Raw genomic sequence first — 55,661 nt, 5'->3', positions numbered from 1 at the left:
CGGATGATCGAGAAGGCCGCGGCCTCGGGCGGGCAGTGCAGGAGTGCGCGCTCGGCGGTGGTGGGAACGACGGCGCGGATGTCCTCGCGGCCGTGGTCGAGCGTGATGCCGGCGCGGACGGCGAGCTCGTTGTAGAGGCTGGTGTGGGTGAAGTCCGCGGCCAGCAACGGCTCAGCGAGTGTGGCGGGCAGCCAGACGCGGTCGAGGGCGAGCGGCTCCTCGCCGGCGTACCGGACGCGTTCGAGATAGAGCAGCGGACTCGACGCCTCGAGGTCGAGGCGGGCCGCGATCACCCCGTCGGCGTGGACGTCGAGCGCCCGGACGACGCTGTGCTGCGACAGACCGGATTCCTCGACGGACGAGAACAGGCTGTACAGCGCGCCCATCGGCTGCCGGATCTCCGGCGCGGTGGCGACGCGCGGCTGGCGGCCGCGTTCGGCGACGATCAGCCCGTCGGCGCGCAGTTGCGCCAGCGCCTGGCGGACGGTGTGCCGACTGACCGCGTACTCCTCGACCAGCGCGAGCTCGCCCGGAAACGCGTCGTCGAACTCGCCGGATCGCAGCCGCCGGACGAGGTCCGCCTGCAACTGCTTCCAGAGCGGCTCGCCGCCGCCTCGTTCGAGTGTGCGCACGCAGGTTCCCTTCGGAGTTGCCAAATGTCCGGTCATCTCCTACCGTCAATGTACGTACATTTCGGACGAGAGGCGACCGGTCAGTGGTGCAGCTTGAGGTTAGGCCACCGGGCCCCGACCGCGCCGCCACTGCCGCGCACTCTCGGCTCGATCCCGTCGTACGGCGGCTGCGTGGCCTCGGGATCGTGCTGGTGCTGACCGCGATCGCCGTACCGCTCGGGCGGCTCGTGCCGCTCGTCGGCGGGCCCGTGTTCGGGATCCTGCTCGGGGTGATCGCGGGCAGCGCCGTACCGATGTTGCGCTCGGAGGTCTGGCGTCCCGGGTACGACTTCGCCTCGAAGACGCTGCTTCAGCTGTCGATCGTCGTCCTCGGCACCGGGTTGTCGCTGCAGCAGGTCGCGCAGGTCGGTGTCTCGTCGCTGCCGGTCATGCTCGGCACACTGACGCTCGCGCTCGGCGGCGCCTGGGTGTTCGGGCGGCTGCTCGGCGTCCGCGGGGACACCCAGACGCTGATCGGTGTGGGCACGGCGATCTGCGGTGGCTCGGCGATCGCGGCCGCAACCGCGGCGATCGGTGCCAAGCGGTCGTCGGTCGCCTACGCACTGGCGACGATCTTCACCTTCAACATCGTTGCCGTACTCACCTTTCCGCCGCTCGGTCATCTGCTCGACCTGAGCCCGGAGGCGTTCGGGTTGTGGGCCGGTACGGCGGTCAACGACACGTCGTCCGTGGTCGCGGCCGGATATGCGTACAGTCAGGCGGCCGGCGACCAGGCGATCGTCGTCAAACTCACCCGTTCGCTGACGCTGATCCCGATCGTGCTGACGCTGGCCGCGCTGAAGATCCGGCGCGAGAACCGCGCCGCCCGGGCGCTCGATGCCGTGGGCAACGGATCGTACGAAGGGTCGACGGCCTCGCTGCGCCGGCCGCTGCCGTGGCGGAAACTCGTTCCTTTGTTCCTGATCGGTTTCCTGGCGGCGGCCGGTCTGCGGTCCGCGGGCGTCGTACCGACGTCCTGGCTGCCGACGCTGTCCGTGATCGGGACCGTCCTGATCACGTCGGCGCTGGTCGCCATCGGCCTGTCCCTGCGGCCGCGCGAACTGCGTGACGCAGGGCCCAGGCCGCTCCTGCTCGGAGCGGTGCTCTGGGCCCTGGTCGCCGGCGGTTCGCTGGTGCTTCAGTCCTTCTCGTAGGCCGCCTGACGCTCCTGGATCGCCTTGATCCGCGGTACGTCGAGCTTGTTGCTGCGGTCGAAGTTGTAGATGCCGTTCTCTTCCTGGAACACATCGGTCAGCTGCGTGTAGCAGTAGCCGAACATCAGCTCGTTGTCGAGCAGTGCGTCGACCAAGCCGGCGAAGCGGGTGTAGAACTCCTCCTCGTCGGCGACGCGCTGACCGTAGCCCCAGGAATCCGCCGAGTTTCCGGACTTTCCGGCGGCCGCCTTCTCGGCGTTCCACCAGATGCCGCCGAACTCGCTGCAGAAGTACGGCTGGCCGTCGTACGCCAGGGAGATCGGCCGGCTGTCGGGGCCGGTGTTGCCGTACGGCTTGTCGTTCACCAGGTCGGCCATCTGCCGCGCGAACTCCGCCGGGTCCTGCTCGTAGTTGTGCGAGTCCCAGACATCGGTTTCCGGCACCCGGTGGCTGTAGCCGGACGCGTCCAGGACCGGACGGCTGGTGTCGGCGGCCTTGGTGGCCAGGAACATTGCGCGAGTGACGTCGTCGAGCTGCGTGATCCGATCGTGCAGCAGCTGGTGCGTCTCGTTCAGCGGGCACCAGCCGACGATGCTCGGGTGGCTGTAGTCGCGCTCGACGGCCTCGAGCCACTGCGCGACGTACGACGCGGTCGGCTGCTGGTTCTCCTTGTCGGTGTTGCCGACGCCGGAACCCCAGTCGCCGAACTCACCCCAGACCAGGTAGCCGAGCCGGTCCGCGTGGTACAGAAACCGCTCCTCGAACACCTTCTGGTGCAGCCGCGCGCCGTTGAACCCAGCCGCCAGGCTGAGCTCGATGTCGCGGACCAGGGCCTCCTCCGACGGCGCGGTCATCAGGCTCTCCGGCCAGTACCCCTGGTCCAGCACGAGCCGCTGGAACACGTGCTTGCCGTTGATCAGGATCGCCTTGCCGTTGATGCTCACCGAGCGCAGACCGGCGTACGAGTCGGCGCCGTCGACGACGTTGCCCTCGGCATCGATCAGTTCGAGGCGAACGTCGTACAGGTGCGGGTCGGTGGTGTCCCAGAGGCGGACGCGGCCGGCCGGGACCTGCAGCGTCAGGCGCGGTGCGAAGTCGAGATCGGCGCGAACCTCTCCGGTCGTGATCTCACCGTCGGCGTCCTTCAGCGTGGCCTTGATCGTGTAGCCCGGCTTGTTCGCCGAGACCGGGACCTCGAGGTGGAAGGCGGAGCCGGCCACATCCGGGGTGATCCGCGGGCGCTTCAGGTGCACCGACGGCACGGCCTCGAGCCAGACGGTCTGCCAGATGCCCGTCGTACGGGTGTAGAGGCAGGTGTGGTTGTGGTAGAGCTGGCTCTGCTTGCCCCGGGCCTGCGGGCCGCGGTGGTCGTCGCGGGCGCGGACGACGATCGTCGCCTCTTCGCCGGGGCGGGCGACCTTGCTCAGGTTCGCGCTGAACGGCGTGAAGCCGCCACGGTGCCGGACCACCTCCGTGCCGTTCACCCACACGGTGGTGTCGTGGTCGACGGCCTGGAAGTGCAGGACGGCGTCCTTGCCCTCCCAGTCCGCGGGGATCGTGACGGTGGTGCGGTACCAGACCGCCGCCATGAAGTCGACGTCCTCGATCCCGGACAGCTGGGTCTCCGGTGCGAACGGTACGACGATCCGCTGCGCCAGTTCGCGCTCGGGCAGGCCGCGCTCCAGTCCGGAGTCCGACCGGTCGATCTCGAACTGCCACTCGCCGTTCAGGTTCAGCCACTCGGGCCGAACGAACTGCGGACGCGGGTACTCCGCACGAGGCTGCGTCATGTGCTACTCCCGTGATGCTGGGGGTCAATGGGCGGGACGACTGCACTTTACAACGTTGAAATAGGCCCGGCAACGGGCAGTTTCGAGGGCTGGAATTATCCCCTGCAGCGACTTCACGAAGCAGTGCGTCCCGGGCTGGTCGACGTACCTCCCCAACGGCGCCGTCCGGGTGTACCCGCTCGACTCGTACAGCCCGATCGCCGCCGACTGGAGCTCGCCTGTCGTCAACCGCATCACTTGGTGCCCCGCCGCGCGCCGCGTCCTCGAGCGCGGTCAGCAGCGCCCGCGCAAACCCCCGGTTACCTCGCTACCACCAGGTCACCTCCCACAGGCGCGGTCGGCTTCCCCCAAGCCAAGGTGACCTTGCACAGGCTGTGCCCTGTGCAAGGTCACCGCCGCGTGTGGGAGGTCACCGTTGTCTGTGCAAGGTCTCATTTTGCACCGCCGGTCGACCCTGCACGCGGTGAGGTCACCTTTCACAGGGGCGGTTGGCCTACCCCAGGCCGAGGTGACCTTGCACAGGCAATGCCTTGTGCAAGGTCACCGCCGCGTGTGGGAGGTCACCCGCCTGTGCAAGGTCACCCTCGCCTGTGCAAGGTCACCGCCGTGTGTGTGAAGTCCCCTCGCCTGTGCAAGGCCACCCGGATGCGCGGTACTTCGCGGTGCTTGACGGGAGTCGTCGGGCGGTGGGGCGTGGTGCGGTGCGGGTGTTCGAGTCCCGGACTGGGGTGCTAAACGATGCAGCGTCTCTGAAGGTACCGACACGTCGGTGGGCTCCGCGGGCACGCTGGCGTGGATACTGCGCTCGGCCGTCCAGGACGGTTGCCGTGGTCAACCAATCTGATCGTCGCCGAGGTCCTGGTACGGCCGGCGAGATTTAGGCGCGACCCCCACCGTGTATATCGTCACCCGCACTACAATCGGACGAAGGAGATCCGGGTGACGCTCCCCGCGCCGGTGCAGGACCTGTGCGACCGCTTTCTGGTTTTGGCGGAGCAAGAGTTGCCCGATGGGCTGCTGACCGGGCTGTATCTCTGTGGCGGCGTGGCGTTCGGTGAGTGGGCACCGCGGGAGTCCGATGTCGACTTCGTCGCCACCGTTTCCCGCCGGCCGGACGGGGCCGAGGTCGAGGCCCTGCGGGCCATCCACAACCAGCTGCGCAAGTACTCCTCGACCCGGTTCGACGGCCCGTACCTGCTTGCCGATGACCTGGCCCGCGATCCGCGCGCCGTGCCGCCGGTGCCGGAAATGCTGTTCACCGGCAACCTCGAGACGATCGTCTCGGGATCTCGCATCATCACCTGGCACGAGCTCGCCCGCGCCGGCGTCACGATCACCGGCCCGGAGCTGTCCACGCTCAAGATCTGGACCGACGAGAGCGCGCTACGCGAGTACACCGTGGACAACCTTGACACCTACTGGCGACGCAACGCCGAGGGTCTGAGCCGGGCGACCCCCGACAGCCTCCCGGCGGACGACCGCGAACGCGACTACCTGCTCTCGCACTGCATCCTCGCATCCGTGCGGCTGCAGCACCTGCTGGTTACCGGTGAGATGACCGCGAAATCACGCGCAGGCCGCTGGGGCCTGACGTACTACGACGAGCGCTGGCATCGGGTCCTGACGGAAGGCCTCCGGCTCCGCGACGGCGGCAGCACATCGACGTACACCGACCAGACCGAGCTGCTCACAGACGTCCGCGACTTCCTGACCCACGTCGTCGAAACCGGCACCGGCAAACCGGTCGTCTCACAACCCCAGTAGACGCGAGCCGTTCACCGAGCAGACGGCGCGGAGCCAGTTGTCGCCCAGGTTCAGGGATTCCAGGGCCTCCAGTTGGACGGCGTACTCGTACGGAATGTTGGGGAAGTCGGAGCCGAGGACGATGCGGTCTTGGAGGTCGGCGAGGCGGGGGATGAGGTCGCGGGGGAAGGGCATCAGGTTCTCGGTGAAGGGGGTGAGAGCCATGGTGGTGTCGAGGTGGACGTTCGGGTACGACGTGAGCGCGAGGTGTTCGGCGTACTCCGGCATACCGAGGTGGGCGATGACGGCGGTGAGTCGCGAGTGGCGGCGGAGTACTTCGCCGAACGGACCTGGACCGGTGTGGCGGCCGGAGATGGGGCCGGAGCCGCAGTGGACGACGACCGGGGTGCCGGCTTCGGCCAGTTGGCCCCAGACGTCGTCGAGTTCACCGGTGCGCGGGTCGTAGTCGCCGACCTGGACGTGGACCTTGAAGATCCGCGTTCCGAGCTCCAAGGCCTCGCGGACGTACCGCGCCGCGGACGGTTCCGGGAAGAACGTGCCGCTCGGCACGCATCCGGGTGTCCGGGCAGCGAAGTCACGGGCCCACACGTTGAGCGACTCCGCCATCCCCGGCTTGTGCGGGTACACCAACGCCGGGAACGCCCGAACCCCTAAGGAATCGAGGGTTTTCAGCCGCTCCGCGACCGACGTCCGGTAATTGATCGGCCACTCGGTCCCGTAGTGCGCCGGCGCCTGGTCGAAGTACGCCCAGACCGCGTCCATCATCCGGTCCGGCAGGAAATGCACGTGCACATCCACCAGTCCGTCGATTCCCAGTTGCCGCCACCACGCCGGTACCTCCGCATCACGCACGACCTCAGCCTAGACGTCCGGTACGGCGCGGCGCGTCAGCCGAAGTCGTCGGGGACGATCCGGAGCTTCTCCGCGATCCGGATGAGCGCCTTCTGGTCGGTCGCGCTCAGCGAGTCGAGGACGGTACGCCGTACCGACCGCAAATGCGTCGGCGCTGCTGCCTGGACGAGGGCGAAGCCGGCGTCGGTGAGTTCGGCGAGGGTGTAACGGCCGTCGGCGGGGTCGGGGGTGCGGACGATCCAGCCGCGCTGTTCACAGCGTTTGACGACGTTGGACAGGCGGGAGACTGATCCGCTGGCGAGGAAGGCGATCTCGCCCATTCGCAGCTTGCGATCTGGGGCCTCGGAGAGGCGCGATCGTGGCCTCCGGCAACTGAACGGCCTGGCGGCGAGCAGGCAAGCCGACGACTGCTCGCCGCCGAGGAGCCAGCAGGCGGCGTTCACCCCAGCCCGAGGGAGAACTCCGCGATGACAGCGGCGAGCAGGAAGGACGCGGTGATGGCGACCAGGCCGACCGGGATGATCTTCCAGCTCACCGCCTTCAGCAACGCCATGTCCTTGCCGAGGCTGAGTCCGGCGAACGTCAGCGCCACGCAGCCGACCGAGAGGAAGTCGATCGAGGCCACGGTCTTGGCGAGATCGGCCCCGATCGGTGAGTACGGACTCGAGATCAGCGCGCCGATCGTGGTGATCCAGATGATCGCCGCGATCTTGCGTGTGAGTCGGGCCAGCACGAGACCCAGCACGAGCAGGGTGACGAGGATCGCGTAGCCGCCGACGATCGTGCGGCTGATCCCCTCGGCGAACACCGATGCGGTGGCGATGCCGGCCACGGCCAGGATCGGGATCGAGACCCAGTACCGCAGTTCGACGGGTGCGGCGGCCGCGGCGACCTGCTCGCGGAACGCCCGGTTCTCCGCGGTCTGCCGCGTCGCGACGGTACGGCGCCTGGTGAGGAAGCGGTAGAACCGGTCGGCGAGAGGCAGTGCGATGTAGATGCCGACGTACACGCCGAGGATGGTGGTGATCAGGTTGGAGACGGCGGCCATCGCGAGGACCTGATCCTCCTGACCGGGATACGCCCCGACGATGCTCGCGGCGGCCGCGGCCATCATCGAGCCGGACCCGACGCCGGCGCCCATCGCGAGCGCGAGCGGGTCGAAGAGGTCGAACGAGACGATGAACGAGGTCAGCAGCGTGATGTACACGGCGCCGAAGAGGGTGCCGAACACGTACATCGCGAGCACCCCGCGGTACTGGTCGGAGTCGGGACCGTACCGCTCGTTCACCATCGGGAACGCGGGCTCGCGGTCGAGGGAGAACGTGGCGCCGATCGTCGCCGGCCCCATCCGCAGCAAGACGGCGATCGGCAGCGCGAGCGCGACGGTCCCCAAGAGGTGCCCGATCTCCTGCAGGAAGAGAGCTGGTCCGGCGTTGACGAGGACCTTGATGTTGGGCCCGATCGCGAAGGCGAGCCGGACGACGAGGAACAGCACAGCGACCGTGACGAAGGCCGCGGCGATGCGCTGGAAGTCCAGTCCGACCCGGTGCAGCCGCTGGAACGAAATGATCGCGCCGGCGATCAGGCCCCACACCATCGGGAACACGACCACCGACCCCGGACCGAGGTCGAGCGTCAGGGAACCGGCGAACTGGACGGCGACGGCGATCACGAAGGCGACGGCGGCGACGGGCCACACCTGCCGCAGGTCGACGGCGGTCGTGCGCGGGGCTTGCTGGGTTGCGGTCACGGAAGTCTCCTCACTGCGAACGAATCACTGCGAAACAGTGCGCGGGATGCGTCCCGCGGCGATCACGGTCTTGACGTGGGTGAGGGCGCGAATGTCGTCCAGCGGATTCTCGGCGGTCACCAGCACGTGCCCGGTGGCGTTCGGGGACAGGTGACCGAGATCGTCGCGACCCAGGCAACGGGCGGCGGTTCGCGTGACGGCTGCGAGCGCGAGCTCGGGGGTGAGCCCGATGTCGTCGACGAGTAGGGCGCTCTCCTCGGCGACGCAGCCATGGGGATTGAACGGGGTACCGGCGTCGCTCGCGGCCGCGATCGGGATGCCGGCGCGGGCGGCTCGCCGCAGGGACTGGATATTGGCGGCGTAGACCTCTTCGGCCTTGTGTACGGCGGATTCGTCGATGAACTGCTTGTTCTGCAGGATCCGCAGCTGGGCGATCCGCGTGGACACCAGCACTGCGCCGGTCGACGCCATCAGTTCGATCGCTTCGGCATCCAGGTGAACACCATGCTCGAGGGTTGTCGCGCCGGCCCGCAACGCCCGCTTCGCGCCTTCGGCGCCGATGGCGTGCGCGGCGACCCATTTGCCTTCGGCGCGAGCGACCGCCACCGCCGCGACGAGCTCGTCCTCGTCGAACGGCGCGCTGTCAGGAGCCACGCCGGGCGTCAGGACTCCACCGGTGGCGACCAGTTTGATGCCGGCGGCACCGTGGGCGAGTTGCTCGCGCGCCGCCGCGGCCAACTGCCCCTCGCCGCGAGCCTCGGTCCCCAGGTAGGAGATGTGTCCGCCGGGCGCGGTGATCGCACGCCCGGCGGCCGCGATCTCCGCTCCTTCGAGCCGGCCGCCGGCGATCTCGCGGCCGGCGACGATGGCTGCCTGCTCGGGGGCGCCGAGGTCGCGGACCGCGACGATGCCGCGCTGCAAGGACCGCAGTGCGTTGGCATAGGCCTTCAGGGCAAGGCGCTGTGGGTTCGCACCGGCGACCTCGCCGGCGAAGTCCGGGGCTCCGTCGGCCACCAGGTGGACGTGCGCGTCGATGAGTCCCGGCAGGATCGTCCCACCCGCGACGTCGACCTCATGGACGTCGCCGTTCAAGTGCGGGACGCGCGCGGCCGGTCCGACGTACGCGATCAGGCCGTCCTCGACGAGAACTGCGCCGTGGGTGATGGGCGCGGAGCTGACCGGTACGACGGTCCCGCGGAGGAGCAGGCTGCGGGGAGCGGAAGTACGCATCTGGGGCCTCGGTTCAGCCGGCAGTGGAGAAGTGGATCGAGTGTGCGCGACACCTACGACATCCGGCGTCAATACGCTTGAATGTGAACAGATCCGTACGAAGGTGGCCTTCTGATGAAACGATCCGACACATTCTCGGACCTGGATCGCCAGGTGGCGTGTGCCTTGCAGGTCAACGGCCGGGCCGGCTGGGCGCAGATCGCGAAGGTTCTCGGTGTCTCCGAGCGCACGGTCGCGCGGCGAGCCCAGCCGCTGCTCGACAGCGGGACCATCCGGGTGGTCGCGACGGTCGACACCCAGCGCATCGGCTGGGGCGAGCCGGCGCTGCTGCGGCTGCGCTGTCAGCCGGGCGCCACGCGTGGGGTGGCGATGGCCCTGGCCGAGAGCCGCGAGACGCGCACGGTGATGCTGACCGAGGGCTCCACGGACTGCTTCGTCGAGGTGGTTCCGCCGCATCAGGACTGGCTGCGGGAGTTCCTGCTGGATCGGCTGCCCGGTCTCAGTGCGGTCGCGGCGCACCACGCCCACTCGACCTTGCGGTTCTTCCGTCCTGCGCACGAGTGGCGTACGGCGGCCTTGTCGGAGCAGCAGGCCGACGCGCTGGAACGCAAAGGCCTGCCGCCGTTCGCCACCGCCGATGGCGTGGCCAGCCTGAGCGCGGAGGAGGAGAAGGTGGTCCATGAGCTCACCGCCAACGGCCGGATCCCGGTCGGTACGTTGGCCAACCGCGTCGGCGTCGCGCCCGCGACCGCATCGCGTCAGATCGACAGCCTGATCGGCCGGGGCATCGTGCGGATCCGGACCGAGGTGGACCGCACCCTGCTCGGCCTGCCGACCGAGGCGTTGCTGTGGGTCAGGGTGCGACCGTCCGACCTCGACCGGATCGGCCAGGTGCTGAGCAGGCATCCGGCGGTGCGGATGGCGGCCGCGGTGACCGGTGACTACCAGTTGTGTGTCGACCTGATGCTCAGCGGGCGCTGGGCGCTGTACCAGTTCGTCACGCAGACGCTCGGTGCGTTCGACGGCATCATCGACTTCGAGGTCCTCGACGTGCTGGCGACGATCAAAAGGGCCGGCCTGATTTTCCGCGAGCCGGGCCGGAAGCCGCACTGACCGATTCTCCGAACGCGGCCAGCGCGCCGACGACCTGGGCGATGTCGTCGGCGGTGTGCGCCGCGGAGACCTGCAGACGGATCCGGGCCCGGCCCCGCTCGACGATCGGAAACGTCATCGGCGTGACGTAGATCTGCTGCCGTCGCAGCTCGTTGCTCGCAGCAACGGCCCGCTGGTCGTCCCCGAGGATCAGCGGGACGATCGGATGATCGTCGCCAAGGATCGGGAACCCCAGTCCGGCCAGGCCGGCTCGTAGCTGCCGAACGCGTTCGCCCAGCAAGGTCAGCACATCTTCGGTTTCCAGCACGTCGAGCGCGGCCAGCGCCGCGGCCACCACGGCGTACGGCGGATTGTTCGAGAAAACGTACGGCCGGGACAGCGAGCGGACCGCCGCGCTGAATTGCTTCGAGGCGGCGACGAAGCCACCCGAAGCGCCGCCGAGTGCCTTGCCCAGTGTGCTCGTGACAACGTCGACCGCACCCAGGACGCCCTGCGCCTCCATCGTGCCGCGTCCGCCCGCGCCGAGAACGCCGGTGCCGTGCGAGTCGTCGACCACCAGCACCGCCTCGTACTCCCGCGAGAGATCCACCAGACGCCGCATCGGCGCCTGGTCGCCCTCCATGCTGAACACCCCGTCCGTGACGATCACGCGGACCGCTCCCGGTGCGTGCCGTTCGAGCTGGTCGCGCAGGTCGTCGATGCCATCGGCGTGCTCGTACGTCGACAGGTGCGACACCTCGGGCCGGACGGTACGGATCGCATCGATGATGCTCGCGTGGTTGAGGCGGTCCGAGAACACCGCCAGCGTGGTGTCGCTGCGCCGCGCGAGCTCGGCGAGTGTGCCAAAGACGGCCGCGTTCGCATTCCAGCACGACCCGTGCAGTACAGCGTCCTCGCAGCCGACGAACCGGCCGAGCCGATGCTCGAGACGTCGATGCAGCTCGGTGCCGCCGCTGAGAACTCGGGTTGCGGCCGAGCCGAGACCCCATTGCGTCAGAGCTTGGCGCGCGGCGGCGAGGACGCGCGGATGGCGGGCCAGCCCGAGGTAGTCGCAGGACGCGAGGTTCACGAATCGGCGGCCGTCGAGGTGCACCGTTCCGGGCCCCGCCCCGGTGACGAGGGGCGGGGTGGCGGGCGTGCAGCCGGCGACGGCCGCCGCCAGAACGGCCGGAATCATTGCAGTAGCTCCGCGGCGTAGAGCGCGTACACGGCGGCGGCGCGGAACAGTTCCTGCTCGTCGACGTTCTCGTTGGGACCGTGCGAGACGTCCAGGCGGCCAGCGCCGTACGCGAAGGCGGGGATGCCGAGTTGGTCGTACCAACGGTTCTCCAGGATGCCGCCGCACATCTCGAAGGTCGCGGGCCTACCGCGGACGGTTTCGACGCAGCGGGCGAGCGCGGCGCCGGCCGGGTGGTCCGCCGGTGTGCCGGCCGGCGGCTGGAACTGGGTGACTTCGACGGTGACGTCGGCGTCGACCTCGGCGGCCGCGGTGCGAATGATCGCCTGCATCCGTCGCAGTTCGGCCTCCAGATCCTCCTCGGGGTTGAAGCGGCTGTCGACGGTGAACCAGCAGTCCGGCGGTACGACGTTGAAGTTCGAGCCGCCGCCGGACCGGCCGCCGATCAGCACCATCGATCCGGTCGGGTCGGCGGGGTCCATCGGGTAGCCGGTGGGACGGTCGGCCAGTTCCGCCGCGTACGCCAGCAGCGGCTGGGCGACGTGCACCATCTGCGCGAAGGTGTTGACGCCGAACGCGGCCTGCCCCACGTGAGCTTCGCGGCCCGCAAAGCTCACCTTGAGGCTGATCGCCCCGCGCGCGGCGTTCCAGATCGCGCTGCCGCTCGGCTCCGCGGTGACCATCGCCAACGCGCTCGGGTCGATCAGGTCATGGGCCCGCAAGTGACCGGCGCCCACCACGCTGCCGGTCTCCTCGTCCGGCACCAGGTGGATGACCACGCGACCGTCACCGATCAGTCCCAGTTCCTGCGCCGCCGCGGCGCCGTACACCATGCTGACGATGCCGCCCTTCATGTCGGCGGTGCCGCGGCCGATGAGCTTGCCGCCCTGGCGGCGCAAGGTGAACTGCCCGCGATCCTGAACCGGTACGACGTCGTAGTGCCCGTGGAAGTAGAGCAGCTTGGACCCCGAACCGGCGTGCGCGCGCACGATCGCAGGGTCCTCCAACGAATGCGGGCCGGTGATGTCGATGACTTCGGGCGCGAGGCCCAGACGGTCCAGCGCGTCGACCAGGATCTTCGCGCAGTGGCCGAGCCCGGCGCCCGGCGGATTCTCGGTCTGTTCGGCGACCAGATCGGCCAGGAGACTCACCATCTCCTCGGACCGCCGGTCCAGCCATGCGGTGACGTGCTCTGCGGTTGCGCTCATGGGTTTCTCCGATCAAACAAGTCCCAGTTCTTGAAACTTTAGGGCAGTCGATCGCGTCACCGATTGCGAATTTTGGCTAGGATCCACCGTTATGAGCAATGTTCAGTCGCTTGATGCCATTGACCGCGACATATTGTTTCACCTCCGTCAGGACGGCCGGATGTCGAACACCGAGCTCGCGTCCCGGGTCGGCCTGACACCGCCGCCCTGCCTGCGCCGGGTGAAGCGGCTGGAGGACCGCGGGGTGATCAGCGGTTACCGGGCGGTGATCGACCAGGCCGCGCTCGGCCGCGGGATGGAGGTGATCGTCACGGTGGAGGTGTCCGCCACCGACGTGCAGAGCCTCAAGCGGTTCGAGGAAACCGTGGCCGGGTTCGACGAGGTGATCGAGGTCCGGCGGGTGTTCGGCGTGCCCGACTACTTCCTCCGCGTCGCGGTCGCGAACGCGGACGAGTACGCCGTGTTCCAGATGACGCGCCTGGTCACGATCCCGGGAGTGAGCCGGGTGATCTCCTACCTGACGATGGAGGTCATCAAGTCGGAGAGCTGACCTCAAGGAGCCCTCAGCACGGCGGTCAGCTGTTCTGGTCGGCCAGCCACAGATCGGTGAGCCCCTTGAAGTGGGAGTAGAACTTCTCGTGCTCGTGGGCCGGATAGGTCGTGGTGACGGTCTCGCGGAGCAGCCGGTCGAAGTCCGGGCCGGCCACCCACTCGCGGACGCGGAGGTCGAAGTCGCCGAGATGAGCGGCGCACCACTCGTGGTACTTCGTGGTTTCGAAGTGCTCGTCCGCGAGGGCGAGGTACGCCGCCAGCTTGGCGTCGTAGTCGAGTGACTCGTCGTCGGCGATCTCGAAGTACCGCTCGGTGTGCAGGTCCACCGACGAACGCCGGCCGGTCGCGAGACAGAACACCGACCACTTCACCAGCGCGCTCAACGCCCACGGGAAGTAGTAGTGCAGCGAGGTGACCGCGACGTCCGGGCAGGCGTTGGCGTAGTCGATCGGGTGCACCGAATCGCCCTTCACCAGCATCTCGCAGGAGTTGAACTCCCAGCCGAAGAACGCGTTCACGATCCGGCTGATCGCGACCGCCTGGTGGCCGGCCGACGGGGACAGGAAGTCGTGCGACACCGCGTACCGGTTGTGCATCGGCTCGTCCGGGCGGAAGTCCATCACCATCGTCTCGGCGCCGATCGACAGCGCCCGCGCGAACACGTCGTACTCGACCGTGGCCTGCAGGTGCATCAGCATCTCGCCGGAGTGGTCGTACGCGCGGTGCAGGTCGACCTTGTTGTTGATCCGGGACACGCCCCGCCAGCCGCCGCCGTCGAACGGCTTCATGTAGAGCGGGTACCCGAGGTCCTCGGCGATCGCGTCCAGGTCGAACGGCCGGTTGTACTTCGCCGACGTGTACGCCCAGCGCACGTTGTCGACCGGGTTCTTGTACGGGACCAGCACCGTTCGCGGGATCTTCAGGCCGAGCCGCAGCATCGCGCAGTACGCCGAGTGCTTCTCCATCGACTGGAACGTGAACGGGGAGTTCAGCAGGTAGGTGCCGTTCATCAGCGCGGCCTTCTTCAGCCACTCGCGCGGGTGGTAGTACCAGTACGCGAGCCGGTCGATCACCAGCCCGACCCGCACCGGATCGGTCAGGTCGAACGGCTCGATGGTCAGTCGGCGGGAGCCGAACTCGTGCTCGCGGCCGTCGATCGTGACCGGCCCGACGCGCTGCAGCAACGCCTCGAACGCCTGCGGCCAGTCCTCCTCGGCGCCGAGCAACAACCCGATCAGATGCCTGGAACGGTCAGCCACGAGATCTCCTTAGCAGAAACGCGGAAGGTGGTGGGCGAGCTGCTGCCGCCACCACGGCCAGTCGTGCGCTACGTCGTACCCCCACAGGTCCAGCTCATGCGGGATGCCCTTGTCCTTGAGTACGGCGGCGGTCGCGCGCGCCGACGGCAAGGAGCCGGTCGGATGGGTTTCCCAGTCGCCCTGGCCGACGGTGAGCAGGATGAACAACCGGCCGCGCAACCACTCGAGGTGCTCGCCGGACAGGTTCGGGAGGTAGTCGGCCGGATTGTTGAAGTACGTCGCGTCGCCGCGCTCGCCCCACGCATGCCAGCTGGCCGCGTCGTAGTTGCCGGACTGGCAGATCGCGATCGGGAACAGGTCGGCGCGTTTGAAGGCGAAGTTCAGCGCGTGGAAGGCGCCGAGGCTGCACCCGGTGGTGATGATGTCCTGCGCCCCCGGCGAGTCCGATCCGATCACCGGCACCACCTGGTTGACGATCCAGGACTCGTACAGCTCGTGCCGGCGGGCCCGGTCCTCGAGCTGGATGCTGCGATCGGACCAGCTGACGTGGTCGTAGGAGTCGACGCAGTACAGCTTGACCCGGCCGGCCTCGATCAGCGGTGCGACCGCGTCGACCATGCCGTTGTTCTCGTAGTCCCAGGCGCGGCCTTGTTCGCTCGGAAACACCAGCACCGGCCGGCCGAAATGGCCGTACCGGATCACGGTGCCGCGGCGATCAAGCCCCGGCGCCTCCAGCTCGACCTGCTCCCGTTCCATCGGCCCCACCCCAGGTCTGTCGCAGTAGCTCCGTCAGATCAGGATCCAGCACATCCCGCCAGGCTGTGAAGTTGTGCATGTCGGGAGTTTCGTCGAGGGTCGCGTCCAGCCTGAGTTCGGCCAGGTGGGCTGCCATCACCCGGTTGTTGTGCACGTTTTCCTCGGTGGCCCCGGACGTCATCGCGATCAGCGGCGTACTCGGCGCCGTGGTTGCCGTCAGCACCTGCTCGACGAACGCGGTCACCTCGGCGTAGAACTCGAAGTCCGCCTCCTGCGGATCGGTCTCCGGCGTGAAGAACGACCCGGACTGCAGGAAAATCCCGGAAAACGTGTTCGGAAACTGCCATTCCGCATGCAGTGCGGCCAGCGCTCCGAGGCTCGCGCCCATCATCACCGGCCATCGGCTCACGTAGCGCTCCCGCACCGCCGGTACGACGTACTGCGTCAGCGCCTCGGCGTACTGCGGGTTCGCGGCATACCAGAGGTTCCGCGTGGTCGGCCGGAGCAAGGCGAGGCGGAACGGCGGTAGCTCGCCGGAGGCGACCATCGCGCCCGCATAGTGCGTCAGACCGGCGTACGTCGCGAACTCCGGACCGTCGTGCGACAGCAACAGCGGCAGCTCGAACGTCGGCGCGATCCCGTCCGGCGCCCAGACCTGGACGTCGACCGGCCCGACCGGCGACTCGACGGTCTCGTCGGTCAGCGTCGACGCGATCGGGGGTACGTCGATCCACGCCGGCTCGACGTACCCGGGCAGGGGGAGCCACGAGTGCTCGCCGAACGCGCTGCCGACCACCCGCGGATTCGTCGGGTCGGTCCGCATCCCGACGTCGGCGATGTCGAAGAGGTACTCCATCCGGTGCACCGACGGGCGAGGCAGCCGCAGCTCCCAGCCGTAGTCGACCGGTTTGAACTCCAGCAGTTCCGCCGGGAGGCCGAGCTCCTGCCACAACCGGACGCCCGGGTGCGTGTGCGCGGCATCGCCGAGGCGGAAGACCACCTCGGCGCCCTCGACCGCACTTTCCACTGCTGACATCCCCTCAAGGTACCCAGCAGAAAACTGACATCCGTTGTCAGTGTTTGCCTTCTAGAGTGAGAACGTGGTCGATCTCACCGATATTCGCGCGATCTGTGCCGAGCTGCCGCGCAGCTACGAGGTGCTGGTCCGGGACCAGATCAAGTTTCGGGTCGGCCGGATCGTCTTTCTCGCCGTGTCCCGCGACGAGCAGACGATCGGCCTCGGCTTCCCGCGGGAGGAACGTGCGGCGGCGCTGGCGGCCGAACCGGACAAGTTCCTCCCCCCGCGCAAGTCCGACGAGCGCTACCAGTGGATCCGGCTCCGGCTCGACGCCGTCGACCGCGACGAGCTGCGCGAACTGATCGAGGACGCCTGGGCGCTGTGCGTCCCGAAGAAGGTCCGCGCCGAGTACTTCGGCACCGAGTAGCCGGTCACCACGCCTTGCCGGTGGTCACCACGACCGGGGTGTCCTTGCTGCCGATCAGCCCGAGGAGGTCGCGAGCCTCGGCCTCGAGCGCATCCCGTACCTCGGCACCGACCGGCTCGTGGGTGCTGATCCGCAAGCTCGCGTCGTCGCCGCGGTAATGCCGCCAGTCGGCCGCGTAGTCGCCGTCGATCAGGACGCTGCCCATCGCCGCGCCGTTGCCGGGCGGTAGCGGCATCGTCCGGTTGGTCGGGTTCACCCGGCGTCGGTCCGCGTGCGACAGCATCAGGTTGTCGAACTCCGGCAGGAACCGTGGTGGCGCCGGCGTCTCCGCGTCCGGCACCGGCCCGTCCGGTACGTCGTACAGCTCGCGGCCGTCCTCGTCGGCGTACACGCGCAGCCCGGGCCGCAGCCGGTCCACGACCTCGCGCAGCCTCGTCAATCCCGACCACATCTGGATGTCCGCCACACTCGCCGGCCCGAAGGCGGCCAGGTAGCGCAGGACCAGCGCGTCGATCGACGGGTTCGGCTCCGGCTTGCGGCCGAGCCAGCTCTCGATCGTCTGCAGCGCGGCCTGCCCGGTCTCGCCCCAGACGCCACGCGGTGTCACCTGCACGCTGCCGACCAGGTAGCTGACGGCGTACGCCATCGCGTTCGCGTCCCAGTCGGGCCACCGCTCGCCGAGCACCTCGCGGAGCTTCGTCCGGCTGTACGGCGCCTGGCTGAGCAACTCGGTGCCGTAGGCAATGATCGCGCCGAGGTCGGCGTTCGCGAGCTGCCTGCCGAACGCCCCGCGGAACCCGCGCTCGGCGACCGGGTACATCAGCGGCCAGATCGTCAGGCAGTCCGCGGCGGTGACGAGATGGATGGTGGCCCGCAGCAGCGTGGCCCGGACCGCCTTGCGGCTGGTCATCAACTCGGACAGCTCGGCCGGGTCGAAGCCGTCGAGCCGCGACCACAGCGCGACGTACGCGGCCAGTGGGGCCTGCGCCTGCAGGCCCACCAGCCGCTCGATCAGCTCGGCGGCCGAGCCGGGCTCCCGCTGCAGCAACTGCTGGCGCTGCAGGGTCGCGCGGTTCAGTTCCCGCCGGGTCAGCACGCGGAGCGAAGCGTTCATCGGCCCAGCGTACGGAAGAACGCCCGGATGTCGGCGATCAGCAACTCGGGGCACTCCATCGCGGGGAAGTGGCCGCCCACCGCGAAGTCCGACCAGTGCGCGATGTGCTGCTCGGGGTCGGCGATCCGCCGAACGACCGGGCTGCTGTTGAAGACGGCCCAGCCGGTCGGTACCGATGACTCGGCGACCCAGCCGACGTCGGCGTGCTCGACCTCGTACAGGAACCGGGCGGCACTCGCGCCGGCGCGGTTGAACCAGTAGATGCTGACGAGCGTCAGCAGTTGGTCGCGGTCCACCGATTCCTCGGGGGATTTGGCCGGGTCCGTCCACAGCTGGAACTTCTCCGCGATCCATGCCAGCTGCGCGATCGGCGAGTCGGTCAGGGCAGCAGCGATGGTGTCCGGCGTGTGGCTCTGCAGATCCAGGTAGCCGCGGCCCGCTCGCCACTCGGCCTTCGCCTGGTTGATGACGGCCAGGTCCTCCGCGGGCAGACCGTCCGGCAGCGGTACGAACTCGCCGGCCAGCGCGAGCGTCCCACGGTCGCTGTTCACGTGCGTCCCGATGACGCGGTCGGGCAGCGTCGCGGCGAGCCGCCCGGTGATCCCGGCGCCGATGTCGCCGCCCTGCGCCGCGAACCGCTCGTACCCGAGTCGCGTCATCAGTTCGGCGAAGGCAGCCGTGGTGCGGCTCAGCTCCCAGCCGGCGCTCGACAGTGGCGTCGAGAACCCGAACCCCGGCAACGACGGCACCACCACGTGGAACGCGTCGGCCGCGTCGCCGCCGTACGCGACCGGGTCGGTCAGCGGTCCGAGCAAGTGCAGGAACTCGACCGCCGACCCCGGGTAGCCGTGAGTGATCAGCAGCGGTGTCGCGTCCGGCTCGGGCGAGCGGACGTGGAAGAAGTGGATCACCTGGCCGTCGATCTCGGTCGTGTACTGCGGCCAGCGGTTGAGCTCCTGCTCCGCTTTCCGCCAGTCGTACGCCGTCCGCCAGTACTCGGCCAGCTCGGACAGGTAGCCGGCGGGAATGCCGCGGCTCCAGTCGTCGGTGTCTCCCGGCACCGGATGCGGTCGCCGGGTGCGCTCCAGCCGGGACTTGAGGTCGGTCAGCTCGGCCTCGTCGACGGTGATCTGGAACGGTCGAATCTCCGGTGTGTTCGTCATACTTCGACGGTAGAAACCACTGCGGAAGACTTTCTTCCGCAATGTCCTGCCATTCTGGAGAAATGCTGAACACCTCGGCCCGCCTTCTCCGGTTGCTGTCGCTGCTCCAGGCCCGCGCGCTGTGGACAGGTCCCGAGCTCGCCGAGCGGCTCGGCGTGACGACGCGGACGGTCCGCACCGACGTCGACAAGCTGCGGCAGCTGGGGTACCCGGTGGAGGCCGCGCCGGGACTGACCGGCGGCTACCGGCTCGGGGCCGGCGCCGCGCTGCCGCCGCTGCTACTGGACGACGAGGAAGCGGTGGCCGTCGCGATCGGTTTGCGGACCGCGGCGAACGGCGGTGTCGAGGGCATCGGTGAGACCGCGATCCGGGCGCTCGCCAAGCTGGAGCAGGTCCTGCCGCCGCGCCTGCGGCACCGGGTCAGGGCGATGCAGTCGGCAACCCTCGCCGTACCGTACGCCGGGCCGACCGTCGACGCCGACGTGATGGTCGCGATCGCATCGGCGATCCGCTCCGATCACCGGCTGCGCTTCGACTACGCGAGCCACGACGGTACGACGACCCGGCGCGAGGTCGAGCCGCATCGGCTCGTCGTCCTCGGGCGCCGCTGGTACCTGATCGCCTGGGACCCCGACCGCGACGACTGGCGGACGTTCCGCGCCGACCGGATCACGCCGAAGATGCCCGGCGGGCCGCGGTTCACGCCGCGAGAACTGCCCGACACCGACCTTGCGGCCTACGTCCAAAAGGGTGTGGGCACGGCGACCTGGCGGTACGTCGCTCGCGTCCTGCTGCAGGCCCCTGCCGCCGAGATCCGCGCCAAGCTGCCGGTACCGGTCGAGATCGAGGAACTCGGCCCGGACCGGTGCCAGATCAGGCTCGGCTCGGACACCCCGCAGATGCTGACGCTGTATCTCGGGCTGCTGGACGTCGACTTCGAGGTCATCGATGCGCCGGAGTTGTCGGCCGCGCTGCATGCCCTGGCCGCCCGGTTGCAGCGCGCCGCCGGACCTTCGGATGCCGTTGGCAACGACCGCTCATCCTGAGGTAGGACCGCAAGACCATCCTCGCGACCGATGGATCTCAGCGCGCACCGACGCATCCTGTGATCATGACCGGGGATTTCTTGCCGCAGCGCCGGAAGGCGTCGGTGCTCAGCCAGGTAGTGGCCGTGGTGATCGTGCTGGTTGTTGCCGTAGCTGTTTGGCTGTTCGTCTAGACGATTGATGCACGGCCTGGTCTGGATTGGGTGGTCGTGGGCGGCGATGGGAGCCGAGGACGCTCGGGTGTGTGGCGTGTGTCAGGTCGACAGGACGTCTCCCGTGCCAGGAGCCACAGCTGAGCGTGAATCAGACACCGAACACACCCGCCCGCACCACACTAACTGTCGAGCGTGCACACCTTCGGGCCGTGCATCAATCATCTAGGAGTCCCAGCGCACGTCGGCCTCGCCGGGACGGACCACGCCGGCTTCGTAGGCGACGACGACCGCCTGGACGCGGCTGGTCAGGCCGAGCTTCGACAGCACCGAGCTGACATGGGTCTTGACCGTGGTCTCGCTGACGAACAGCTTCGACGCGAGGTCGCGGTTCGACAGCCCGCGCGCCATCCAGACCAGGATCTCCCGCTCACGTTCACTCAGCTGCGACAGCGGTCCGACCCAGCGCTGATCCGGCTCCGGCTGCGTACCGGTCGCCGTACCGCCGACCTGACGTTCCAGCTCCATGCACCGCTCGAGCAGTACCCGCGTGGACGCCGGGTCGACGAGTGAGTCACCGCGATACACCGCACGTACCGCGGACACCAGCAGATCCGGATCGGTGTCCTTCAGCAGGAACCCGGACGCGCCCGCACGAACGGCCGCGAGTACGTACGCCTCGTCGTCGAACGTGGTCAGCACCAGTACGGCGGGACGTGAGCGACCGGCCTCGCGGTTGGCGCGGGTGATCCGCTCGGTGGCGACCAGACCGTCCATCACGGGCATCCGGATGTCCATCAGCACGACGTCCGGGTCGTACCGGTCGATCAACCGGAGCGCCTCCTCGCCGTTCTCGGCCTGCGCGATCGTGGTCAGGTCCGGCTCGTGATCCAGGATCATCGCCAGCCCCATCCGGATCACGCCCTGGTCGTCGGCGACCAGGATCCGGATCGGTTCGGTCAGTTCTGCGGCGGCAGCCATGCCTGCACTCTCCATCCACCCAAGGGGCCGGCCGCGACGGCGAGCGTGCCGCCGACCGCGGTGACCCGTTCGCGCATCCCGATCAGTCCGTTGCCGCGGCCGCTCTCCTTGCGGCGCGCGGCTTCGAGCACGTTCACCGGCGGCGGTCCGCCGCTGCCGTTGTCGTCGATGGTCAGCAGTTCGCCCTGTGGGCCACTTTGCCAGGTCACCCGCGCGGCGGTCGCCTTCGCGTGCACCATCACGTTCGTCAGCGCCTCCTGGATGATCCGTACCGCGGTCAGGTCGGTCACCGACGTGAGCTGCTGCTGCCGCCGCGGAAGATCCATCGTCACGTCGATCCCGACCGCCTTGAGTCGCTCACCCATCCGCGCCACGTCGGCCAGTTCCGGGACCGGCGCGGTACCGCCGCCGGACCCGGTGTCCCCGGCGACCTGCGGCGATGCGGTGTTCAGCACCCGAACGGTCTCCCGCATCGCGGTCAGCGCCTCCTTGCCGCTGGCAATGATCCAGCGGATCGCCTCGCGCAGCACCTCGGGTCTCTGGTCGGCCACCCGGTCCGCGGCCTGGGCCCGGATCACGACCGCACTCACGTGGTGCGAGATCACGTCGTGCAGGTCCCGGGCGATCCGGGTCCGCTCGGCCACGGCCGCCCGCTCCGCCTCGACCGCGCGCAACCGGACCAGCTCCGCGTTGCGCTGCTCGAGGAGCGCCACCGACTTCCGTCGCCGGCGCGCGTCGGCGCCGAGCAACACCATGCCGCAGATGAGCGCTTCGGCGAACACGAACAGTGACACGTCGATGTACGAGTACAAACTCGGCACGTCGCGGGGCAGGCTCTGGTAGCGGTCGCCGTACAGGACCGCGGGGTTGGCGTGGCTCAGCACGATCGCGACGACGGTCGGCAGCCCGATCATCAGCCCGGCCAGGCTGCCCATCGTGAAGAACAGGCAGGTCACCCTGCGGACGCCGGCCGACGCGGCGGCGTACCCGACGACGAGCAGCGGCACCAGGTGGATCTCGGACTGCAACGCCGCGTCGCTGATCTCGGGCTGGCCGAAGACCGTCACGCCGAGTTGCGCGGCCAGTCCGGTGCCGACGGCGGCGTACAGGAACGGGTACAGCAGCGAGACGATCACCAGCATCGTCCGCGGGGTGCGCCGGACGAAGGCGACCGTGGCGACCAGGAACAGGCCGGTCACCACCGAGACCGCTGGGTTGTGCGGGCGCAGCTCGGTGCCGTTGATGAAAACCAGGGCGCCGAACCAGACCACCCCGATGAGCGCAGCAGGCAGCAGATCCTGCTGCCCGTGCGTCAACCGGCGCCAGAGACTCATCACGTCGCCCAGCGTAGTCAGCGGGTGTTCGCCGAAGCTTCATCTGACCGGACGGGCGCGGTCTCCAACTTTTGGAGGAGGCTCGGCGTCCGAACTGGTACTCAGGGCTTACGGGCGGGGTACCAGGACGGTCCCTGGGACCGATGCGCCCGCCCCGCAGATCCGAAAGGCTGTGCCGCATGAGGAAGGACCCGCCACGACGCCGCCCCGGCGCGGTGTGGACGCGGTCGCTGTCCGTGATCGCCCTGGTCGCGGTCGGTGCGGTCGCGGGGTCGTTGCTGCTGTGGCCCGGTCAGGTCGAGGACGTCCTCGGGCTCGGTGCGGACAAGGCCCCGGTCGTGTCGACGGTCGGCGCGCCCGCGGTCGGCGTACCGACCACGACGAAGCTGGTGACGCCGACCCCTTCGCCGACGTTCAGTTCCGGTCAAGGCGCCGCCGACCAGCCCGGCGAAGAAGCCGACGACGCAGCCCACGAGGCAGCCCACGAAGCAGCCCAGCACGGCGAAGCCGTCGCGTGAGGAGAGCATCGAGGGCCTGTCGCCGACGCTGAAGAAGCGCCTGCGGAAGGCGATCGTGGCCGCGAAGGCCGACGGGGTCACGATCCGGATCACGTCCGGTCGGCGCAGTGTGGCGAAGCAGCAACGGCTGTTCGACGCCGCGGTCAAGAAGTACGGCTCGTACCAGGCGGCCACCCGCTGGGTGCTGCCGCCGAAGTACTCCGACCACGTGCACGGGAAGGCCGTCGACATCGGGCCGGCGGCCGCCATGACGTGGCTGAACAAGAACGGCTGGCGGTACGGCGTGTGCCGCCGGTACGACAACGAACCCTGGCACTTCGAGGCGCTCTCCGCGCCCGGGAAGAAGTGCCCGCCGCGGGAACCGTACGCGGTGGCGAAGGCAGATTGACGACTTGGGGGACACCGACATGACGATGACCTACGCACAGCCCCTGACCCGGCGGTACACCCGCGCGCGGCTCGCCGTACCCGCACTGTGGAAGCAGGTGATCCGGACCAGCGACAAGGACGAACAGCAGCTGCCGGAGCCGGACCGGTCCGCGTACACGCAGCTGGAGATCTACGACGGCGTGCTGGCCGCGTTCGAGCGCCGCGACGAAGTGGCCGCCGTACTGCGGGCCTGCGCCGACCGCGAGACCGCCGTACGGCGACTGCGGGCCGAGTTCGGGCTCAGCCACCTGCAGGCGATCACGCTGATCGACCTGCCGCTCACGACCGAGTGCCGCGACCGCATCGCGCACCGTGCCGAGGAGCTCCGCAGCGCGCTCGCCCGCTGACCCCTTCCCCCGCCGGCGTCCGCGCGGGTCGCGTCTCGGTGGCGGCGGCTCGCGCGGACCTGCGCCGTTTGCGCGCGGTGGGGAGGATGGAGGGGTGATCACGATCGAGCAGGCCGGACGACTGCGCAAGGCCGGGGTGCTGTGGACGCCGGCGGCCGGGGACCGCTTCGTCGTCCCGGACCGGGACATGGACGACGACGTGTTCGTAGTGAGCGACATGACCGTCGAGGTGCACGACTACCAGGGCAAGAAGGTGATCGGCTTCAACGGCACGACGGAATGGGCTCTGGACAGCATCGAGCAGCGCGAGGTCATCTGGCTGCCGCGCGAGGAGCAGTTGCGTGAGCTGCTCGGACCGCATTTCCGCTCGTTGGAGGCGACGCCCGAGGGCTATCGGGTCACGCTGACGAGCGGTGGTGCGCAGACGGCCGCGGACGCGGAGCAGGCGTACGCCGATGCGGTGCTGGAGCTGCTCGGGGCCTGAAGCTCAGGTGGCGCGCCAGTACTGCTTCTTGTCCTTGTCCTTGACGGTGTAGCCGAGGTTGGCCAGCTCGGTGCGGAACTCCCGCAGGTCGGCCTTGCCCTTGTCGCCCTGGTCGAACGCCTTGGCGCGGGCCTTGAGCAGCGCGTTGGCCGCGGGGGACAGGTCCGGGTCGTCCTCGACCCAGCGGCGGAACCTGGCCGCGTGCGGGTCGCCGCTGTCCGACCACGGGTAGCCGTGCGCGCGGAACCCGGCCGCGATCTTCGGTGTCTCGGACGCGAACAGGTCGTGTTTCTCGCGGGCCAGCTCGCGTGACGTCGCGTCCTGGAGCACGATCTCCTTGCCGTCCAGGAACGCCACCGCGACCTTCGCGCGCGGCACGGTCACGGTCTGCTGGTTCTTCTCGAACTCGACCGTCTCGTTGCTGATCGTGACCTTCAGCACGTCGTCGAGCGCCATCGCGGCCAGCAGTACACCGGCCGCCAGCCCGACCACCACGCAGACCACGACCACCCACCAGCTGTCCGCCTTGGCGATCAGCCGCAGCGGCCCCTGGAACGGGACCCAGTCCAGACCGGCCGCCCAGTCGGCGATCCGGGGCAGGAAATAGCCGAGCACGGCCCCGAGCAACGGCAGGCCGCCGAACAGGAGTGTCTTGTCCGCCGCCGAATGACCGATCACAGTGTGGTCCGCGGTCGTTGACGCCATGGCAGAAACGTACTGTGGTTCAGCGGGCGCGGGACGAAACTTAAGTATCGAACGACACCGACCGAAGGAGTCATGTGGCGGACGGGATCTGGTTGCGGTTCCTCAGCGGCCCCGACATCGACGCGCTGGGGCTGACCCGGCTGGAGATCGTCGACGCGGTCGAGGACGCGGTGCGTGAACACGGCGAAGGCCGGACGAGTTTCGAGCCGCGCGTGCACCTCACCCCGGACAACGGCGGCATCGGCCACTTCAACGTCCTGCGCGGGCATCTCGACCGCCTCGGTGAGCACGGGGTGAGCGGCGTGAAGGTGGTCGGCGACTTCGTCCCGAACTACCGCAAGGGCCTGCCGAGCGAGCTCGCGATGGCCACGCTGTTCGACCCGACCACCGGCGTGCCGCTGGCCGTCCTGGACGCGACCATGATCACCGCGGCCCGGACCGGCGCGATGACCACGGTCGGCGCCCGGCACCTGGCCCGCCGGGACAGCAAGATCCTCGCGCACGCCGGCGCCCGCGGGACCGCCTGGTGGAACGTGACGATGCTCGACGACCTCTTCGACCTCGACGAGATCCGGGTCACGTCGCGGCGACCGGAGTCTCGCGAACAGTTCGCGGCGGCGCTGTCCTCGGAGCTGTCCACGCCGATCCGGGTGTGCGCGTCCGCGGAGGAGGCCTTCGACGGCGCCGACGTACTGGTCGAAGCGACTCGGCTGACGGAGCCGCAGCCGTTGCTGCGTACGGCGGCGGTGCGGCCGGGCGCGTTCGTCGTACCGTACGGGACGGTCTCCGCGGTCGAGGACGACCTGCTCGACGTGATGGACAAGATCGTCGTGGACGATTGGCGCGAGGCGCAGTCCGGGCGGTTCGGGTCGTTGCGGCGGCAGGTCGACAACGGACGATTGTCGTTGGAGACGCTGTACGCCGAGATCGGCGAGATTGTCGCCGGCCGGAAGCCCGGGCGCACGGATGCTGCCGAGCGGAACCTCTTCTGGCATCGAGGACTGTCGCTGCTGGATGTCGCGATCGCGCACCTGATCCTGCGCCGGGCGGAGGCCGCGGACGCCGGCACGATGCTGCGGTTCCACTGATGCTCGTTCGCGAACCCGGTGACCTGGATCCGGCTTTGGTCGAGCCGATCGAGCTGGCGCCGGAGCTGCTGGAGCGGCTGGCCGCGGTACGCCGTACTGCGCTGGCGCGGCTGGAATCCGGGGAGCCGGTGTACGGCGTCAACACCGGGATGGGCAAGCTCAGCAAGGTCCGGCTGACCGCGGCGGAACAGCGTCGGCACCAGGCCAACCTCCTCCGCGGCCGAGCCGTCGGCGGACCTCCGTGGCTCCCTGCCGACGAGGCACGGGCCGTCCTGATCGGCCGGCTCCGAACCTTCCTCACCGGCGACGCCGCCGTTTCCGTGGAGCTGATCCACCGCTTGGTTGCCTTGATCAACAGTGGCGCCGTCCCGGAGATCCCGGCGGAGGGCGCAGGCTCAGCCGGCGAAATCATCCCGCTGGCCCATGCGATGGCGCCGCTCCTCGACCCGACCCCGTCCGGCCTGCCGCGTTTCGAGCTTGGGTCCAAGGAAGGGATCGCCTTGCTGGCAGGGATTCCGGGGGCAACTGGGCGGTCAGGGTTGGCTGTGGCCAAGGTGCGGCGGTTGGCCGATCGGATGACGGCGGTCGCTGCGGGAGCGATTGCGGTGGTGGCGGCCAATCGGGATCCCTACCAGCCGTCGGCCGGGCGCGGTGACGACGTACTGGCTGCCGAGCTGGCGCGGATTCTCGAGCTGGCCGGTCCCGAGAGCGCGCCGCGGAGCTTGCAGGCACCGGTCTCGTTCCGCGTCGCGGGTCACGTCCTGGCCCACGTACGGCGGACCGTGGAACAGTTGAACGACGCGGTCGAACGCGCATTCACCGGCGTCACGGACTCCCCGGCGTACCTCGACGGAGAGTTCATCGGCACTGCCGGCTTCCACGGCCTGGACCTGGCCGCGCACTGCGACCACCTGACCGCCGCCCTGGCCCACGCCGCCGAGGTCTCGACCGCCCGCTTGCACCGCCTCCTCGATCCGGCAATCACCGGCCTCCCCGCGCAACTCACTCCCGACCCGGGTCCGCAGGCCGGCCTGGTCGCCGTCCACAAACGAGCCGTCGCCACCACCCACCAGCTCCGCCGCCTAACGTTGCCCACAGCAATCAGTACCGTTGAGACGTCCAATGGTCAGGAGGACGTCCAGTCCTTCTCCTGGGAGGCCGTCGGCATCCTCACCGAAGCCATTCGCCTGACCCGCATCACCACCGCCTGCGAACTCCTCGCCGTCCACCAAGCCTTCACCCTGTCCACCCGCGACATCCCACCCAACCTCCGCCCCTTCTTCGAGGCGGTAGCCGAAGCCGTACCCCCCATCCACACCGACCGCCCCTTCGGCCAAGACCTCACCACCCTCCTCACGATCCTTCTGCCCTGACCTCGCCCCGCACGCGACACCCCCGCGCGTGATGCCGCGTGATGCCGGGTCCGTGCGATGCCGGGTCCGCCGCGCCGTCGTACCGCCACCCGTGTCCGCGCCTCCACGTGGTGAAGATGTCGCCTGCCAGAGCGAACCTTGCACAGCCGCCAGGGACCTTGCACAACGAATACCTTGCGCAAGGTCCCGCGTGCTTGTGGGAGGTCCCGCGTGGGTGGGCGGGGTCGCGCGCGGCTGTGCTGGGAGCCGTCGACAGCTGGGAGGTCGCGCGCGGTTGGGTACCGTGCCCCACCCGTGAAGGAGGCCGCCAGTCGGGACGAACCTTGCACATCCATGTTCAGCCCTCGGGCGGCCACCGACCACCCGTTCCGGCAGCACCCGACCCACACGTCAGCCAGGAGCTCCGACTGACCCTTGAGGATCGGCGGTCAGGAACGGACCGGACGATTCGGTCAGGGAGCGGGGATATGGGCAGGGGGTCAGGGGTTGCGGCGTTGCCAGGTGTCGGGGTCGCACCAGACGGGGTCCAGGTTGCGGTCCAGGCAGTACTGACGGAGGAGGTCTTCGCGGGTGGGTGGCGTGCCGGTCGGGCGTCGGGGCGTCCACGAGGTGGTGCTGGTCTTCGGGGTGGGGCGGCCTGTCGGGCGAGTGGTGGGAGGGCTGGCGGGGCGGTCCGTGGTGGTGACGCTGCGGTCGGGCGTTGGTGTGGACCGCTTCGTGGCGCTGACTGCCGTGGCTTTGCGGGTCGGGCGATGAGTCGGGCGCGTACTGGGGAGCTCGCTCGGCGCCTGGGTCGGCGTGGTCGCTGGTACGGCGGGACTCGTCGCCGGCGATTCCGCTGCGAACGTAACTGCGGCGGGATCCTCTTGATCGTTGTTGAAGAACCCGATCATCGCGACAGCCCAGATGTTCACAAGCAGGAAAACGAGCAGCGCGGCGCCTCCGGCGTACGCGGCTCGGCGGGACGGGGCGCCGTACCGTCCGATCGGGCCGAGTACCGCCCGGCCCTTGGCGTCGCGCCAGAAGTGCCAGCCCGCGGGAGCCGACGGCCAGGACGGCTCCGGGCGCCAGGACTCAGGCGGGATCCAGTTGCGCCGGGGTGGAATCGGCCAGTTCGGCGGTGGCACGAACCGCTTCAAGACAGCCCTCCAGTTCGCGGACGTCGACGTCGCAACACCCCAACGACACAGCCCCGCCACAAGCTACTGACAACTTCTCTTCGCCCCGCGCGTCGCCTCGCCCTCGACCGCTGCGCTGCCTTGACAACCAGCGCACTCAACTCCATCGTTAACTACATGGTTATGAAACCTGTCGGTTATGAAGAGGAGCTGTCGGGCGTCTTCGCGGCGCTCGCCGATCCGACGCGGCGCGCGATTCTGAGCCGGTTGAAGCACGGCGATGCGACGGTTGCCGAGCTTGCGGCGCCGTTCAGCATGTCGCAGCCGGCGGTGTCGAAGCATCTGAAAGTGCTCGAGCAGGTGGGGCTGATCAGCCGTTCGCAGCGGGCGACCGCCCGGCTCAGCCACCTCGAACCCGAGCCGCTCCGCGAGGCGGCCGCGTGGTTGCTGGACTACCGCGCCTACTGGTCCGAGAGCTTCGACCGCTTGGGCGAGCTGCTCGACGACCTCCAGGGGGAAGCATGAAGATCGTCGCCGAACCCGGCGTACCGCAGGTTGTCGTGACCCGCGAGTTCCGCGCACCGCGCGAGCTGCTGTTCCGCGCGTACGCGGAGCCCTTCCTGGTCAAGCGCTGGCTCGGCCCCGCCGAGCTGGAACTGGTGGTGAACCAGCTCGACCCCCGGCACGGCGGCCGCTGGCGATGGACGCATTACGACAAGGCGGGCAAAGGCTACGCGTTCCACGGGCTCTACCACGGAGATCCGACGCCCGAGCGGATCGTGCAGACGTACGAGTTCGACCACGCGCCCGGCACTGTCTATTTGAACCTGATCACCTTCGACGAGCGCGACGGTGTGACGACGCTGACGCAGAACACCGTGTTCTTCGCGGTCGAGGACCGTGACCGCTATGTTGCCGGCGGCATGGATCGCGGTCTCCGCGCGTCGATGGCGAAACTCGACGAACTCGTCAACCGTTTGGCCGAGGAGGCCCGCTGATGATGCTGGAGAACAAATACGCGGTCGTGTATGGCGCGGCCGGTCCGATCGGCGCCGCGGTCGCGAGAGCGTTCGCTGCCGAAGGCGCGACGGTCTGCCTCGCCGGTCGTACGGCGGAACGCCTGGAGCGCGTTGCCGGCGACATTCGCGCGGCCGATGGGAAGGCCGAGATCGCAGTCGTCGACGCCCTCGACGAACGTTCCGTCGACGAGCACGCGGCCGGTCTGTCGCGGATCGACATTTCGTTCAACCTGATCGGTCACCGGCAGTTCTTCGGCACGCCGCTGATCGACATGGCACACGCCGACGTCGAGGAGCCCGTGCGGAACATGCTGCGCACGTACTACCTGACCTCCCGTGCGGCGGCCCGGCGGATGATCGCGCAGCGGTCCGGCGTGATCCTGACCTTCGGCGGGTACGGCGATCCGATGCCGAACCTGGGTGCGTTCCAGGTGGGATTCGGTGCGGTCGAGGCGATGCGCCGTACGTTGGCGGCCGAGCTCGGCCCGCACGGCATCCGCGTGATCACTCTGCAGTCCAACGGGATTCCGGAGGCGAATCCGGACACCTACCCCGAGGACTTCCGGCGCGAGGTCGCCGAACAGACCGCGGCTCAGACCATGCTGAAGCGCGCGGCCACACTGTCCGACGTCGGGGCCGCGGCCGTGTTCGCGGCGTCCGATCTGGCGCGGTCGATCACCGGGACAGCGCTGAACATCACCGCCGGCGCGGTGGTCAACTAGCTCAGGAAGTCGATGGTGGGCGCGGTTTCCTTGGCGGCCAGGTACGCCGGCCACGCGACGGCCAGGTCCTGCCACGGGAGTCCGACCGGTGCGTAGACGGTGACCTCGTCCGGCGTACGGCGTCCTGCAGCGGTGCCGGTCAGAACTTCGGACAAGGTCGCGTGCTTGGCTTCGACGCCTACGTTGCCTAAGGCACCCATTTGGACGGCGAGTGCCCAGTCGTCGACGATGACGCCGGCATTGCGCAAAAGGTCGGCGCTGAGTTCGATCTTGCCAGGTTCGTCGGCGCCGAGAGTGGTGAGGTGGAGCCCGGGTCTGAGGTCGGCCGCGGTGAGCAATGGCGCGCGGGACCAGGTGGCGAGGACGACGACGTCCGCCTTCGCCGCTACCTCCTGCGCGCTGGTTGCGGTGGTTCCGGGAATGCCTTGCGTGGTGAGGAACTCCGCCGATCGCTCCGGTACGACGTCGTGGACGACCAGGCGCTCCACCTTGCGCAGGGCGGTGAGACCGGCGAGGACCATCGCGGCCTGTGTGCCGGCACCGACCACGCCGACGACGGCGCTCTGATCTGTCGCCAGTACATGGGTCGCAAGGGCAGCCGCCAGTCCGGTGCGCCAGGCGGTGACGGTTGCGCTGTCGAGGAGTGCGAGCAGCGTGCCGTCCGTCAGATCGTGAAGACACACCACACCACGCAACGCCGGTGCGCGGCTGGGAACTTGGCATTGACCTTGACGGTGTACGCCGGGATGCCCGGGATCACACCCGGCAACAACGCGGTCGCCGTACCCGGCCCCGGCAGGTCGGTCCGAATTCGCAACGGTTGATCCGCATTCGCCGAGCGGAAACCGTCCCGCAGCACCTCGAGCACCGCAGGAACCGCGAGCACCCGCTCAACGTCCGACCGCGTAAGCAGAACCGTCACAACCACATGCTCCCAGCCCGCCCATGCCGCGCAGTACCAGCCACACCCGCCGAGTACCCCCGTCCGTCCGCTCCGACCTTGCGCGGGGGCGAACAGTACTCGGGAGTGTGGACAGGGAATGGGCGGTGTGCACAGGAAATAACGGGTGTAAGCGCACCGGACCCTGTTCACGCCCACGCCAGTTGGCGCAGGGTGCCGGGGTTCTGTGGGCTGGGTTGGCGGTGCGGTGCGATGCAAGCGAGCAGGTGCCCGGGGTGAACAGTTCTTGGGGGTGTGGACGGGTGGTGGTGGGTGTGCACAGGAAATAACGGGTGTACGGGCACCGGATCCTGTTCACGCCCCCGCCAGTTGGCCCGGGGTACCGGGTTCTGTGGGCTGGGTTGGCGGTGCGGGCCGGCCGAGGCAGTACGGCGGTGTGGTGCGGGCGAGCAGGTGCGGTCGGGGTGAACAGTTCTTGGGGGTGTGCACGGGTGGTGGTGGGTGTCCACAGGAAATAACGGGTGTACGGGCACCAGATCCTGTTCACACCCACGCGAACTGGCGCGGGCGTGCTGAAGAGGGGCGTGCTGCGGAGGTGCTGGTGGGGAGGGGGACGGGTGGTGGGCGTGGGTGCGGAGGTGCTGGGTGTGGGAGAGCTAGGGATGGTGGGGTTGGTGGTTGGGGAGGTGGCGGGCTGGAAGGCGGATGGGGGCGCGCCAGAGGGGGGAGTTCGGGGGGATCATGCCGTGGCGGATGGCGATGTAGTGGAGCAGGCGGAGGGGGCCGGCGATGAGGATGAAGGCGAGGGGCAGTTCGACCAGGGCGGCGCTGAGGAGGGCTTGGGTGAGGTCGGTGCCGCGTTGGCTGGTCATGATGTCGAACCAGGCGTCGCAGACCAGCAGTACGCCGGACGCGAACGCTGCCGGGAAGACGAGTTGCTTGCGTTTCCAGCCGGCCACGCCGGTGAGGATCAGCATCGCCAGCAGGAGGATGTCGAAGCCGACCCAGGTCGCGACCCAGTTGCGGGCGACGTAATGCTTGGGCAGGGTTTCCGCGAGGTAGACGGTCCACGGGATCAGGGCGGCGGCGCAGACGAGCATCAGGACCGCTCGCCACTTGCGCATCCGTTCGAGGGTGCGTCGGGACGGGAGCCCGGCGGGCCGGGGCGCGAGCCGCAGGATCAGCTCCTGCCGTTCCTGCGGCGTCATCGCCGCGATCTCTTCATCGGTCAACCGCACACCTTCGAGTATGCCCCGGCCGATCGAGCCTTGTGAATGCAATCACAAGCGGCTATTCTGGTGTTCCGTAGCAACTCGACAGGCGAGGTGCCGACGATGACCGAGCGCAAGCCACCCGGTATGAAGACCCAGGACTGGGTCGAGGCCCAGATCAAGCGAGCCCAGAACGCGGGCGAGTTCGACGATCTCGCGCACGCGGGCAAGCCGCTGAAACTGGCCGACGGGCACGACCCGGACTGGTGGGTGAAGGATTTCATCCGCCGCGAGCAGATCGAGACCGATGCGCTGCTGCCGTCGGCGGTCCAGTTGCGCAAGGAGAAGCAGCAGGTCCACGAGAAGGTCCGGAAGATGCGGCGCGAGTCGGAGGTGCGGGAGTACCTCGCCGATCTGAACAAGCGGATCCGGCTCGCCATCCGCGACACCACCGGACCGGTCGTTCCGACGGGCCCGGTGAACGAGGAGGTCGTCATTGCCCAGTGGCGGATGGACCGCCCCGCCCGCGAGCCCGCCGTACAACCGGCCGAGCCCACGCGCCCCCGGACGAAGTCCTTCTGGCAGCGCCTCTTCAGCTGAGCGCGGCGGCCCTTCGGCTGAGCAGCGGGGTAGTCAGTCCGCGAGGAGCTTGCGAGCGGCAGCCTCCAGGTCGTGCTCGCTGAGCAGGACCTCGTGGGCGGCCTTGCCCAGCGGCACGTACGAGTCGTAGCTGGTCACCCGCGCGAGCCGGCCCGAGTACCCGTGGTCGATCAGCGTGGCGAGCACGCCCTCGGACACGCCGCCGGAGCGCCGGGTCTCGTCGGCGACCAGGACGCGGCCGGTAGCGGTTGCCTCGCGCAACAAATCCTCGACCGGCAGCGGAGCCAGCCAGCGAAGATCCAGCACGCGCGCCCCCGGCACCCGCGCGGCCACCCGCAGACTCATCGGCACCCCGTTCCCGAACGTCACGATGGTCAGCTCGGTGCCGTCGCCGTACGTCCGCGCTCGCCCGATCGGTGCCGCCGCACCGTCGTACGGCGTCAGCCACTGCTCGTCACCTTCCGCGAAGAGGTCACGCCGGTGGTACAACGCGATCGGCTCGAGGAAAACGCTGACGGTGCCGGACGATCGTGCCGCCGCCGCGCAGGTGTGCAGCATCGCGGCGGCGTCGTCCGGGCGGGACGGTGACGCGATCACGAGGCCGGGGATGTCGCGCAGCACGCCGATCGCGTCGTCGTTGTGGAAGTGGCCGCCGAAGCCCTTCTGGTAGCCGTAGCCGGCGATCCGCAGCACCATCGGGTTCGCGTACTGCTCCTGCGAGAAGAACTTCAGCGACGCCGCCTCACCGCGCAACTGGTCCTCGGCGTTGTGCAGATAGGCGAGGTACTGGATCTCGGGAATCGGCAGCAACCCCGACACCCCCGCGCCGAGCGCCAGCCCGAGGATCGACTGCTCGTCGAGCAACGTGTCGAACACCCGCGCCGGCCCGAACGCCTTCTGCAGTCCGCGCGTCACGCCGTACACACCGCCCTTGCGGCCGACGTCCTCGCCGAAGACCATCGCCTCGGGATACGACGCCAGTACGTCGTTGAGCGCGCGGTTGATCGCCTGACTCAAGGTGACCCGCTCGCCGGCCGGGCTCCGGGCCGGCAACGCCTCCGCGACCACGGACGGTTCGGGGAGGCGCAGCGGCGCCGCGACGGCCTCGGGGGACGTGAGCTGGGGCAGCCCCGCGACGTCGGCCGCGATCCGGAGCGCTTCGGCCTGCTTGTCCTCGTACAGTTCGACGATCTCGTCCGCGGTGTAGCCGGCGCCGAGCAGGTACCGCGCCGTACCGAGCAGCGGGTCGAGCTCCTCGTCCGCGGCCACCTCGGCGGGGGACCGGTACGCCGTCTCCACGTCCGAACCCGCGTGCCCGAGCAGCCGAACGGTCCGCAACCGCAGGAACGCCGGCCGCCGGTTCCGCCGGACGAAGGTCGCCGCCTCGGTCGCCATCGACAGCGCCGCGTCGAGGTCCGTGCCGTCCGCGTCGAAGTACCGCAGGCCGGGCCGCGAGCCGTACGCCTGCCGGATCCAGCCGTCCGGCGTCCGCACGCTGATCCCGAGGCCGTTGTCCTCGCAGACCAGCAGCAACGGCATCGGCAACCCCTGGTACGACGCGTGCAACGCCGCGTTGATCGCGCCGGTCGCGGTCGAATGATTGGCGGACGCGTCGCCGAAACTGGTCACCACGATCGCGTCGGACGGCCACGGGGACGGTACGCCGAGTTTCGCCGACCGGTTCATCGAGAACGCGACGCCCATCGCGCGCGGCAGGTGCGAGGCGATCGTCGACGTCTGCGGGATGATCGACAGGTCGTGCCGCCCGAACACCTTGTGCCGGCCGCCCGCGATCGGTTCGCTGGTCGCCGCGGCGACGCCGAGCAGGATGTCCCGCAGACCGTCCTTCGACCCGCATTGCGCGGCCCGGGCCAGGTAGAACGCGCCGGAGCGGTAGTGCAGCAGCGCCGGGTCGGTCGGCGCCAGGGCCGCGGCGACGGCCGCGTTGCCCTCGTGACCGGCCGAGCCGATCGTGTAGAAACCGGTGCCCTGGGACTGCATCCAGCGGGCCGCGAGATCCGCGTGCCGGCTCCCGAGCTGGGCGTCGAACAGGGTGCGCAGCAGTTCGTCGTCGTGCTCCCACGGCGCCGGGGCGAGGCTGCGGACGCGGTCGGCGAAGGTCCTCATTTGATCCATGATCCGGGATCGCGCGGACGTTGACAGCTCCGCCCACGGATTGAACTGGTCACAGCCGGCGCCCCGCGCGGCGGCCGGGAACCGGGCCGAAGGGTTGTTCGTTCATCGGACAAGGCGGACTCTGTGGGGTGTGGGGACGGTGGGTGAGCTGTGGTGATGCGCCTTTCCCCGGCCGCTCGGCGGGCGGGGGTCGCGGCCGGTCTCGGCGTCGGAACAGCCGGGGCGCTGGCCGGCGTCCTGCTGCTCGGTCCGCTCGCGGCCGCCGTCCTGCTGGCGGTCGTGTTCGCGCTGGTCTGGCCGTTGGCGATGGTGGTCCGGCACGTCACGGACGAGGCGCCGTACGGCTCGGCGGTGAAGGTCGCGGGGACCGCGGCGATCGGCGTGTTGTGCCTGCCCGGGCTGGTGCGGTTGCTCGCGTGGGGCGCGATCGGTGTGGTCGTGGCGCTGGCGCTCGCCGGGCTGTTCGTGCTGATCGACTTCGCCGTACCGAGCCGGGAGCCGCGCCGCCGGACGTCGCGTCAGCAGCGGCGGCTGAAGGAGCTGTCCGAGATCCAGGTCGCCGAGGACGAGCGGCTGATCGCGTCGCTGCAGTGCCCGCTGTCGATCGAGGAGCTGTGCGGGGTGTGGTCCGAGACGGCCACGCAGCTCGCCCAGGGCACCGGGCTGCGCGACCGGCAGGCGGTGGCCGAGGTACGCCGGATCTGCCTGGACGAATTCGAGCGCCGGAATCCGGCCGGGTTCCACCGCTGGCTCGAAGCCGGCGCCCCGGCCAACCCGAGCCATTACCTCCTCCCAGCCGGAGGCGACGGCCCCACCCCGGCCTGATGCAAACCGTCGTCAGGCGGCCTTCTTGCGGCCCTGACCCGACTTGGCGGTAGATTTCTTGGCTGGGGACTTCTTGGCAGGGGACTTCTTCGCGGTGGATTTGCCCGACTTGGAGCGTGCCGACCGGGACTTGCGGGCCTCCTCGACGCTCGCGCGCAGCGCGGCGACCAGGTCGGTCGGGTTCGTCGCCTGCGGCTCCTCCTCGGAGTAGACGACCTCCTTGCCTTGATGCTTGGACTTCACCAGCTCCTTGACCCGCTCGGTGTAGGTGTCCTGGTACGCCGCCGGCTTCCACTCGCCGCTCATCGCCTCGATCAGGTCGACGGCCATCGACAGCTGCTTGCCGCCACCGGACTTCCGCGGCAGGTCACCGAGTTCTTCGTCCGGGTCGCGGATCTCGTCGGCGAAGTACATCGTCTCCAGCACCAGCACCTTGCCGTCCGCTCGGATCGTGGCCAGGTACTCCTTGCCGCGCATCACGAACTTCGCGATCCCGGCCCGGTTCGTCTTGGCCAGCGCGTCCCGCAGCAGCGCGTACGACGAGGCGTTCTCGGCGTCCGACGGCGCCAGGTAGTAGCTCTTCTGGAAGTGCAGCGGGTCGATCTCGTCCAGGTCGACGAACGTGCCGATCTCCAGCGACCGGGATTTGCCCGGTGCGATGTCGTCCAGCTCGTCCTGTTCGACGATGACGTACTCGCCGCCGCCGACGTCGTGCCCCTTGACGATCTTCTCGTACGGGACCTCGCGGCCGGTGCGCTCGTTCACCCGCTTGTACCGGATCCGGTCCGACGTCCCCTGCTGGAACTGGTGGAAGTCGATCTCGTGCTCCTGCGTCGCGCTGTACAGCCCGACCGGGACCGACACCAGCCCGAAGTTGATGTACCCGCTCCAGATCGCCCGTGCCATCCGCCGGCTCCTTCCGCTCCTGGACCGGCAGGTACCCAGCCCGGCGCGTTTCGTACCGCCGCCCTCGGAACAGGTGTCTTCAGAGCCGGTTGTAGTGCTTCCGGGCTTCGCGGCTTGCCTTCTGCGCCTCACGGGCGGCTCGGCGGGCCTCGTCCAGTTCGCTGCCGAGTCGGTGAACCAGTGCCTGGGCTTCGGCGAGGGCCTCGCGGGCTTCGTCGAGCCGGTTGTCGAGATCCTCCACCTTCGACTCGGCTTCTTGCGCGGCGGCGACGGCGTCCTCGAACGCCTGTTTGGCCTCGGCCTTCGCGGCTGCCTCGCGTTCCTCGCGCTCGCGCCGTTCGCGCTCCTCGGCCTCCCGCGCCTTGCGCTCGGCCGCCGACTCCTTGGTGTCCCCCTGAGCGGTCTCGGCGGCCTGCTGTGCCTTGCGGCGCTCGCGGGCGGCCTTGCGGCGGTCGTCGGTGAGCGGGGTGACGTTGGTCGGTTCGCCGCTCTCGTCGACGACGCCGAAGCCGACGTGTCGCAGCGCGCTGCTCAGCCGCCCCTCACGGACGGCGTCCCCGGCGGCCGGGTCGACCAAGGCCGCGTCGAGTGTTTCGCGGAGCTTCTGACCGACGTCGGCGCTGACCTTCTGGCCCTCCTCGTTCGCGAGCCGGGTGGCTTGTTCGGTCAGCTTGTCGAGCAACTGATGACGTTGCGGCGTCAGCTCGCGGAGCCGCTCGCCGTCGAGGTCGGCGGTCGCCTCCCGGAATTCGTCGCCGAGTGCGAGCAGTTCGTCGAGTTCGTCGGGCAGCTTGCGGGCCACCAGGTTCGCGATCCAGGCCGCGACCGTGGGCTTGCGCAGCGCCTTGAGCCGCGTCGCGCCCAGCGTGTCGCCGTCGGCCTTCAGCTGTTTCGCCAGCTCGTTGCGGGTAGCAATGAAGTCGGCCGCCGGCGCCGCGTACACCGCGTCCGCCGCCTCCTCGAAGTCCACGAGCCGACGGTACCCGAATCAGCTGCCGTTGAGACCCCGCTGCTCGGCCAGCTCGGTGCGCAGTGTCTCCAGAATGCCGCGCAGCAGTCGCGAGACCTGCATCTGGCTGACCCCCAGCTCCTGCCCGATCTCCTCCTGGGTGAATCCGTCGCAGAACCGCAGCTTGAGGATCCGCTTGTCCCGCTCACCCAGACTCGCGACGGCCGGCGACAGCGTATGGACGTTCTCGACCAGTTCGTACCCGTCCTCGGCGCCGGCGACCGTGTCCATCAGCGTCGTCGCGCCGTCCGTCGCCCCGGGCGCGTCGAGTGAGAGGGTACTGAAACAGCCGCGGACCGAGGTGGCCTCAGCGACTTCGGAGGCGTCCGTGCCGAGCGCCTTGGCGGTCTCCTCGTCGGTCGGCACGTGGCCGAGCCGCTGGATCAGTTCGGGTTCGGCCGCGGCGATCGTGCCCTGCATTTCCTGCACGCGGCGCGGCGGCCGGATCGTCCACGCACAGTCCCGGAAGTACCGTTTCAGCTCGCCGCGGATCGTCGGTACGGCGTACGACAGAAACGGGGTCGACGCGTTCAGGCGGTAGCCGTTCGCGGCTTTCACCAGGCCGAGGTACGCGACCTGTTCGAGATCGTCGGCGTCGACGCCCTTGCTGCGGTAGCGGGACGCTATCGAGCGGGCGACCGGGGCGTTCAGCAGAACCACCTGATCGAGGCATTCCTGATGGCGCGGGTCCGGGACCCTGTCGGCCTCGAGCAGCAGCTCGTAGGTTGCGTCGGCAATTGTCTGTTTCGAGACTTCTGCAGCGGCGATCGTCACGGGAGATACCTCGGCGTGTCGTCGTGCGTGTCGTGGCAGGGGCTGAACCACTTGTCTCCACCAGACCAAACTCGGGCGGCGAGATCAAGTACTCGGCTGTTACGGCTGTTTGAAACACGTAACGCCTGACAGTAACTGTCAGGTTTCGATGGTTTGCTCGCACTCATGAACGAGTGTTGCGCCGTCGTCGACCTGCGCCAGTACACGTTGCGTGCCGGACAACGGGATCGGCTGATCGATGTCTTCGACACCCATCTCGTCGAGAGTCAGGAACGGGCCGGGATGCACATCGTCGGCCAGTTCCGGGATCTCGACGACCCGAACCGGTTCGTCTGGATTCGCGGTTTCCGCGATCTGCCGGCCCGTGCGGAGGCCTTGCAAACGTTTTACTACGGCCCGGTCTGGCGCGAGCACTCAACGGCTGCGAACGCGACGATGGTCGATTCCGACAACGCGCTGCTCCTGCGGCCGGCCCGGCTGACCGCCGGGTACCCGACGCTCGACGCGTCGAGGCCGGGTACGCCGGCAGCCTCGGTGATCGCCGGGGCCGTTTACCACCGCGGCAGTGCGGACGACGGGTTCGTCGAGTTCTTCACCGATCACGTGCTCCCGGTGCTGTCCGCGACCGGCGCCGAACCCGTTGCGGTGTTCACCAGTGTGGTTGCCGAGAACAACTTCCCCCGGCTGCCGCTGCGCGACGAGGTGGTGCTGGCCTGGTTCACACGGTTCGCCGACGACGCGGCGTACGACGACCATCGGCAGCGGCTCGCCGACTCGCCCGCGTGGCAGCGGAGGGTGCTGCCTGAGCTGGTCTGCCGCTCGGCGAAGCCGGCCCAGGAGTTGCGGCTGCGGCCGACCGCCCGCTCACAGCTCAGGTAATTGCGTTGCGCGGTCCGGGGCGGGCCGGGCATCCTGGTTTGACCGTGCGGCGGAGAGCGCTGCCTGGACCTAAGGAGGGCTGACGGATGGCCATCACTGTGCTGCGGCATGTCCGCGTCAGTCCCACCTCACCGTTCAGGAGCAACTCCGTTGTCTACCGAGTACGACCTCACTTCACTCTTCTCTGACGACTACGACTCCCGCCGGCCCGAATCGGTCGACGACGAGTCCCGACCCGATCCGGACGGTCCGTTCGTCTTCGCGTTCCACGCCGTCGACGAGCACCTCGGCCCGGATCAGCGGTGGTCCACCTGGCTGGACGTCGAGCGCGGCTCTCGCGGGCCTGATCCCCGCCCGGACTGGGTGGTGACGGAACAGGCCGCGATCGACACCGAGCTCGGCGTCCTCAAAACCGGTAAGGAAGCCGACGTCTTCCTGCTCGAACGGGCCGTCGAAGCCATCGGCGACAACCCGGCGAAGTCCTCGCTGCTGGCCGCGAAGCGGTACCGCACCGAGGAACACCGGTCCTTCCACCGCAGTACGGCGTACGTCGAGGGGCGCCGTACCCGCAACAGCCGGGACAGCCGGGCGATGGCGAAGAAGACCGCGCACGGCCGGTCGGTCGCGGCCGGGCAGTGGGCGTACGCCGAATGGGACGCCCTCAACCGGCTGTGGAAGGCCGGCGTTCCGGTGCCGTACCCGGTGCAGGTCGACGGCACCGAGCTGCTGATGGAGTTCATCGACGACGGGGAGGGCGGCGCCGCGCCACGGCTCGCCCAGGTCCGGCCGCCGAAGGACCTGCTCGGCAGCTACTTCGAGCAGGTCCGCGACGGGATGCGCGAGCTGGCGCGGGCCGGTCTGGCGCACGGAGACCTGTCGCCGTACAACGTGCTCGCGCAGGGCGATCGGATCGTGATGATCGACCTGCCGCAGGTGGTCGATGTCGTCGGCAACCCGAAGGGGATGGACTTCCTGCTGCGCGACTGCCGCAACATGGCGGCCTGGTTCACCAACCGCGGCCTGGAGATCGACGAACAGGAGCTGTTCGCCGATCTGCTCACGATGGTGTTCTGATCGGTCGGTGAACCGCGGCGGGGCGTCAGGACACAGCCTTCAGGCTCAATCCTTCAGGATGCTGCCTTCAGGACACGGCCTTGGCCGCCGCGCGCCCCGCCGTACGGCCGGTGAACAGGCAGCCGCCGAGGAACGTGCCCTCCAGCGAGCGGTACCCGTGCACGCCGCCGCCGCCGAAGCCCGCGACCTCGCCGGCCGCGTAGACACCGGGCAGCGGTGTGCCGTCGGTTCGCAACACCCGCGAGTCGAGGTCGGTCTGCAGGCCGCCGAGCGACTTGCGGGTCAGGATGTTCAGCCGGACCGCGATCAGCGGCCCCGCCTTCGGGTCGAGGATCCGGTGCGGCGAGGCGACCCGGATGAGCTTGTCGCCGCGGTAGTTCCGGGCACCGCGCAGCGCGGTGATCTGCAGGTCCTTCGTGAACGTGTTGGTCAGCTCGCGGTCCCGCGCGACGATCTGCCGCTCCAGGTCGTCGAGGTCGATCAGATTGTCGCCGGTGAGGTCGTTCATCGCCCGGACCAGGTCCGGAAGGTTGCCGCGGACAATGAAGTCCTCGCCCTTGTCCATGAACGCCTGCACGGGCGCCGTCGGCCCGCCGCGGGCGCGGCCGAGCACGCCGCGGATGTCCTTGCCGGTGAGGTCCGGGTTCTGCTCCTGGCCGGAGAGGGCGAATTCCTTCTCGATGATCTTCTGGGTCAGGACGAACCACGTGTAGTCGTACCCGGTCCGCATGATGTGCTCGAGCGTCCCGAGCGTGTCGAACCCCGGGAACAGCGGCACAGGCAGCCGCTTGCCGGTCGCGTCGAACCACAGCGACGACGGGCCGGGCAGGATCCGGATGCCGTGCAGCGGCCAGATCGGGTCCCAGTTCTGAATGCCCTCGGTGTAGTGCCACATCCGGTCGCGGTTCACGGACCGGCCGCCGGCGCGCTCGGTGATCGCGAGCATCCGGCCGTCGACGTGTGCCGGGACGCCGCTGATCATCCGCTCCGGCGGCTTGCCCATCCGCTGCGGCCACTGCGCGCGGACGAGGTCGTGGTTGCCGCCGATCCCGCCGGAGGTGACGATCACCGCCTGCGCCCGGAGGTTGAAGTCACCGGTCTCGGTGCGTGAGCTCGGTGCACCCCGCGGTACGTCGCTGGGCTCGAGCACCTTGCCCGCGACGCCGTCGACGACACCGCCGGTCATCGTCAGCTCGTCGACCCGGTGCCGGAAGCGGAACTCCACGAGCCCCTTGGCGACGGCTTCCCGGACGCGCCGCTCGAACGGCTCGACCAGGCCCGGCCCGGTGCCCCAGGTGATGTGGAACCGCGGCACCGAGTTGCCGTGCCCGTCGGCGGTGTAGCCACCGCGCTCGGCCCAGCCGACCACCGGGAAGAAGCGCACGCCCTGGGCATGCAGCCACGGGCGCTTCTCGCCGGCCGCCCAGTCGACGTACGCCTCGGCCCACTGGCGCGCCCACTTGTCCTCGTCGTCCAGCCGGTCGAACCCGGCCGAGCCGAGCCAGTCCTGCAGGGCGAGGTCGTGGGAGTCCTTGATTCCCATCCGGCGCTGCTCCGGCGAGTCCACGAACAGCAGCCCGCCGAAGGACCAGAACGCCTGGCCGCCGAGCGACGCCTCCGGCTCCTGGTCCAGCAGCAGTACCTTCCGGCCTGCGTCGGCCAGTTCGGCGGTCGCGGCCAGACCGGCCAGCCCCGCCCCGACGACGATCACATCAGCGTCCATGTCGAGAATGTATAGCGCACTTGGGAGGATGGGGCAGTGACGATCATTTCTGCTCAAAACGTCGTACTTCCCGCAGCTTCGCTCGGTCCGGAGAACCCGCTCGCCCCGCTCCGCATGCACCGCGAACCGCATCACGTCGAGAACCTCGACGAGCTGCCTGCTGACCTGCGCGAGAACATCGGGTACGGGCGCCTGCACAGTCCACTGCCGTGCCTGAACCAGGACGGGTACGACCGGGTGCTGACCGAGACGGCCTTCCCGGCCCTCGCCTTGGAGAACGAGCACCTGAAGCTGGTCGTCCTGCCGACCCTCGGCGGCCGGCTGATGTCGCTCGTCCACAAGGACAGCGGCGAGGAGTTGCTCTATCGCAACCCGGTCTTCCAGCCGGCGAACCTTGCCCTGCGCAACGCCTGGTTCGCCGGCGGCGTCGAATGGAACGTCGGCAGCACCGGCCACTGGACCGGTACCTGCGCGCCGATGCACGCCGCCCGCGTCGAGGGCCCGGACGGCACGCCGGTACTGCGGCTGTGGGAACTCGAGCGCACCCGCAACCTCGTCACCCAACTCGACTTCCTCCTGCCCGAGGGCTCGGAGTTCGTGTACGTCGGGGTGCGGCTGCAGAACCCGTCCGACGTCGAGGTCCCGGCGTACTGGTGGTCGAACATCGCCGTACCGCAATCCCCGGACCGTCGGGTGCTCGTGCCCGCCGACCAGGCGTGGCAGTTCGGGTACACGCGCCGGCTGGACCTGGTCGACGTCCAGACCGACCTCACCTACCCGATGCGGCACCCGCGGGCGATCGACTACTTCTTCGAGCCGCTACCGGGCGAGGCGTCGTGGATCGCGTCGGTCGACGGCGCGGGCAACGGCCTCGTCCAGGCGTCGACCGTACGACTGCCGGGGCGCAAGCTCTTCGTCTGGGGCCAGGGCGACGGTGGACGCCGCTGGCAGGAGTGGTTGTCGCCCGGTCTGGAGGGCGACGGGTACGCCGAGATCCAGGCCGGACTGGCGCGCACGCAGATGGAGCACCTCAAGCTGCCCGCCCGGACGTCGTGGCACTGGCTGGAAGCGTACGGGCGACTCTCGATGGACGCCGGTGTCGCGCACTCCGAGGACTGGACGACCGCCCGCACCGGTGGTGCGGCAGCGCTGCAGGACCTGCTGACCGAACTGCCGGCTCGTGAGCAAGCATGGCTGGAGATCGTCGACGCGGTTCCGGCCGAACGGCTCGCGACCGGGTCCGGCTGGGGTGCGCTGGAATTGCAGCGGACGGGTTGGACGGTGTCGGACGGTACGCCGTTCGACGACGACACGATGACCGCGCGCGAAAGGGCGTGGCTGCCGCTGCTCGAGGGGCGGTTGCCGGTGAGCGACGCCGTACCGGACGGGACGCTGGTGGCGTGGCGGGAGTTGCTGGAGGCGGCCGAGGAGAACTGGCTGGTCTGGTACCACCGCGGCGTGGCGCGGCACTACCACGGCGATGTCGACGGTGCCGTCGAGGCGTGGCGGCGGTCCGGGGACAACGTGTGGGCGCTGCGCAACCTTGGCCTCGTGACGGGCGAGCTGGCGTACTACGAGCGCGCTGTCGAGCTGCGGCCCGAGCTGGTGGAGCTCGTCGCGGAGGCGGTCACCCTCGCGCTCGGTACCGACGTACAGCGAGCCGAGCGGATGCTCGTGGACGCCCCCGACGATCCGCGCATCCAGCTGCTGCGGGTGCGCCACGCGCTGGAGACCGGTGATCCGCAGCGAGCGCACGATCTGCTGGCCGTGGGCATCCAGCTGGCTACGGTCCGGGAAGGCGCGAACCCGCTCACCGATTACTGGCTGGCTGCCGAGGAGGCGCTCGGAACGCAGCGGCCGGTGCCGCCGCAGTACCAGTTCGGGATGGGCGGAAACTGACAACTACACGTCAACTCTACCTCTGGTAACACCGCTCCACCGGACTCTACTATGGTCCTGTAGAAAGGAATTTGTACTTACCTGGAACCAAGTGGAGTCCGGTGGCGTCCCACCGGTGTGCGGCACCTGCCGCACAAGGCAGTTTCGACAGACGACCGCGTCGCTCGCGGGCGGCGCGTCGGGGGTGAGTGCCATGTTGACGATCGTTGTGCTCGGTGGGTTCGGCCTGGTGCTGGTGGTTGCGGCCTTCATCGTGACCGAGGTTCTGGCCGGTCTCCGGCGAGACGTGCGCCCCACCGGCACAGAAGAAAAGACCGCGGGACAGGTGATCCGGGTGCGTGGCCCGGTCCGCGGCCAACTGCAGAACGGTGCCCCGGCGGTCTACACCGAGGTCATCGTCGAGTACTACAGCCGCCGGGGTGAGGGACCGTTCCAGGTCACTCGCAAGTTCCCCGTCGGAAGCCGTATTCCTTACGCGAAGGGTGACCGGGTGATCGTCGTCTACGACGTCCGGACGCCACGCCGGGCCCGCCTGGCCGGCCGGGTCAGCCACTGGCCGACCCTGGGACCGTATTCCGCTGCTCCGGCAGCCTGAAGAACGTCCTGCTTGAGCCGCGCTCGGCTCAAGCAGGAAGGTGCGGGGCGAGCAGGTCGTACAGCACCGGGCGGCCCCGGCTCAGAACGTACTCCGCCTCGTCCAGCGGCAACCGATCGGCCAGATGGGCCAAGGCCTCGCCCATCGTGATGCTCAGCGTCACCGCCAGCCGGAAGTCCCGCGAGTCGCGGGCCCCGAAGCGCGCCGCCAGTAACTCCGCGAACTCCCCGGCGTGCTGGTCGTCGAACTCACCCGGCTTCGACTCCAGTTCCGGATCGCCGAGCCCGCTCAGTACGACCGCCTTGAAACCCGGGTCGGTGCGGTGCATCTCGCGGAACGTGTCCAGCGTGACGTCGACCGCCTGCCGCCAGTTCGCCACCGCGGCCAGCCGCTCGCGGACCGCCTCGGTGTACCGCGCCTGGTTGCGGCGCTCGATCGCCTGGATCAGGCTGCGCTTGTCCGGGAAGTACCGGTACACGCTGCCGACCGCGATCTCGGCACGTTTCGCGATCCCGCTCGTCGACGCCGCGTCGTACCCGCGCTCCACCACCTCGGCGCAGGCCGCGTCCAGGATCCGCTCGACCTGGCGGCTGGCCCGATCCTGGGTCGGCGTCCGGCGCAGCGGATAGGCCCCCGAAGTCACCATTCACTCATTGTCCACATTCCGCGGGACATCGTTGCCACCTCTGTGTGACAGATTGCCGACAGTTGGCGACACGTCGGTTCTTTCGTCGAGGCGATTGCTCGCGACAGCGGGCCCGCGGACAACAGTGGGCGGCTGCGGTTCAACCAGGTGCAGATGATCGGGTCGCACAATTCGTACCACCGCGAGCTCAGTCCGGCCGAGCAGCAGGTCCAGAAGTCCCTGGAACCCGGCTCGGTCAACCTCTGGTACTCGCACGCGCCGCTCGGTCAGCAGTTGAGCGACCAGAACATCCGGACCCTCGAGCTCGACCTGCTCCCGGATCCGGACGGCGGCCTGTACACCACCCGCTGATCCGGAAGCTGACCGGTCAGGGCCCGCTCACCGACCCCGCGATGGCGCAGCCGGGCATCAAGGTCATGCACGTCCCCGACTTCGACTACAACACCACCTGCTCGACCTTCGTCCGCTGCCTGCAGCAGGTGAAGACCTGGTCGGACCGGAACCCGAACCACATCCCGATCACGATCAACCTCGAACTGAAGCAGTCCGACCCGAGGGTGGTCGCGGCCGGCGGCGTGCAGTCGCCGCCGTGGGACGCGGCCGCCCTGGACGGCGTCGACCGGGAGATCCGGTCGGTGTTCTCCGAGCGGGAGCTGCTCACCCCCGACGATTTGCGCAAACCCGGCCTGACGCTCGAGCAGTCGGTGCTGACCAAGGGCTGGCCGAAGCTGGACGAGGCTCGCGGCCAGGTGCTGTTCTACTTCGACAACGGCGGTCCCGGGGCGATCCGCGACCTGTACCGCACCGACCGGCCGAACCTGGAAGGCCGGGCCGTTTTCACCCGGGGCCCGGAGGGAGAGCCGGATGCGGCGATCACCCAGGTGAACGACCCGCGCGGCGCGAACCAGGCCGAGATCCAGCGGCTGGTCGCGAAGGGGTACCTGATCCGGACCCGTTCCGACGAGCCGATGGCGACGATCCGCGACCAGGACTACAGCCGGCTCGGCATCGCGCTGGCCAGCGGCGCGCAGGTGGTGACGACCGACTGGCCGGTCGCGGGCATGGCCGCGCGGTACGACAGCGACTTCGTCGCCAAGCTGCCCGGGCGTACCGCCGTACGATGCAATCCGGTGACGGCGCCGAACTGGTGCCGCGGAGACGTCGCGGGAAGGTGACCTGAATGTCGGAGCACGTGGTCGATGTCAGTTGGAGCCGTGGTGAGCGCGAGTTCAGCTACGAGACCTACGACCGGGACCACGAGTGGCGCTTCGACGGCGGTGTCACGGTGCCGGGCTCGGCGAACCCGAAGTACCTGGGCAACCCGGGCCCGGTCGACCCGGAGGAGGCGTTCGTCGCGGCGCTGTCGTCCTGCCACATGCTGACGTTCCTGGCGATCGCGGCCCGCAAGCGGCTGGTGGTCGACGCGTACGACGACCACGCGGTCGGCGTGATGGCGAAGAACGCGGCCGGCCGACTCGCGATCACGCAGGTGACGCTGCACCCGAAGGTCGTCTGGGGCGGCGCGGAGCCGGACGCGGCCACGATCGACCGGATGCACCACCTGGCCCACCAGGAATGCTTCATCGCGAACTCCGTGACCACCGAGATCACGGTTGCTTCCGGCAACTGAGCTGCCGGGATCGGCGGCCGAAAATGTAACTACCCGCCGACCGGCCTGAGCCTCGCGCAAACGGCGTCAGGACGGTCGGCGGGTGGTGAGGTGCACCCCTGTGGTGGTGCACCGGTAACGGGTCCGCGGGCGCTTCGCACGGGGCGCCTCTGCGTTCGTGTGCGACATCCGTGCGGTCTGGCTCGGTGGGCAAGACCGTTCGGGTGCGCCGCCCGGACCCGTTCGCCCGGAAGGCGCCGGATTACTGCTCGGCGGTGGCGTCGGTCCGGTCGTCGGTGGTCTGGGTCGCGGCCAGGAGGTCCTCGAGTTCACGGACCTGCTCGGTGGCCATCGTGCTCATCAGTCGGTGGATCGTCATGCCGGTGAGACGCGGTCGCCGCGAAGTCATGACGGGAATCCGAGATGTGACCTGAGTCACTAGCTTTCGTCGAGTCCGTCCAGCCGGAGCGGGACGAGCCTGCGGGCGTCGTCGTACGACGTGCCGGTCAGCTCGAGCAGGTCGACGATCGTCGAGCGGACCTGGCCGAGGACGACCGCCGCGGACAGCCCGGCCGGCAGCGGCAGTTCCGCAGTCCGGCGGCCGAGTTCACCGAGGACCCGGTGCGCGGCCACCTCCGCGGCCGGTTCGAACAGCGACGCACCGATCAGCCGGGTGCCGTCGGCAAGGCGCTCGAGCAGGATCGGGTACTCCGCGGGCATCGCCTCGTCACGCCACACCGACACCGCGCACCGGCGTACCAGCACCCGGATGTTCCGGATCGCGCGGTCGAGCGGTACGACGAGCTCGGCGATCTCCTCGACCCGGCCGCGCTGCCGCCGACGAAACGGCGACAGCCGGACGACCGCGACGCCCTCGTCGGCGGCGCTGCGCAGGTCGTCGAGCTGGGATTCGCTGGCCCGGGCCCGGCGCAGCGCGTCGGTGACAGCGTCCTCGTCGCGGGACCGCAGCCCGTCGGCGGTCTCGACCAGAATCTCGGCCAGCTCCGCGAGGACCCCGGCGGCTTGTTGCCGGGGGCGCCGGATCGCGGCGGCCGGTGCGATCGTGGCGGCCGCGAGCGCGACCAGTCCGCCGAGCGCGGCGTCCTGCCAGCGGCTGAAGCCCGCACCCGGATTGGGCAGCAGCGTGGTCACGATCGCGGCCTGGACGCCGGCCTGCGTGGTCATCAGGTTGCCGGCGCCGAGCAGTACGGCGATGGTCATCGCGAGCGCGATCACGAAGATCAGCTGCAGCACACCGGTGCCGAACACCTTCACGAACAGGTCGCCCACGCCGACCCCGACCGCTACGCCGACCATCACCTCGGCCACCCGCCGCAGCCGCTGACCGAAGCTGAACCCGAGACACACCATCGCCGCGACCGGCGCGAAGAACGGCTGCTTGTGACCGACGGCGTACCGCGCCAGCGCCCACGCGACACCGGCCGCGAGCGCGCACTGGGCGATGAAGAACGCCCGGTCACGCAGACGCTCGGTCCGGCGGCGGACCGAGGCACGCGACCGGCGCGCGGCCTGCGGCGCGATGTCGTCGCGCAGCTCACGCAACTGGTCCAACGTCAGCCTGACCGGATCCACGCAGCCATTGTGCGGGATGGGTGCGCCCGCTTGATTCACTCGCGCCCACGGTTCAGGGTGGCTTCATGACCGAGAACAACCGCGAGGACTACGGCAGCTACTCCGTCGACGACGAGGACCAGCTGCAGCCGGAGGACACGCTCGACAACCGCGGCGTGGCCGATCTGCTCGACGAGGGCTACTCACCGCCCGAGAAGTGGTCCGCGGGTGAAGGCTTCGGCACGACCGCCGAGGAGGCACTGCAGGGCGAGTCCCTGGACCAGCGGATCGCTCAGGAGGTCCCGGACGTCGACCCGTACGCCGAGGACGGCGAGGACGTCGGCGGACCCGAGGTCGGCTCGGAGCGCTCCGGCCGCCTGGTCGCCACCGACGAGGGCGCGCACCGCGACGAGGACAGCGAGCTGTACGCCGAGGACGTCGGCATCGACGGCGCCGCCGCCGGCGCGGAAGAGGCCGCGGTCCACGTCGTCGACGACGAGGACAACTTCGAACTCGACTCCGACGACGACCAGGACCTCGAGAGCTACCGCGACGTAGACCTGGGCGACGTCACGGACCTCGAAGACTGACCCCCGCGCCAGCCGGTGCGCCCGAGTTGCGCGCGGCGCGAGGCGTGGCCGCGCCGGTGGTGCGCGGGGTCAGGTGCGGGTACGGCGGGTGGCTAGCAGGCGGGCGCCGTGGCGCGGGACGAGGGTGACGTTCTTGGCCTGGGGTGGCTCGGGGGTGGGGTCGGGGGCGTGCAGGTCGTAGGTGGTGAGGACGGCGCGGAGGATTTCGGTCGCTTCCATCAGGGAGAAGCCGGCGCCGATGCAGCGCCGGGCGCCGCCGCCGAAGGGCATCCAGGTGCCGGGCGCGGGTGGATCCTCGGACAGGAAGCGGCGCGGGCGGAACTCCTTCGGCGCCGGGAAGTGCTCGCCGTCGGCGTGCACCAGGCCGACCGCGGCCATGATCGTCGTTCCGCGCGGCAGTCGGTAGCCGGCGACGTCCGCAGTGCCGGTCAGTCGGCGGCCTACCTGATAGACGACCGGATGCAGCCGAAGCGACTCCTTGACGATCGCCTCGAGTTCGTCGTCGGCGCCGGTGTCGGCGGCGCGCTGCCCGAACTGCAGGTCGTCCGGCCGCCGCGCGAGCTCGTGGAACGTCCAGGCCAGCGCGGTCGCGGTCGTCTCGTGCCCGGCGAGCAGGAGCGTCACCAGTTGGTCGCGCAGTTCCACGTCCGACCAGTTGCCCGCGGCAAGCAGTCGGGAGAGTACGTCAGTACGCCCGGCGAACGTCCCGCGGCGCGCGGCGATCTCGTCGTACAGGATCTCGTCGACGCGCCGCTGCGTGTCCAGGTACGACTTCCACGGCCGGATCCGCAACAGCTGCGGATAGAACCCGCCGAGCATGATCACCGGCGACACCGAGACGATCTTGTCGAGCAGCGGGCGCAGCGTGTTCAGCCGATCGACGTCGGTGACCCCGAAGATCACCTGCAGGATGATCTCCAGCGTCAGGTTCCGCATCCGCTGGTGGACCTCGAACGGCTGCTCGACCGGCCACTCGGCCACTTCGGCGCGGGCGAGTTCGAGGACCATCCCGGCGTACCCGCGGAGCGCCGCGCCGGAGAACGCCGGCATCAGCTGTTTGCGCATCCGGGCGTGGTCTTCGTCGTCGAGGAGCAGCAGCGAGTGCGAGCCCATGATCGGCTCGAGCACCATGTTCCCCTCGCCTGCGTGCATCACCGACGGCGACGCGGCGAAGACCTCCTTGATGTGCTCCGGCCGGCTCAGGACCACGCACACGCGGCTCGTCGGCACCAGCCGGATCGTGAACACGTCGCCGTACCGTTCCCGCATCCGGGGGAAGAACGTACTGCGGTGGCTCGCGAACAGCAGGCTCTGCACGATGGTCGGCAGCTTCGGACCCGGCGGCAGCGTGCGGGCCGTCTGCCGGTCGAGCGTCCGGGAGCCGAGCAAAGGTGTCCGCGCCATGCCTTCAACGCTACGACAGGCAGCTGAACAGCGCAGGCAGGAAAGGTGAAGGCCCGCCCGGGGGGAGGGATCGGGCGGGCCTTCAGGGGATGGGTCAGGAACGCTTGAAGCGCAGCGTGAGGATCTGGAACGGACGGAGCTCGAAGCTCACCCCGTTGTCCGTCAGCTCACGGTCGGCCAGGTGCCGCTCGAGCAGGTCGACCTCGGTCACCGACGCCGCCGCGAAGGCCGGCGTGACGGTGGCCCGGGCGCGACCGCCGCTCGACTCGTACAGCCGGACGACCACGTCGCCGGACTGGTCGTCGGCCAGCTTGAGCGCCTCGACGATCACGTTGTCGTTGTCGACCGCAACGATCGGCTCGACGCCGGCGGCACCGCTGACGACGCGCTCCGGCAGGTTGATCCGGTAGCCCTCCTCGATCGCCTCGGGGATCCCAGCGTCGACGACCAGCGCGTGGTTGACGGTGTGCACACCCTGGTCGGTCTTCGGGTCGGGGAACCGCGGCGCCCGGATCAGCGAGGTGCGGATCGTGGTCGTGGTGCCACCGTCCTCGCGGGCGGTCCGGTTGATGTCGTGACCGTACGTCGAGTCGTTCACCACCGCGACGCCGTACCCGGGCTCGCCGACGTGCACCCAGCGGTGCGCCGCGATCTCGAACTTCGCCGCGTCCCACGAGGTGTTCTGGTGCGTCGGCCGGAAGATGTGCCCGAACTGCGTCTCGGACGCCGACCGGTCCGCGTGTACGTCGACCGGGTACGCCGCCTTGAGGAACTTCTCCGACTCGTGCCAGTCCATCTCGGTCTCGATGTCGACCCGCTTCGTGCCCGGGCGGATGCGCAGCGTCTGGGTCACCGTGGACCGGTTGAAGGACCGCTTCACGACCACGGTCGCGACGCCGTCGACGGTGCTGAAGTCGACGCTGTCGACCTCGGTCACGTCCCGGACGTTGTTCTTGTAGAACGAGTCGACGTCCCACGCGTCCCAGTGGTTCGGGGTGTCCACGTGCAGCTGCAGAAGGTTGCCCACGGCACCCGGTGCGATCACCTCGCGCTGCGCCTCGACGTCGTACAGCGAGGTGATCAGGCCGCGCTCGTCGATGGTGACCCGGATCCGGCCGTTGTCCACGACGCCGTTGTCGACCGTCACCGCCTGGCCGTCGACGGATGCGACACCCGCGCCGAGCCCGGGGACGCCGTTGCGGGTGTGCGGGGCGGCGTTGAAGACGATCTGCTCCGAGCCGTCGCCGGCCAGCGCCTGCTGGGCCTTGGTGATGATCGCGTTCAGCTCCGCGGCGACCTTGGCGTAGGTCTCCTCGGCCTCACGGTGCACCCACGAGATCGACGAGCCCGGCAGGATGTCGTGGAACTGGTGCAGCAGCGCCACCTTCCACAGCCGGTCGAGGTCCTCGTACGGGTACGTATCGAGCTTGCCAGCGACGACCGCCGCGGCGCTCCACAGCTCGGCCTCGCGGAGCAGGTGCTCGGTGCGCCGGTTGCCCTGCTTGGTCTTGGCCTGCGAGGTGTACGTCGCCCGGTGGATCTCCAGGTAGAGCTCCCCGGACCAGACCGGCGCGTGGTCGCGGTACTCGTCCTCGGCGGCGGTGAAGAACTCGGTCGGGGACTCGATGGTCACCCGCGGCGAGGACTCCAGGTTCGCCACCCGGCGCGCGGTCGCGACGAACTCGCGGGTGGGGCCGCCACCGCCGTCGCCGTAGCCGAACGGGACCAGCGAGCGGGTCGCCGCGCCGTTCTCGGCGAAGTTACGCTGCGCGTGCGCCAGCTCGCGGCCCGACAGGTCGGAGTTGTAGGTGTCGATCGGCGGGAAGTGGGTGAACACCCGGGTCCCGTCCAGGCCCTCCCACCAGAAGGTGTGGTGCGGGAACTTGTTCTCCTTGTTCCAGGAGATCTTCTGGGTCAGGAACCACTTCGAGCCGGACAGCTTCACCAGCTGCGGCAGCGCCGCGGTGTAGCCGAACGAGTCCGGCAGCCAGACCTCCTGGGTGTCGATCCCGTACTCGTCCAGGAAGAACCGCTTGCCGTGCACGAACTGCCGGGCCAGCGCCTCGCTGCCGGGCAGGTTGGTGTCGGACTCGACCCACATGCCGCCCACCGGGACGATGTGGCCCTCGGCAACGGCCTTCTTCAGCCGCTCCCAGACCTCCGGGTAGTTTTCCTTCACCCAGGCGTGCTGCTGGGCCTGCGAGAACGCGAAGACCAGCTCCGGGTACTCCTCGGCCAACGTGGCGACGTTGGACACCGTCCGCGCCACCTTGCGGCGGGTCTCGCGCAGCGGCCAGAGCCACGCGGAGTCGATGTGCGCGTGGCCGACCGCGGACAGCTGATGCGCGCTGGCGTGCGCCGGGCGGCTCAGGACGTCGGTCAGCTGGGCGCGGGCGTCCGCGGCGGTGCCGGCGACGTCCTCGTAGTCCAGTGCGTCCAGCGAGCGGCTGAGCGCCCGCAGGATCTCCCGGCGGCGCGGGTCCTGCAGGGACAGCTCACGCTGCAGGCCGTCGAGCGCCTCGAGGTCGAGGATCAGGTCCCACACCTCGGCGTTGAAGACCGCCAGGTCCGCGCGGGTCAGCTGGTAGATCGGCGTGTCGCCCAGCTTGGCGCCGATGTCGACCTTTGCGTAGGCGTTGTCGAGCGGGATCTCCGGGTTGGCCGCGGCCTCGACGTAGAACTCGATCCGGTCGCCCGGCGAGGCCGCCGTACCGTCCGGGCCGAGGATCGACAGCGGGGCGTAGGTCTGCCGCGGGTGCAGGCCCTTGAGCGGGCGGCCGGAGGTGGTGTGCACCAGGCCCTCCGCGGAGAAGCCGGGGCCGCCGCTGAAGCCGAGGTCGATGACGGCCTCGATCTCCTGGCCGGTCCACTCGGCCGGTACCTGGCCGCTGAACTTGAACCAGGCGGTGCCCCACGCCGGACCCCACGGCAGGCCGATCTGGGCGGGCTCGAAGGTCTGGGCCAGCGCCTCGGCGGGGGACACCGGTTCACCGGGTGCGTGCCACACCTCGATGTCCAGCGGGACCGCCGCGCCGTAGATCGCGGGGCGGAGCCGCTCCCGCAGGGCGCGCTTCAGCCGCTCCTCGATGAGTTGACGGTCGTCGTGCACGAAATCAGCCTCCGGGAAATGAGCGTCGGGGCGACCGACCCGGCCGCGCCGATGACAACGCTGTCACACGGACCCCGGATGCGTCCAGACGCAGTTTCACTCTCGCTGTGTGAATCTCGTTGCCGGGTCCGGTGCGGATCGTCGCGAGGGTCCCGGTGCGTAGCGGTTGGATTGCGGGGTGCGGGCGCCGCTACCCGCACGGCCCGGTTGTTGTCTAGGTTGTCCTGCATGGATCGCCCCCGCCTGTTCCCCTCCTCCCGGCCGTCCGGTCTGCCTGAGCCCGGCTCCGCCCGGATGACCCGGCGCGGCGTGCTCGGCCTCGGCGCCGCCGCCGCGTCCGGCGTGCTGCTGCCCGGCTGCGCCCGCGGCCGCGCGGACGAGCCGGCGCCGGCCGGGCCTGCGGTGTTCGCGACCGGTAACGCCGGCGGCGTCTACAACACCTTCGGCACGGCGGTCAGCGCACTGGTGAGCGAGGTCACCGGGCAGGAGCTGAAGCCGATCGTCACCGACGGATCGGTCGACAACCTGTTCCAGGTCGCCGGGAACAAGGCCGACCTCGGGTTGTGTACGTCGGACTCGGCGCTGGCGGCGTACGAAGGGACCGGGGCGTTCGCCACCGGAAAGCGGCGGTTCACCGCGCTCGCCCGGGTGTACGACAACTACGTGCACGTCGTCGTCCCGATGGCGTCGAAGGCGACCGAGCTGATCCACCTGAACCCGAACCCGGACGACCCGAACGCCCGCAAGATGGTCGTCGGCGTCGGCCCGAAGAACTCCGGGACCGAGATCGTCGCAAACAAGATCCTGGCCGCCGCCGGTGTCGACGTGATCAAGCGGAACATGACGCTCGGCGAGATGGTGGCCGCGATCCAGCCCCGCGGCCAGGCCACCAAGGGTGCGCTCGACGCGTTCGTCTGGAGCGGTGGCGTGCCGACACTCCCGATCGCGAACCTGCAGAAGACGATCGGTTTCCGGCTGCTGGACATCGGCAAGCAGGCCCAGGCCATCGCCGTGCAGGAGTTCGGCGGGTTCGTGGTGTCGTCGGTGCCGCCGTCGCAGTACGGCCTGGCCAAGTCGGTGCCGACGCTCGCGGTCCCGAACTACCTGGTCGCCCGGCCGAACCTGCCGGACTCCTGGGCGTGGTGGACCGTCAACACCCTGTTCCGCCGCCAGAACGACCTGATCCCCGACCATCCCGAAGCCGGTGCCCTGGACCCCCGCTCGGCGATCGCCACCATGCCCGTCCCGCTCCACCCCGCCGCCGAACGCTGGTACCGCCAGAACCACATCTGACTCACGTCGCGGGGTACGAAACGCGGTGCCCGGCGTGACGCGGTGGTCGCGATCCGATGGGGTGCGGGATGGCTGGGGTAATTCCGGCGTAGATGCGATGGGGCGTGGCGGCGATGGGGCGTGGCGTTGACTGCGAGCTGCATCTGAGGAGGATTTTCCCGCGTATGGCGGGCAAAATCCTCCAGTGTCGTGCGGAAACTCTCTAGGAGAGTTTTCCGTGACCGTGACCGACCGTGACCGACCGTGACCGCGTGGCCGTGCTGGATCGTACGGGCTAACTCGATGGGATAACCGCGCCAGTTGGGGGTTCTCTGCTCGTGTACGGATGGAGAACCCCCAACACGCGGGGTTATCCGCTCGAATGCCGTGCCGCGGATCAGCCGGCGGTGATGTGGTCGGCGGTGTTCGGCACGCGGTGACGGTGCGGCGTCGTGGCGGTGGGTGGTGGCGCGAGGGTAGTGGTACGGCGCGAGGGTGGTGGCACGGCGCGGGGCGGTGGCGTGGGGGTGGTGGCGTGGTCGTCGGCGCTACCGGGTTTCCACAACACGGTGGGTTCACCCATCGTGTTGTGGGTTCCGTACCCTTCACACGG

Annotated in this window: 54 protein-coding genes and 1 pseudogene (1 of these 55 running past the window's edge); 25 read left to right on the top strand and 30 right to left on the bottom strand. The window is 69.4% G+C overall.

Going from position 1 to position 55,661, the window contains the following annotated elements; all coding sequences use genetic code 11:
• Nucleotides 1-632 carry the 5' portion of a GntR family transcriptional regulator gene (locus AB0B82_RS20685; protein ID WP_360170628.1) on the bottom strand. It extends 148 nt beyond the left edge of the window, so the window shows 632 of its 780 coding nt (coding positions 1-632); its start codon is at nt 630-632; its stop codon lies off the left edge, out of view.
• An 83-nt stretch (nt 633-715) separates the two neighbouring features.
• Between AB0B82_RS20685 and AB0B82_RS20680 the strand changes: the two genes are divergently transcribed.
• Nucleotides 716-1,825, top strand: a complete 1,110-nt coding sequence (locus AB0B82_RS20680; protein ID WP_360170625.1) for a putative sulfate exporter family transporter — start codon at nt 716-718, stop codon at nt 1,823-1,825.
• On the opposite strand, the gene AB0B82_RS20675 is transcribed toward AB0B82_RS20680, so the two are convergent.
• On the bottom strand, nt 1,810-3,615 hold the full coding sequence (locus AB0B82_RS20675; RefSeq protein ID WP_360170622.1) for a sugar-binding domain-containing protein: 1,806 nt from the start codon (nt 3,613-3,615) through the stop codon (nt 1,810-1,812). The two genes, AB0B82_RS20680 and AB0B82_RS20675, sit on opposite strands and share 16 nt — an antisense overlap.
• A gap of 939 nt (nt 3,616-4,554) precedes the next feature.
• Here AB0B82_RS20675 and AB0B82_RS20670 point away from each other — a divergent pair.
• Nucleotides 4,555-5,379: an aminoglycoside adenylyltransferase domain-containing protein gene (locus AB0B82_RS20670; protein WP_360170619.1), complete on the top strand. Its 825-nt coding sequence runs from the start codon at nt 4,555-4,557 to the stop codon at nt 5,377-5,379.
• Here AB0B82_RS20670 and AB0B82_RS20665 read toward each other — a convergent pair.
• Genes AB0B82_RS20665 through AB0B82_RS20650 form a run of 4 tightly spaced genes read right to left on the bottom strand, consistent with a single transcriptional unit; the run spans nt 5,365 to nt 9,211 of the window.
• A complete protein-coding gene (locus AB0B82_RS20665) occupies nt 5,365-6,231 on the bottom strand; it encodes an amidohydrolase family protein (protein ID WP_360170616.1) in 867 nt (288 codons plus the stop codon). The two genes, AB0B82_RS20670 and AB0B82_RS20665, sit on opposite strands and share 15 nt — an antisense overlap.
• Before the next feature lie 35 nt (nt 6,232-6,266).
• On the bottom strand, nt 6,267-6,674 hold the full coding sequence (locus AB0B82_RS20660) for a MarR family transcriptional regulator (protein WP_360170613.1): 408 nt from the start codon (nt 6,672-6,674) through the stop codon (nt 6,267-6,269).
• Complete coding sequence (locus AB0B82_RS20655; protein ID WP_360170610.1) at nt 6,671-7,981, bottom strand: DUF3100 domain-containing protein; 1,311 nt, start codon at nt 7,979-7,981, stop codon at nt 6,671-6,673. The genes AB0B82_RS20660 and AB0B82_RS20655 overlap by 4 nt, the downstream gene beginning before the upstream one ends.
• A gap of 24 nt (nt 7,982-8,005) precedes the next feature.
• Nucleotides 8,006-9,211, bottom strand: coding sequence for an amidohydrolase family protein (locus AB0B82_RS20650; RefSeq protein WP_360170607.1), 1,206 nt, complete (start codon nt 9,209-9,211; stop codon nt 8,006-8,008).
• A 114-nt stretch (nt 9,212-9,325) separates the two neighbouring features.
• Here AB0B82_RS20650 and AB0B82_RS20645 point away from each other — a divergent pair, with 114 nt between their 5' ends.
• Nucleotides 9,326-10,324 (top strand): Lrp/AsnC family transcriptional regulator, encoded by a 999-nt coding sequence (locus AB0B82_RS20645; protein WP_360170604.1) that lies wholly within the window; start codon nt 9,326-9,328, stop codon nt 10,322-10,324.
• Here AB0B82_RS20645 and AB0B82_RS20640 read toward each other — a convergent pair.
• Entirely contained in the window at nt 10,275-11,501 is a 1,227-nt protein-coding gene (locus AB0B82_RS20640; RefSeq protein WP_360170601.1) for an aminotransferase class I/II-fold pyridoxal phosphate-dependent enzyme, read from the bottom strand. The two genes, AB0B82_RS20645 and AB0B82_RS20640, sit on opposite strands and share 50 nt — an antisense overlap.
• Nucleotides 11,498-12,709 (bottom strand): M20/M25/M40 family metallo-hydrolase, encoded by a 1,212-nt coding sequence (locus tag AB0B82_RS20635; RefSeq protein ID WP_360170598.1) that lies wholly within the window; start codon nt 12,707-12,709, stop codon nt 11,498-11,500. The genes AB0B82_RS20640 and AB0B82_RS20635 overlap by 4 nt, the downstream gene beginning before the upstream one ends.
• A 91-nt stretch (nt 12,710-12,800) precedes the next feature.
• Between AB0B82_RS20635 and AB0B82_RS20630 the strand changes: the two genes are divergently transcribed.
• A complete protein-coding gene (locus tag AB0B82_RS20630) occupies nt 12,801-13,259 on the top strand; it encodes an Lrp/AsnC family transcriptional regulator (RefSeq protein WP_360170595.1) in 459 nt (152 codons plus the stop codon).
• A 25-nt stretch (nt 13,260-13,284) separates the two neighbouring features.
• On the opposite strand, the gene AB0B82_RS20625 is transcribed toward AB0B82_RS20630, so the two are convergent.
• Genes AB0B82_RS20625 through AB0B82_RS20615 form a run of 3 tightly spaced genes read right to left on the bottom strand, consistent with a single transcriptional unit; the run spans nt 13,285 to nt 16,312 of the window.
• Nucleotides 13,285-14,520 carry a hypothetical protein gene (locus tag AB0B82_RS20625; RefSeq protein WP_360170592.1) on the bottom strand — a complete coding sequence of 412 codons (1,236 nt, stop codon included), beginning with the start codon at nt 14,518-14,520 and terminating at the stop codon, nt 13,285-13,287.
• Nucleotides 14,521-14,529: 9 nt separating this feature from the next.
• Nucleotides 14,530-15,276, bottom strand: coding sequence for an alpha/beta hydrolase-fold protein (locus AB0B82_RS20620; protein WP_360170589.1), 747 nt, complete (start codon nt 15,274-15,276; stop codon nt 14,530-14,532).
• Nucleotides 15,236-16,312: an alpha/beta hydrolase-fold protein gene (locus AB0B82_RS20615; protein ID WP_360170586.1), complete on the bottom strand. Its 1,077-nt coding sequence runs from the start codon at nt 16,310-16,312 to the stop codon at nt 15,236-15,238. Before AB0B82_RS20615 ends, AB0B82_RS20620 begins: the two co-directional genes overlap by 41 nt.
• Before the next feature lie 64 nt (nt 16,313-16,376).
• Between AB0B82_RS20615 and AB0B82_RS20610 the strand changes: the two genes are divergently transcribed.
• Nucleotides 16,377-16,721, top strand: a complete 345-nt coding sequence (locus tag AB0B82_RS20610; RefSeq protein WP_360170583.1) for an MmcQ/YjbR family DNA-binding protein — start codon at nt 16,377-16,379, stop codon at nt 16,719-16,721.
• A gap of 4 nt (nt 16,722-16,725) precedes the next feature.
• Here the strand turns inward: AB0B82_RS20610 and AB0B82_RS20605 are convergent, their stop codons facing one another.
• Both AB0B82_RS20605 and AB0B82_RS20600 read right to left on the bottom strand, forming a co-directional pair.
• A complete protein-coding gene (locus AB0B82_RS20605; RefSeq protein WP_360170580.1) occupies nt 16,726-17,835 on the bottom strand; it encodes a winged helix DNA-binding domain-containing protein in 1,110 nt (369 codons plus the stop codon).
• Nucleotides 17,832-18,998 (bottom strand): epoxide hydrolase family protein, encoded by a 1,167-nt coding sequence (locus tag AB0B82_RS20600; RefSeq protein WP_360170577.1) that lies wholly within the window; start codon nt 18,996-18,998, stop codon nt 17,832-17,834. The genes AB0B82_RS20605 and AB0B82_RS20600 overlap by 4 nt, the downstream gene beginning before the upstream one ends.
• Nucleotides 18,999-19,060: 62 nt before the next feature.
• On the opposite strand from AB0B82_RS20600, the gene AB0B82_RS20595 reads away from it, so the two are divergent.
• Nucleotides 19,061-20,044, top strand: coding sequence for a WYL domain-containing protein (locus AB0B82_RS20595; RefSeq protein ID WP_360170574.1), 984 nt, complete (start codon nt 19,061-19,063; stop codon nt 20,042-20,044).
• A gap of 377 nt (nt 20,045-20,421) precedes the next feature.
• Here the strand turns inward: AB0B82_RS20595 and AB0B82_RS20590 are convergent, their stop codons facing one another.
• Nucleotides 20,422-21,159: a response regulator transcription factor gene (locus tag AB0B82_RS20590; protein ID WP_360170645.1), complete on the bottom strand. Its 738-nt coding sequence runs from the start codon at nt 21,157-21,159 to the stop codon at nt 20,422-20,424.
• Nucleotides 21,156-22,511, bottom strand: a complete 1,356-nt coding sequence (locus AB0B82_RS20585) for a histidine kinase (protein WP_360170571.1) — start codon at nt 22,509-22,511, stop codon at nt 21,156-21,158. The genes AB0B82_RS20590 and AB0B82_RS20585 overlap by 4 nt, the downstream gene beginning before the upstream one ends.
• 179 nt (nt 22,512-22,690) lie before the next feature.
• On the opposite strand from AB0B82_RS20585, the gene AB0B82_RS20580 reads away from it, so the two are divergent.
• From AB0B82_RS20580 to AB0B82_RS20565, 4 genes are all read left to right on the top strand, one after another.
• Nucleotides 22,691-23,029 carry a hypothetical protein gene (locus AB0B82_RS20580; protein ID WP_360170568.1) on the top strand — a complete coding sequence of 113 codons (339 nt, stop codon included), beginning with the start codon at nt 22,691-22,693 and terminating at the stop codon, nt 23,027-23,029.
• Nucleotides 23,030-23,084: 55 nt separating this feature from the next.
• Nucleotides 23,085-23,417 carry a M15 family metallopeptidase gene (locus AB0B82_RS20575; protein WP_360170565.1) on the top strand — a complete coding sequence of 111 codons (333 nt, stop codon included), beginning with the start codon at nt 23,085-23,087 and terminating at the stop codon, nt 23,415-23,417.
• A 19-nt stretch (nt 23,418-23,436) separates the two neighbouring features.
• A complete protein-coding gene (locus tag AB0B82_RS20570) occupies nt 23,437-23,805 on the top strand; it encodes a hypothetical protein (protein ID WP_360170562.1) in 369 nt (122 codons plus the stop codon).
• A 94-nt stretch (nt 23,806-23,899) separates the two neighbouring features.
• A complete protein-coding gene (locus tag AB0B82_RS20565) occupies nt 23,900-24,289 on the top strand; it encodes a pilus assembly protein CpaE (RefSeq protein ID WP_360170559.1) in 390 nt (129 codons plus the stop codon).
• Between the two features lie 3 nt (nt 24,290-24,292).
• Here AB0B82_RS20565 and AB0B82_RS20560 read toward each other — a convergent pair whose 3' ends face one another.
• Nucleotides 24,293-24,994, bottom strand: coding sequence for a hypothetical protein (locus AB0B82_RS20560; RefSeq protein ID WP_360170556.1), 702 nt, complete (start codon nt 24,992-24,994; stop codon nt 24,293-24,295).
• Nucleotides 24,995-25,068: 74 nt separating this feature from the next.
• On the opposite strand from AB0B82_RS20560, the gene AB0B82_RS20555 reads away from it, so the two are divergent.
• Nucleotides 25,069-26,082: an ornithine cyclodeaminase family protein gene (locus AB0B82_RS20555; RefSeq protein ID WP_360170553.1), complete on the top strand. Its 1,014-nt coding sequence runs from the start codon at nt 25,069-25,071 to the stop codon at nt 26,080-26,082.
• Nucleotides 26,082-27,455: an aromatic amino acid lyase gene (locus AB0B82_RS20550; protein ID WP_360170550.1), complete on the top strand. Its 1,374-nt coding sequence runs from the start codon at nt 26,082-26,084 to the stop codon at nt 27,453-27,455. Before AB0B82_RS20555 ends, AB0B82_RS20550 begins: the two co-directional genes overlap by 1 nt.
• Before the next feature lie 479 nt (nt 27,456-27,934).
• Here the strand turns inward: AB0B82_RS20550 and AB0B82_RS20545 are convergent, their stop codons facing one another.
• Complete coding sequence (locus AB0B82_RS20545) at nt 27,935-28,594, bottom strand: hypothetical protein (RefSeq protein ID WP_360170547.1); 660 nt, start codon at nt 28,592-28,594, stop codon at nt 27,935-27,937.
• Between the two features lie 156 nt (nt 28,595-28,750).
• Between AB0B82_RS20545 and AB0B82_RS20540 the strand changes: the two genes are divergently transcribed.
• From AB0B82_RS20540 to AB0B82_RS20530, 3 genes are read left to right on the top strand one after another with little or no spacing between them, the layout of a single operon-like run.
• Nucleotides 28,751-29,098, top strand: a complete 348-nt coding sequence (locus AB0B82_RS20540) for a metalloregulator ArsR/SmtB family transcription factor (RefSeq protein WP_360170545.1) — start codon at nt 28,751-28,753, stop codon at nt 29,096-29,098.
• Nucleotides 29,095-29,571 (top strand): SRPBCC domain-containing protein, encoded by a 477-nt coding sequence (locus tag AB0B82_RS20535; RefSeq protein ID WP_360170542.1) that lies wholly within the window; start codon nt 29,095-29,097, stop codon nt 29,569-29,571. The genes AB0B82_RS20540 and AB0B82_RS20535 overlap by 4 nt, the downstream gene beginning before the upstream one ends.
• The gene (locus AB0B82_RS20530) at nt 29,571-30,314 is read left to right on the top strand and encodes an SDR family oxidoreductase (RefSeq protein ID WP_360170539.1); all 744 of its coding nucleotides are present in this window, start codon (nt 29,571-29,573) and stop codon (nt 30,312-30,314) included. Before AB0B82_RS20535 ends, AB0B82_RS20530 begins: the two co-directional genes overlap by 1 nt.
• On the opposite strand, the gene AB0B82_RS20525 is transcribed toward AB0B82_RS20530, so the two are convergent.
• The 3 genes from AB0B82_RS20525 to AB0B82_RS20515 all read right to left on the bottom strand — a co-directional run bounded on the left by AB0B82_RS20525 (nt 30,311) and on the right by AB0B82_RS20515 (nt 32,447).
• Nucleotides 30,311-30,997, bottom strand: a complete 687-nt coding sequence (locus AB0B82_RS20525) for an NAD(P)-binding domain-containing protein (protein ID WP_360170536.1) — start codon at nt 30,995-30,997, stop codon at nt 30,311-30,313. The two genes, AB0B82_RS20530 and AB0B82_RS20525, sit on opposite strands and share 4 nt — an antisense overlap.
• Nucleotides 30,979-31,236 (bottom strand): hypothetical protein, encoded by a 258-nt coding sequence (locus AB0B82_RS20520; RefSeq protein WP_360170533.1) that lies wholly within the window; start codon nt 31,234-31,236, stop codon nt 30,979-30,981. Before AB0B82_RS20520 ends, AB0B82_RS20525 begins: the two co-directional genes overlap by 19 nt.
• 635 nt (nt 31,237-31,871) lie before the next feature.
• Nucleotides 31,872-32,447: a hypothetical protein gene (locus tag AB0B82_RS20515; protein WP_360170530.1), complete on the bottom strand. Its 576-nt coding sequence runs from the start codon at nt 32,445-32,447 to the stop codon at nt 31,872-31,874.
• A gap of 102 nt (nt 32,448-32,549) precedes the next feature.
• Between AB0B82_RS20515 and AB0B82_RS20510 the strand changes: the two genes are divergently transcribed.
• Complete coding sequence (locus AB0B82_RS20510) at nt 32,550-33,026, top strand: DnaJ family domain-containing protein (protein ID WP_360170527.1); 477 nt, start codon at nt 32,550-32,552, stop codon at nt 33,024-33,026.
• A gap of 33 nt (nt 33,027-33,059) precedes the next feature.
• Here AB0B82_RS20510 and AB0B82_RS20505 read toward each other — a convergent pair whose 3' ends face one another.
• Entirely contained in the window at nt 33,060-35,153 is a 2,094-nt protein-coding gene (locus tag AB0B82_RS20505) for a thiamine pyrophosphate-dependent enzyme (RefSeq protein WP_360170524.1), read from the bottom strand.
• 165 nt (nt 35,154-35,318) lie between these two features.
• Between AB0B82_RS20505 and AB0B82_RS20500 the strand changes: the two genes are divergently transcribed.
• The gene (locus tag AB0B82_RS20500; RefSeq protein ID WP_360170521.1) at nt 35,319-35,987 is read left to right on the top strand and encodes a hypothetical protein; all 669 of its coding nucleotides are present in this window, start codon (nt 35,319-35,321) and stop codon (nt 35,985-35,987) included.
• A 12-nt stretch (nt 35,988-35,999) separates the two neighbouring features.
• Here AB0B82_RS20500 and AB0B82_RS20495 read toward each other — a convergent pair whose 3' ends face one another.
• The 3 genes from AB0B82_RS20495 to AB0B82_RS20485 all read right to left on the bottom strand — a co-directional run bounded on the left by AB0B82_RS20495 (nt 36,000) and on the right by AB0B82_RS20485 (nt 38,676).
• Nucleotides 36,000-36,893 (bottom strand): Ku protein, encoded by an 894-nt coding sequence (locus tag AB0B82_RS20495; protein WP_360170518.1) that lies wholly within the window; start codon nt 36,891-36,893, stop codon nt 36,000-36,002.
• A gap of 79 nt (nt 36,894-36,972) precedes the next feature.
• Nucleotides 36,973-37,863, bottom strand: coding sequence for a hypothetical protein (locus tag AB0B82_RS20490; protein ID WP_360170515.1), 891 nt, complete (start codon nt 37,861-37,863; stop codon nt 36,973-36,975).
• Between the two features lie 18 nt (nt 37,864-37,881).
• Nucleotides 37,882-38,676 carry a sigma-70 family RNA polymerase sigma factor gene (locus tag AB0B82_RS20485; protein ID WP_360170512.1) on the bottom strand — a complete coding sequence of 265 codons (795 nt, stop codon included), beginning with the start codon at nt 38,674-38,676 and terminating at the stop codon, nt 37,882-37,884.
• Nucleotides 38,677-38,841: 165 nt separating this feature from the next.
• Here AB0B82_RS20485 and AB0B82_RS20480 point away from each other — a divergent pair, with 165 nt between their 5' ends.
• Both AB0B82_RS20480 and AB0B82_RS20475 read left to right on the top strand, forming a co-directional pair.
• On the top strand, nt 38,842-39,555 hold the full coding sequence (locus AB0B82_RS20480) for an NIPSNAP family protein (protein WP_360170509.1): 714 nt from the start codon (nt 38,842-38,844) through the stop codon (nt 39,553-39,555).
• A 150-nt stretch (nt 39,556-39,705) separates the two neighbouring features.
• Nucleotides 39,706-40,629 (top strand): RIO1 family regulatory kinase/ATPase, encoded by a 924-nt coding sequence (locus tag AB0B82_RS20475; RefSeq protein WP_360170506.1) that lies wholly within the window; start codon nt 39,706-39,708, stop codon nt 40,627-40,629.
• Between the two features lie 67 nt (nt 40,630-40,696).
• Here the strand turns inward: AB0B82_RS20475 and AB0B82_RS20470 are convergent, their stop codons facing one another.
• A complete protein-coding gene (locus AB0B82_RS20470) occupies nt 40,697-42,352 on the bottom strand; it encodes an FAD-binding dehydrogenase (protein ID WP_360170503.1) in 1,656 nt (551 codons plus the stop codon).
• 36 nt (nt 42,353-42,388) lie between these two features.
• Here AB0B82_RS20470 and AB0B82_RS20465 point away from each other — a divergent pair, with 36 nt between their 5' ends.
• Together AB0B82_RS20465 and AB0B82_RS20460 are read left to right on the top strand one after the other, a co-directional pair.
• Nucleotides 42,389-44,251 carry a DUF5107 domain-containing protein gene (locus tag AB0B82_RS20465; protein WP_360170500.1) on the top strand — a complete coding sequence of 621 codons (1,863 nt, stop codon included), beginning with the start codon at nt 42,389-42,391 and terminating at the stop codon, nt 44,249-44,251.
• Nucleotides 44,252-44,444: 193 nt separating this feature from the next.
• Nucleotides 44,445-44,846 (top strand): DUF3592 domain-containing protein, encoded by a 402-nt coding sequence (locus AB0B82_RS20460; RefSeq protein WP_360170497.1) that lies wholly within the window; start codon nt 44,445-44,447, stop codon nt 44,844-44,846.
• A 28-nt stretch (nt 44,847-44,874) separates the two neighbouring features.
• On the opposite strand, the gene AB0B82_RS20455 is transcribed toward AB0B82_RS20460, so the two are convergent.
• Nucleotides 44,875-45,492, bottom strand: coding sequence for a TetR/AcrR family transcriptional regulator (locus AB0B82_RS20455; RefSeq protein ID WP_360170494.1), 618 nt, complete (start codon nt 45,490-45,492; stop codon nt 44,875-44,877).
• A 153-nt stretch (nt 45,493-45,645) separates the two neighbouring features.
• On the opposite strand from AB0B82_RS20455, the pseudogene AB0B82_RS20450 reads away from it, so the two are divergent.
• Together AB0B82_RS20450 and AB0B82_RS20445 are read left to right on the top strand one after the other, a co-directional pair.
• Nucleotides 45,646-46,667, top strand: a pseudogene (locus tag AB0B82_RS20450) (phosphatidylinositol-specific phospholipase C1-like protein).
• Nucleotides 46,668-46,672: 5 nt separating this feature from the next.
• Nucleotides 46,673-47,122, top strand: coding sequence for an OsmC family protein (locus tag AB0B82_RS20445; RefSeq protein WP_360170491.1), 450 nt, complete (start codon nt 46,673-46,675; stop codon nt 47,120-47,122).
• Between the two features lie 241 nt (nt 47,123-47,363).
• On the opposite strand, the gene AB0B82_RS20440 is transcribed toward AB0B82_RS20445, so the two are convergent.
• Complete coding sequence (locus AB0B82_RS20440) at nt 47,364-47,510, bottom strand: hypothetical protein (RefSeq protein ID WP_360170488.1); 147 nt, start codon at nt 47,508-47,510, stop codon at nt 47,364-47,366.
• 29 nt (nt 47,511-47,539) lie between these two features.
• Nucleotides 47,540-48,694: an FUSC family protein gene (locus AB0B82_RS20435; RefSeq protein WP_360170485.1), complete on the bottom strand. Its 1,155-nt coding sequence runs from the start codon at nt 48,692-48,694 to the stop codon at nt 47,540-47,542.
• A 65-nt stretch (nt 48,695-48,759) separates the two neighbouring features.
• Between AB0B82_RS20435 and AB0B82_RS20430 the strand changes: the two genes are divergently transcribed.
• The gene (locus tag AB0B82_RS20430) at nt 48,760-49,263 is read left to right on the top strand and encodes a DUF5709 domain-containing protein (RefSeq protein ID WP_360170482.1); all 504 of its coding nucleotides are present in this window, start codon (nt 48,760-48,762) and stop codon (nt 49,261-49,263) included.
• A gap of 69 nt (nt 49,264-49,332) precedes the next feature.
• On the opposite strand, the gene AB0B82_RS20425 is transcribed toward AB0B82_RS20430, so the two are convergent.
• Both AB0B82_RS20425 and AB0B82_RS20420 read right to left on the bottom strand, forming a co-directional pair.
• Nucleotides 49,333-50,667, bottom strand: coding sequence for a cytochrome P450 (locus AB0B82_RS20425; protein WP_360170479.1), 1,335 nt, complete (start codon nt 50,665-50,667; stop codon nt 49,333-49,335).
• Between the two features lie 94 nt (nt 50,668-50,761).
• Nucleotides 50,762-53,776, bottom strand: coding sequence for a glycoside hydrolase family 38 C-terminal domain-containing protein (locus AB0B82_RS20420; protein ID WP_360170476.1), 3,015 nt, complete (start codon nt 53,774-53,776; stop codon nt 50,762-50,764).
• 228 nt (nt 53,777-54,004) lie between these two features.
• Between AB0B82_RS20420 and AB0B82_RS20415 the strand changes: the two genes are divergently transcribed.
• A complete protein-coding gene (locus AB0B82_RS20415; RefSeq protein WP_360170473.1) occupies nt 54,005-55,069 on the top strand; it encodes a TAXI family TRAP transporter solute-binding subunit in 1,065 nt (354 codons plus the stop codon).
• Nucleotides 55,070-55,661: the final 592 nt, after the last annotated feature.

The sequence above is a fragment of the Kribbella sp. NPDC048915 genome (assembly GCF_040649595.1).
Classification (GTDB): Bacteria; Actinomycetota; Actinomycetes; order Propionibacteriales; family Kribbellaceae; genus Kribbella.
This window is presented reverse-complemented; position numbering and strand designations above follow the sequence as displayed.

Coding starts and splice junctions, on each gene's coding strand:
- AB0B82_RS20675 (WP_360170622.1), bottom strand. CDS start 3,615: ATGACGCAGCCTCGTGCGGAGTACCCGCGTCCGCAGTTCGTTCGGCCC.
- AB0B82_RS20650 (WP_360170607.1), bottom strand. CDS start 9,211: ATGCGTACTTCCGCTCCCCGCAGCCTGCTCCTCCGCGGGACCGTCGTA.
- AB0B82_RS20645 (WP_360170604.1), top strand. CDS start 9,326: ATGAAACGATCCGACACATTCTCGGACCTGGATCGCCAGGTGGCGTGT.
- AB0B82_RS20640 (WP_360170601.1), bottom strand. CDS start 11,501: ATGATTCCGGCCGTTCTGGCGGCGGCCGTCGCCGGCTGCACGCCCGCC.
- AB0B82_RS20635 (WP_360170598.1), bottom strand. CDS start 12,709: ATGAGCGCAACCGCAGAGCACGTCACCGCATGGCTGGACCGGCGGTCC.
- AB0B82_RS20630 (WP_360170595.1), top strand. CDS start 12,801: ATGAGCAATGTTCAGTCGCTTGATGCCATTGACCGCGACATATTGTTT.
- AB0B82_RS20620 (WP_360170589.1), bottom strand. CDS start 15,276: ATGGAACGGGAGCAGGTCGAGCTGGAGGCGCCGGGGCTTGATCGCCGC.
- AB0B82_RS20615 (WP_360170586.1), bottom strand. CDS start 16,312: ATGTCAGCAGTGGAAAGTGCGGTCGAGGGCGCCGAGGTGGTCTTCCGC.
- AB0B82_RS20605 (WP_360170580.1), bottom strand. CDS start 17,835: ATGAACGCTTCGCTCCGCGTGCTGACCCGGCGGGAACTGAACCGCGCG.
- AB0B82_RS20600 (WP_360170577.1), bottom strand. CDS start 18,998: ATGACGAACACACCGGAGATTCGACCGTTCCAGATCACCGTCGACGAG.
- AB0B82_RS20595 (WP_360170574.1), top strand. CDS start 19,061: ATGCTGAACACCTCGGCCCGCCTTCTCCGGTTGCTGTCGCTGCTCCAG.
- AB0B82_RS20585 (WP_360170571.1), bottom strand. CDS start 22,511: ATGAGTCTCTGGCGCCGGTTGACGCACGGGCAGCAGGATCTGCTGCCT.
- AB0B82_RS20580 (WP_360170568.1), top strand. CDS start 22,691: ATGAGGAAGGACCCGCCACGACGCCGCCCCGGCGCGGTGTGGACGCGG.
- AB0B82_RS20570 (WP_360170562.1), top strand. CDS start 23,437: ATGACGATGACCTACGCACAGCCCCTGACCCGGCGGTACACCCGCGCG.
- AB0B82_RS20560 (WP_360170556.1), bottom strand. CDS start 24,994: ATGGCGTCAACGACCGCGGACCACACTGTGATCGGTCATTCGGCGGCG.
- AB0B82_RS20550 (WP_360170550.1), top strand. CDS start 26,082: ATGCTCGTTCGCGAACCCGGTGACCTGGATCCGGCTTTGGTCGAGCCG.
- AB0B82_RS20540 (WP_360170545.1), top strand. CDS start 28,751: ATGGTTATGAAACCTGTCGGTTATGAAGAGGAGCTGTCGGGCGTCTTC.
- AB0B82_RS20535 (WP_360170542.1), top strand. CDS start 29,095: ATGAAGATCGTCGCCGAACCCGGCGTACCGCAGGTTGTCGTGACCCGC.
- AB0B82_RS20530 (WP_360170539.1), top strand. CDS start 29,571: ATGATGCTGGAGAACAAATACGCGGTCGTGTATGGCGCGGCCGGTCCG.
- AB0B82_RS20510 (WP_360170527.1), top strand. CDS start 32,550: ATGACCGAGCGCAAGCCACCCGGTATGAAGACCCAGGACTGGGTCGAG.
- AB0B82_RS20505 (WP_360170524.1), bottom strand. CDS start 35,153: ATGAGGACCTTCGCCGACCGCGTCCGCAGCCTCGCCCCGGCGCCGTGG.
- AB0B82_RS20500 (WP_360170521.1), top strand. CDS start 35,319: ATGCGCCTTTCCCCGGCCGCTCGGCGGGCGGGGGTCGCGGCCGGTCTC.
- AB0B82_RS20495 (WP_360170518.1), bottom strand. CDS start 36,893: ATGGCACGGGCGATCTGGAGCGGGTACATCAACTTCGGGCTGGTGTCG.
- AB0B82_RS20480 (WP_360170509.1), top strand. CDS start 38,842: ATGAACGAGTGTTGCGCCGTCGTCGACCTGCGCCAGTACACGTTGCGT.
- AB0B82_RS20470 (WP_360170503.1), bottom strand. CDS start 42,352: ATGGACGCTGATGTGATCGTCGTCGGGGCGGGGCTGGCCGGTCTGGCC.
- AB0B82_RS20460 (WP_360170497.1), top strand. CDS start 44,445: ATGTTGACGATCGTTGTGCTCGGTGGGTTCGGCCTGGTGCTGGTGGTT.
- AB0B82_RS20455 (WP_360170494.1), bottom strand. CDS start 45,492: ATGGTGACTTCGGGGGCCTATCCGCTGCGCCGGACGCCGACCCAGGAT.
- AB0B82_RS20445 (WP_360170491.1), top strand. CDS start 46,673: ATGTCGGAGCACGTGGTCGATGTCAGTTGGAGCCGTGGTGAGCGCGAG.
- AB0B82_RS20440 (WP_360170488.1), bottom strand. CDS start 47,510: ATGACTTCGCGGCGACCGCGTCTCACCGGCATGACGATCCACCGACTG.
- AB0B82_RS20430 (WP_360170482.1), top strand. CDS start 48,760: ATGACCGAGAACAACCGCGAGGACTACGGCAGCTACTCCGTCGACGAC.
- AB0B82_RS20425 (WP_360170479.1), bottom strand. CDS start 50,667: ATGGCGCGGACACCTTTGCTCGGCTCCCGGACGCTCGACCGGCAGACG.
- AB0B82_RS20415 (WP_360170473.1), top strand. CDS start 54,005: ATGGATCGCCCCCGCCTGTTCCCCTCCTCCCGGCCGTCCGGTCTGCCT.